General features: G+C 65.2%; 46 protein-coding genes and 1 pseudogene. 22 read left to right on the top strand and 25 right to left on the bottom strand.

Annotation, left to right across the window (positions count from 1 at the left end; genetic code table 11):
• The 4 genes and pseudogenes from FV230_RS03065 to FV230_RS03040 all read left to right on the top strand — a co-directional run.
• Positions 1-643: glycosyltransferase (locus FV230_RS03065; protein ID WP_147841203.1), on the top strand; the 643-nt coding region annotated here is incomplete at its 5' end.
• Positions 644-914: 271 nt separating this feature from the next.
• A pseudogene (locus tag FV230_RS03060) lies at positions 915-1,704 on the top strand (IS5 family transposase).
• 1,123 nt (positions 1,705-2,827) lie between these two features.
• Positions 2,828-3,253, top strand: a complete 426-nt coding sequence (locus FV230_RS03045) for an FkbM family methyltransferase (protein ID WP_187275363.1) — start codon at positions 2,828-2,830, stop codon at positions 3,251-3,253.
• Positions 3,254-3,542: 289 nt separating this feature from the next.
• On the top strand, positions 3,543-4,499 hold the full coding sequence (locus FV230_RS03040; RefSeq protein ID WP_147841199.1) for a ferritin-like domain-containing protein: 957 nt from the start codon (positions 3,543-3,545) through the stop codon (positions 4,497-4,499).
• Between the two features lie 995 nt (positions 4,500-5,494).
• On the opposite strand, the gene FV230_RS03030 is transcribed toward FV230_RS03040, so the two are convergent.
• Genes FV230_RS03030 through FV230_RS03015 form a run of 4 tightly spaced genes read right to left on the bottom strand, consistent with a single transcriptional unit; the run spans position 5,495 to position 11,131 of the window.
• A complete protein-coding gene (locus FV230_RS03030; RefSeq protein ID WP_147841197.1) occupies positions 5,495-6,370 on the bottom strand; it encodes a hypothetical protein in 876 nt (291 codons plus the stop codon).
• On the bottom strand, positions 6,367-8,544 hold the full coding sequence (locus FV230_RS03025; protein ID WP_246694707.1) for a glycosyltransferase: 2,178 nt from the start codon (positions 8,542-8,544) through the stop codon (positions 6,367-6,369). The genes FV230_RS03030 and FV230_RS03025 overlap by 4 nt, the downstream gene beginning before the upstream one ends.
• A gap of 2 nt (positions 8,545-8,546) precedes the next feature.
• Positions 8,547-10,415 carry a glycosyltransferase family 4 protein gene (locus FV230_RS03020; protein WP_147841196.1) on the bottom strand — a complete coding sequence of 623 codons (1,869 nt, stop codon included), beginning with the start codon at positions 10,413-10,415 and terminating at the stop codon, positions 8,547-8,549.
• Complete coding sequence (locus FV230_RS03015) at positions 10,412-11,131, bottom strand: hypothetical protein (RefSeq protein WP_147841195.1); 720 nt, start codon at positions 11,129-11,131, stop codon at positions 10,412-10,414. Before FV230_RS03015 ends, FV230_RS03020 begins: the two co-directional genes overlap by 4 nt.
• Before the next feature lie 326 nt (positions 11,132-11,457).
• Between FV230_RS03015 and FV230_RS03010 the strand changes: the two genes are divergently transcribed.
• From FV230_RS03010 to gspM, 3 genes are read left to right on the top strand one after another with little or no spacing between them, the layout of a single operon-like run.
• A complete protein-coding gene (locus tag FV230_RS03010; protein WP_147841194.1) occupies positions 11,458-13,140 on the top strand; it encodes an ATPase, T2SS/T4P/T4SS family in 1,683 nt (560 codons plus the stop codon).
• The gene (locus tag FV230_RS03005; protein WP_147841193.1) at positions 13,137-14,204 is read left to right on the top strand and encodes a PilN domain-containing protein; all 1,068 of its coding nucleotides are present in this window, start codon (positions 13,137-13,139) and stop codon (positions 14,202-14,204) included. The genes FV230_RS03010 and FV230_RS03005 overlap by 4 nt, the downstream gene beginning before the upstream one ends.
• Positions 14,201-14,767, top strand: a complete 567-nt coding sequence (gspM, locus tag FV230_RS03000; RefSeq protein ID WP_147841192.1) for a type II secretion system protein GspM — start codon at positions 14,201-14,203, stop codon at positions 14,765-14,767. The genes FV230_RS03005 and gspM overlap by 4 nt, the downstream gene beginning before the upstream one ends.
• Positions 14,768-15,477: 710 nt before the next feature.
• Here the strand turns inward: gspM and FV230_RS02995 are convergent.
• Positions 15,478-15,750 (bottom strand): hypothetical protein, encoded by a 273-nt coding sequence (locus FV230_RS02995; RefSeq protein WP_147841191.1) that lies wholly within the window; start codon positions 15,748-15,750, stop codon positions 15,478-15,480.
• A gap of 303 nt (positions 15,751-16,053) precedes the next feature.
• Positions 16,054-17,010 carry a ferritin-like domain-containing protein gene (locus FV230_RS02990; RefSeq protein WP_147841190.1) on the bottom strand — a complete coding sequence of 319 codons (957 nt, stop codon included), beginning with the start codon at positions 17,008-17,010 and terminating at the stop codon, positions 16,054-16,056.
• 359 nt (positions 17,011-17,369) lie between these two features.
• On the opposite strand from FV230_RS02990, the gene gspD reads away from it, so the two are divergent.
• The 6 genes from gspD to FV230_RS02960 all read left to right on the top strand — a co-directional run bounded on the left by gspD (position 17,370) and on the right by FV230_RS02960 (position 23,609).
• Positions 17,370-19,619 carry a type II secretion system secretin GspD gene (gspD, locus tag FV230_RS02985; RefSeq protein WP_246694706.1) on the top strand — a complete coding sequence of 750 codons (2,250 nt, stop codon included), beginning with the start codon at positions 17,370-17,372 and terminating at the stop codon, positions 19,617-19,619.
• On the top strand, positions 19,561-20,238 hold the full coding sequence (locus FV230_RS02980) for an A24 family peptidase (RefSeq protein ID WP_187275362.1): 678 nt from the start codon (positions 19,561-19,563) through the stop codon (positions 20,236-20,238). Before gspD ends, FV230_RS02980 begins: the two co-directional genes overlap by 59 nt.
• 57 nt (positions 20,239-20,295) lie before the next feature.
• A complete protein-coding gene (locus tag FV230_RS02975; RefSeq protein WP_246694705.1) occupies positions 20,296-21,459 on the top strand; it encodes a type II secretion system F family protein in 1,164 nt (387 codons plus the stop codon).
• A gap of 12 nt (positions 21,460-21,471) precedes the next feature.
• Positions 21,472-21,921, top strand: coding sequence for a type II secretion system major pseudopilin GspG (gspG, locus tag FV230_RS02970; RefSeq protein ID WP_147841186.1), 450 nt, complete (start codon positions 21,472-21,474; stop codon positions 21,919-21,921).
• Positions 21,918-22,409: a prepilin-type N-terminal cleavage/methylation domain-containing protein gene (locus tag FV230_RS02965; RefSeq protein WP_147841185.1), complete on the top strand. Its 492-nt coding sequence runs from the start codon at positions 21,918-21,920 to the stop codon at positions 22,407-22,409. The genes gspG and FV230_RS02965 overlap by 4 nt, the downstream gene beginning before the upstream one ends.
• A gap of 216 nt (positions 22,410-22,625) precedes the next feature.
• On the top strand, positions 22,626-23,609 hold the full coding sequence (locus FV230_RS02960; RefSeq protein ID WP_187275361.1) for a class I SAM-dependent methyltransferase: 984 nt from the start codon (positions 22,626-22,628) through the stop codon (positions 23,607-23,609).
• Between the two features lie 21 nt (positions 23,610-23,630).
• Here the strand turns inward: FV230_RS02960 and FV230_RS02955 are convergent, their stop codons facing one another.
• The 8 genes from FV230_RS02955 to FV230_RS02920 form a co-directional block, all read right to left on the bottom strand.
• On the bottom strand, positions 23,631-24,497 hold the full coding sequence (locus FV230_RS02955) for a type II secretion system protein GspK (protein ID WP_147841183.1): 867 nt from the start codon (positions 24,495-24,497) through the stop codon (positions 23,631-23,633).
• A 1-nt stretch (position 24,498) separates the two neighbouring features.
• Positions 24,499-25,182, bottom strand: coding sequence for a prepilin-type cleavage/methylation domain-containing protein (locus tag FV230_RS29350; RefSeq protein WP_187275360.1), 684 nt, complete (start codon positions 25,180-25,182; stop codon positions 24,499-24,501).
• 97 nt (positions 25,183-25,279) lie between these two features.
• Positions 25,280-25,747 carry a GspH/FimT family pseudopilin gene (locus FV230_RS02945; protein WP_187275359.1) on the bottom strand — a complete coding sequence of 156 codons (468 nt, stop codon included), beginning with the start codon at positions 25,745-25,747 and terminating at the stop codon, positions 25,280-25,282.
• Between the two features lie 112 nt (positions 25,748-25,859).
• A complete protein-coding gene (locus tag FV230_RS02940; protein ID WP_147841181.1) occupies positions 25,860-29,354 on the bottom strand; it encodes a glycosyltransferase in 3,495 nt (1,164 codons plus the stop codon).
• Complete coding sequence (locus tag FV230_RS02935) at positions 29,287-30,969, bottom strand: HAD-IIIC family phosphatase (protein ID WP_147841180.1); 1,683 nt, start codon at positions 30,967-30,969, stop codon at positions 29,287-29,289. Before FV230_RS02935 ends, FV230_RS02940 begins: the two co-directional genes overlap by 68 nt.
• Positions 30,970-32,244: 1,275 nt before the next feature.
• On the bottom strand, positions 32,245-34,524 hold the full coding sequence (locus FV230_RS02930) for a hypothetical protein (RefSeq protein ID WP_147841179.1): 2,280 nt from the start codon (positions 34,522-34,524) through the stop codon (positions 32,245-32,247).
• Positions 34,517-34,837: a hypothetical protein gene (locus tag FV230_RS02925; protein WP_147841178.1), complete on the bottom strand. Its 321-nt coding sequence runs from the start codon at positions 34,835-34,837 to the stop codon at positions 34,517-34,519. Before FV230_RS02925 ends, FV230_RS02930 begins: the two co-directional genes overlap by 8 nt.
• 297 nt (positions 34,838-35,134) lie before the next feature.
• Complete coding sequence (locus FV230_RS02920) at positions 35,135-35,500, bottom strand: hypothetical protein (protein ID WP_147841177.1); 366 nt, start codon at positions 35,498-35,500, stop codon at positions 35,135-35,137.
• 345 nt (positions 35,501-35,845) lie between these two features.
• Between FV230_RS02920 and FV230_RS02915 the strand changes: the two genes are divergently transcribed.
• Complete coding sequence (locus FV230_RS02915; RefSeq protein ID WP_147841176.1) at positions 35,846-37,741, top strand: potassium transporter Kup; 1,896 nt, start codon at positions 35,846-35,848, stop codon at positions 37,739-37,741.
• A gap of 68 nt (positions 37,742-37,809) precedes the next feature.
• On the opposite strand, the gene FV230_RS02910 is transcribed toward FV230_RS02915, so the two are convergent.
• From FV230_RS02910 to FV230_RS02875, 8 genes are all read right to left on the bottom strand, one after another.
• Complete coding sequence (locus FV230_RS02910; RefSeq protein WP_147841175.1) at positions 37,810-38,040, bottom strand: hypothetical protein; 231 nt, start codon at positions 38,038-38,040, stop codon at positions 37,810-37,812.
• The gene (locus FV230_RS02905; protein ID WP_147841174.1) at positions 38,033-38,458 is read right to left on the bottom strand and encodes a MerR family transcriptional regulator; all 426 of its coding nucleotides are present in this window, start codon (positions 38,456-38,458) and stop codon (positions 38,033-38,035) included. The genes FV230_RS02910 and FV230_RS02905 overlap by 8 nt, the downstream gene beginning before the upstream one ends.
• Positions 38,459-38,695: 237 nt before the next feature.
• A complete protein-coding gene (locus tag FV230_RS02900) occupies positions 38,696-39,157 on the bottom strand; it encodes a hypothetical protein (protein ID WP_147841173.1) in 462 nt (153 codons plus the stop codon).
• A gap of 232 nt (positions 39,158-39,389) precedes the next feature.
• Positions 39,390-39,701 carry a hypothetical protein gene (locus FV230_RS02895; RefSeq protein WP_147841172.1) on the bottom strand — a complete coding sequence of 104 codons (312 nt, stop codon included), beginning with the start codon at positions 39,699-39,701 and terminating at the stop codon, positions 39,390-39,392.
• A 277-nt stretch (positions 39,702-39,978) separates the two neighbouring features.
• The gene (locus FV230_RS02890) at positions 39,979-40,815 is read right to left on the bottom strand and encodes a hypothetical protein (protein WP_147841171.1); all 837 of its coding nucleotides are present in this window, start codon (positions 40,813-40,815) and stop codon (positions 39,979-39,981) included.
• Entirely contained in the window at positions 40,812-41,057 is a 246-nt protein-coding gene (locus FV230_RS02885) for a hypothetical protein (RefSeq protein ID WP_147841170.1), read from the bottom strand. The genes FV230_RS02890 and FV230_RS02885 overlap by 4 nt, the downstream gene beginning before the upstream one ends.
• A complete protein-coding gene (locus tag FV230_RS02880) occupies positions 41,054-41,254 on the bottom strand; it encodes a DNA-binding protein (RefSeq protein ID WP_246694704.1) in 201 nt (66 codons plus the stop codon). The genes FV230_RS02885 and FV230_RS02880 overlap by 4 nt, the downstream gene beginning before the upstream one ends.
• Before the next feature lie 56 nt (positions 41,255-41,310).
• Positions 41,311-41,919 (bottom strand): hypothetical protein, encoded by a 609-nt coding sequence (locus tag FV230_RS02875; protein WP_147841168.1) that lies wholly within the window; start codon positions 41,917-41,919, stop codon positions 41,311-41,313.
• Positions 41,920-42,057: 138 nt separating this feature from the next.
• On the opposite strand from FV230_RS02875, the gene FV230_RS02870 reads away from it, so the two are divergent.
• Positions 42,058-43,380 (top strand): tyrosine-type recombinase/integrase, encoded by a 1,323-nt coding sequence (locus tag FV230_RS02870; protein ID WP_187275358.1) that lies wholly within the window; start codon positions 42,058-42,060, stop codon positions 43,378-43,380.
• 358 nt (positions 43,381-43,738) lie between these two features.
• A complete protein-coding gene (locus FV230_RS02865) occupies positions 43,739-44,041 on the top strand; it encodes a hypothetical protein (RefSeq protein ID WP_147841166.1) in 303 nt (100 codons plus the stop codon).
• Between the two features lie 25 nt (positions 44,042-44,066).
• Here FV230_RS02865 and FV230_RS02860 read toward each other — a convergent pair whose 3' ends face one another.
• Together FV230_RS02860 and FV230_RS02855 are read right to left on the bottom strand one after the other, a co-directional pair.
• Positions 44,067-44,501 (bottom strand): hypothetical protein, encoded by a 435-nt coding sequence (locus FV230_RS02860; protein ID WP_147841165.1) that lies wholly within the window; start codon positions 44,499-44,501, stop codon positions 44,067-44,069.
• 96 nt (positions 44,502-44,597) lie between these two features.
• Positions 44,598-44,921, bottom strand: coding sequence for a hypothetical protein (locus tag FV230_RS02855; protein WP_147841164.1), 324 nt, complete (start codon positions 44,919-44,921; stop codon positions 44,598-44,600).
• Between the two features lie 188 nt (positions 44,922-45,109).
• On the opposite strand from FV230_RS02855, the gene FV230_RS02850 reads away from it, so the two are divergent.
• Positions 45,110-45,349 carry a hypothetical protein gene (locus FV230_RS02850; protein WP_147724686.1) on the top strand — a complete coding sequence of 80 codons (240 nt, stop codon included), beginning with the start codon at positions 45,110-45,112 and terminating at the stop codon, positions 45,347-45,349.
• Between the two features lie 10 nt (positions 45,350-45,359).
• Here the strand turns inward: FV230_RS02850 and FV230_RS02845 are convergent, their stop codons facing one another.
• Positions 45,360-45,602 carry a hypothetical protein gene (locus FV230_RS02845; protein ID WP_147724688.1) on the bottom strand — a complete coding sequence of 81 codons (243 nt, stop codon included), beginning with the start codon at positions 45,600-45,602 and terminating at the stop codon, positions 45,360-45,362.
• A gap of 173 nt (positions 45,603-45,775) precedes the next feature.
• On the opposite strand from FV230_RS02845, the gene FV230_RS02840 reads away from it, so the two are divergent.
• From FV230_RS02840 to FV230_RS02820, 5 genes are all read left to right on the top strand, one after another.
• Complete coding sequence (locus FV230_RS02840) at positions 45,776-46,282, top strand: GAF domain-containing protein (protein WP_147841163.1); 507 nt, start codon at positions 45,776-45,778, stop codon at positions 46,280-46,282.
• Positions 46,283-46,440: 158 nt separating this feature from the next.
• Positions 46,441-46,716: a hypothetical protein gene (locus FV230_RS02835; protein WP_147841162.1), complete on the top strand. Its 276-nt coding sequence runs from the start codon at positions 46,441-46,443 to the stop codon at positions 46,714-46,716.
• A 343-nt stretch (positions 46,717-47,059) separates the two neighbouring features.
• Positions 47,060-48,178, top strand: coding sequence for a YihY/virulence factor BrkB family protein (locus FV230_RS02830; protein WP_147841204.1), 1,119 nt, complete (start codon positions 47,060-47,062; stop codon positions 48,176-48,178).
• A 61-nt stretch (positions 48,179-48,239) separates the two neighbouring features.
• Positions 48,240-48,671, top strand: a complete 432-nt coding sequence (gene msrB, locus FV230_RS02825) for a peptide-methionine (R)-S-oxide reductase MsrB (RefSeq protein ID WP_147841161.1) — start codon at positions 48,240-48,242, stop codon at positions 48,669-48,671.
• 265 nt (positions 48,672-48,936) lie between these two features.
• On the top strand, positions 48,937-49,588 hold a 652-nt coding region (locus tag FV230_RS02820), incomplete at its 3' end, for a hypothetical protein (RefSeq protein WP_246694703.1).

Here is a 49,588-nt window from a genome sequence, read left to right as displayed (position 1 = left end):
TAAAGACTTATTTTATTTAATATTCTCGTTTGATTATAATTCGTCAATCCATCGGAAAAATCCGCTTGCTGTTATAAAAGCTTTTCAAGCTGCTTTTCCGGACTGCCAGTCCGTCAGACTTATTATAAAATCAAACAATCCGAAAGACGCTGCGGTCGAGTCGGATTTTGTTGAAAACCTAAAACGTTTCGACAATCGAATCATATTCGTTGAGGATTATCTTGATCGAAGCTCAATGTTATCCCTTATAGAATGTTGCGATTGCTATGTTTCTTTGCACAGATCGGAGGGGTACGGCATGGGTATGGCAGAAGCAATTTGCCTTGGTCGGAAAGTAGTGGCGACGGATTATTCTGGAAATACTGACTTCATGAATACAAACAATAGTTATGCGGTTGATTATCGACTGATAAATGTAGAGGATGGAGAATATTATTTGTCTCAAGGACAATATTGGGCGAGTCCAAGCCACGAAAGTGCAGTAAAGCAACTTAGGCTGGCCTTCAATAATAAAATTAGTTTGTTTGATAAATTGATGCAAAGAAGATTCTCATATCGAAGCGGAATACCAACTAAGGCAGCCATTGCGAAGATGATTCATAAACGAATAGTCGAGATAAAGCGTGAAAATGTTTTTGATTGATTGTTGTTTTATAGTAAGATTGTGTAGAAGCGCGCAGCGTTTGCTATTGGAACAATCTTACAATGGGAGATACGGCACTTTTTAAAGACTACAGAATTCACGGCTGTCGCACTAAATTCAGCACGCTCGATACAACATGTATAATTACATCAAATCTCGAAGAACCGAGCGATTGCGAGGGACAGCCGTCACTTCAACGCCACCAAGGTCTGTCGTCACTTGAACGGATTGTGTCGTCTCGGGTTTTCATTTCTCTGATGTGGGAGTGACGATGCTGAGCGATGCGCAATGGTCTGAGCTGGAGCCCCTAGTCGAGGCCTGCCGGCCCAAAGCCAAAACGCCGCCGCAGGACCTGCAACGCACGCTCTCGGCGATCCGCTGGCGACATCAGAACGGCGCCAAATGGCGGGCCATTCATGAGGACTGGGTCCGTGGTGGCAGCGGCGCAGATCTTTATTCGCTGGTCCGGTGCCGGCGTCTGGGAACGCCTGCTCGACCTTGTGCAGGAGCGCGGCGTTTAACTCGGGATGGTGTTTCTCGACGGCACGAACGTGCGGGCACACCAAAATGCGGCAGGCGCTGCCAAAAGGGGGATCTGCGGCCGAGCGAGACACTTGTGAAGCTCTTGGCCGCCTTCATCCTGAGCCTGTCGAAGGACGCGTGGCGGCTATGGGACCAAGGCTTGCGTGATCGCCGACGGGCAGGGCCGCGCCATCGCCTTCCGGCTGGCGCCCGGTCAGGCCCATAAACTGCCCCATGCGGTTCCGCTGCTCGACCAACTTCCTAGCGTGCCCAAGTGGGTCGTCGGGGACCGTGGCTACACCAGCCACGCCTTTCGTAAGCACATCTGGGACATGGGCGCACGGCCTGCGATCCCGCCTCGGCGCCACGAGGCGCCCGTCGCCTGCCCGGGATGGATCTACAACAACCGCAACCAAGTCGAGCGCCTCTGGGCTAGGCTCAAGGAGTGGCGCGCCATCCCCACCCGCTACGAGAAGACCGCCGTCAACTTCATGGGTGCCCTCTGCCTCGCCGCAGCCCTCGATTGGCTCAAGCGATGACACGCCGTAGATCCAAGCCAATAACAAGCGGTGAGGCACACTGGCGCAGAAGGCTTTGGCTCCGATCGTTTAAGGCAACAGGCTCGCATGAAGCTCACGCCTTTCAGCCGGGCCATTTTGTGCTAGCACTAAACTATGATGGTAAAATTTCCACATAAGACAAATAAACAGGGTCGCGTAAAAACGACCGGCAAGGGCATACTTGTTGGAGTACGCTTCCACGATGAGCAGCTAGCTCCGCTTGATGCCTGGATTTCAGAACATCCGGAGCCAAAGCCATCGCGACCTGAGGTAATTCGCGAGGCTGTAGCCGAGCATCTTAAAGCGAAAGGCTACCTGAAATGACCGATGCGCCGGATCCCGACAGCGCTGCCCATGCGATTACCAGAATGTCTACGCAGCGTTTTGTATGCATGCGACGATCCCGGCTCACCCTTTCGAGGAGCAAATGATCGTCACGCGGTTGGTTAGGGTGATGTGCCCACAGATCGGTAGTGGCTTCACGAGTACGATCGTCAAAGCCGCCTACGCTGATTTGACCGCCTGAAAACAGCATGATCTGGATGCCCGTGCTCCTCGCCTGTTAGTGATCAATCAGACTGACGGCTCGATGACGCTAGGATAGCTAGCCGGAACGCTCTCAACGACCGGCTGAACGGCCATAGCTACGCCCACCGTCGCAGGGATTCGCAAGGAATGAACTGGGAGAGAGACAGCTAATAAATGTGGGATCTGTCGGCCCGACCAGCTACGGCGCTGTTGGGCCAATGATCTAAAATAAAGCGACAGAAATAATAATATACATCCGGCCATCACGGCGGCCAACGTCATCAAGCTCATTCAAACAGCCGGCCAAGTGATCAACTTTCAAATGGTCCTGACTAAGGGCTATCGACGGTTTCTTAAACCGGGTTATGTAGCATTCGATCTCGGCGCCCATTCTGGCGAACATTTGGGGCATATTGCCCATTTGGTTGGTAAGAACGGCACGGTCTACGCCTTTGAACCGATCCTCCACCTTGCGACTGTGCTTCGGAAGCGTCTCCGAACAACGCCCCATGTTCACATCCGCGAGGCCGCCGTGTCTTGAGGGAGCGGCGAAACCGACTTCGTCGTCGCGGAGTTGCTCGCCGAGAGCGGTCTACGAGCGCATTCTTTCAGCCGTCTCGATATGCCGACGAAGTCAATCCGAGTCGTAGTCGAGACGCAGGACAACACCCTGGCACACCTCGATCGCCTCTCGTTCATCAAGATGGACATCGAGGGGGCCGAGATCGATGCGCTCTCGGCAGCGACAGCCCTTCTCGTCCGCGATCGCCCCATCCTCAGCGTTGAGTATGGCTGGGCGGGATATCGGATTTACGGCCACGAACGCCGAAGCCTATTCGATTTTGCCGGATCACACGGCTATGTCTGTGCCGACCTATTCGGAAACCTTGTTGAGGAGGAAACGGTCCAGAACGCGGTCGTGGATTTCGCCACATGGTACTTCCTCCTAGTGCCGCGTGAACTCAAAATCGGTCAGACGGCCGCATTTTGCCTTGGATAGAAGTTGCAGTATGTCAATAAGGCAAGGACTGACTGTTTATACTTTGACCATACGAGGCCGATTCATACAGGACACTCGTTTTGCAGAAATTTCATCTTTTTGCTATTGTCGTTTAGATTGAACGCGATTGATCCACTGTTAGGACTGAATTCGATTAATAATGTGTTAATTTAGATACATCGAAGCAGAAGCATCACTTTCTATGAAAAAAGCATCATAGGTTAGAGACGCCTAGCCCGCTCACCGTAGTCTCCAGTTCGGGGAACTGTTAACAGGGTGGAAGCGGACCATGAGCGAGAATGTTCAGCCCGGATCACAGGCGGGAGCCGAAGACGTTGTCCTGAACAAAGCTGATCTGGGGACCTGCCGGAGAGCCTTCATTCAGGCACTCGGACTCGGCACCGTAGGAGCAGCCATACTAGGAGCTGCTGGTCCAGATGCTGCAAAGGCACAAGGTGCGCCCGCAGACATCACCGACATTGACATTGTTCAGTTCGCACTCAACTTCGAGTATCTTGGTGCGGAGTACTACTTGCGCGCAGTCAATGGCGCGGGCCTCAAAGCTGGCGATATCGACGGCGTTGGGGGCGTTGGAACCGTCAACGGCGGTAAGCAGGTACCGTTCGCAGATCCTTTCATCCGCAAATTCGCTTTCGAGCTGGCCGCCGATGAAGAAGCCCATGTTCGGACACTCCGCGCCGCGCTACCGGATGCGAGCCGAATTGGACGGCCGCAGCTCGATCTCGATTTCGCATTCACCTTCGCGGCTCGCTCGGCCGGGCTCGTTGGGCCGAATGACCGTTTTGACGTTTATGCTAGCGACGACACGTTCCTCCTGGGGGCCTTTCTTCTAGAGGACGTCTGCGTCACGGCCCTGATCGGCGGTGCGCCGTTCATTAAGGACAAGAGCGTCCTTATGACGGCTTCCGGCTTCCTGGGCACCGAAGGGTATCAGGCGGGCGCAATCCGCACGCTCCTCTACTCCCGCGGTTTGATCACGCAGGCGAACGCGATCTCGAACGCACGCGATGCCCTCGACGGCAACACTGATCTCGATCAAGGCATCAGTGGAGATCAGTCGGCGACGCCCGGCTTTTCTCAAACCGATGCTAATCTTGTTCCCGCCGATCGCAATAGCCTCGCTTTCGGACGGACGTTCGGTCAGGTCCTTAACATCGCCTATCTGAACACTTCGCAGAGCCCCGGCGGCTTCTTCCCACAGGGCCTACGAGGTCGTCTGCGGTAATCTCAGCCAATTAAAACAATAACAGGCCATAGATCAACACACGGACGAGCTCCGCCACAAAAGGACTAAATCACGACAGCAAAGCCACGCGAGGCGAGCTCGCGTGGCTTTGCTGGGGCTGTACCATACGCCTTAATTTGACGGGGGCGGAAGACCGCTTTGTCCTCCAACAAACACGAGGCGTGATTGCCGACAGCTTTGGGAACGATGTGGTCGGTCGCTAGCTTCGCCATCGTCAGTGCCTGCTACGTTGGACCGCTTCCATGTACATATGGCGACAGTAGCGGTCGCATCCGGGCGAGCGTGGGCGACCTGGTGCAGGATCTTGATCTCGAGATCCGCGTGCCTTTGCGCGCATCGCCGGCGCATCGGCGGAGGGCTCGCGACTCCTGGCCCAGCGGCCAAACTGGACGAACGATCCACATGGACATCCAATCTGACAGGTAGGTTTTATGATGCTGTGGTTTAGTCGTTGAGCATCGGGAACTTGGCGCACCTAGGCGCGCCCCTACCCAGCGCGCCTTTGCCGCTAAGAAGAAACTTGAGCGAAGCTCTCTCCGTAGAGACCGGAAATGGCAGCTGCGGAGAACGGATCTTTGGACAAGCCGCATTACATCGTCCGACGTAGCCGGTCCGGCCGGTTCAATTTCGTTCTGATCACCGAAGCCGGGCGCTTTACGGGGTCCGTCTCTATCCGAAGCGAAGGTCAATCCAGCGCTGAGATCAAACGGCAGGCTAGTGACAAAATTCGTGCCCTCGCCAAGAGTTTCGCTGAGGCTACCAGAGGCACATTGATGACGGAGGATGGGCCGATGAATGAGGCGGAGGCTGACGAGCCGCCGCCCCCCCCCTCGGCGCATTTGCTTCATAAGCCCTACGTAATATCGCGGAATTATGTAGCGTAGGCGAGTTGCCAAAGTTATAGCGCAAGGACTACCCGGACCGCGCTTGCGCACATTGTAAAGCGTTCTCGGGCAGACAAAGTTTTCGCTGACTCAAAACTGGATCGTGCCGTCCGGAAGTGTCACCACGACACGCGACTCAATCGGTCGGATGTCCCAAAGCGTAGCTTCCGCGTAGCGAATCATTCGCGTACCGTCACTTGCAATGGGATGAAGATAGCAATGATCGAGCGCCAAGACTAAGCTCGGCACGCTGGCGCCACGCGAAGGATCAGCATTCAAAGTGAACTGCACGACATCCTGAAAGCCAGTCGGGACCCGTGCCAGCACGGCGATGAATTGATCGACCGCTTCGAAATCCAGGCCGAGGGACAGTCTCAGCCGCTTAATCGGCTCCGCTGCCGCATGGTCGGACGTCGTTCGAAGCAGCGTTAGCTTGAAGTGCGCTTGCCCGCTTTTTGGCATCTCCCAATGATGGGCCGTCGGAATTCCGAACAGCGGAGGGATCGTCCGTGGCAAGCGCTTCGAATGATCGGCAATGCGAAGTTCGAGCCGGCCGTTTTCGCGATAGTGTAGTAGCGGGTTGACCTTGCTGTCCACCACGTCCGGATAGCGTCCAAGATAGCTTAACGTGCTAAAATGCGGATGCGGATCGAGACCTTTCGCAGCACCGACCTTGAGGTAGTGCTGCAAGGGATTTTGCCGGGCCCTCGTCTGAAGCCGATAGAATGCAGTGTCGAAGTCAGCGTTCGGGTCGTAACCCCGGCGCCCACCAATCAGGCTGTAATGTAGGTAGGGATCAAGGGCGGAGGCTGCCGCATCGGGATGGCTTTGCAGGTAATAAGCGCTGTCGAACAACTTCGGCACCCGGCCAAAAACGAAGCGGCGCAAAATGCCGGTGAGCCGTCGGCCGAGGCGCGGTGCGGCAGTGTCGATCATGAGGCCATCGGTTGTGCGCGGCTCGGTCATGCGAAAGTCGAGGCCTCGCAGATCCGGCGCAGATGTTCGCGGTAGGTCTCCGGCGCGCATTCCGAGCGGATGCGTGCTAGTCCCGCGGATTGTACACGTCGCCAGAGGTCGGCGGTCTCGTGGAGGCGCACGAGCCCCTCGGCGAAAGCCTCCGGATCTAGCCAGTCGCAGCTCTCGTAGCCGACGCCTTCTTCCCAGCCGATCTGCGCAGCCAAGATCGGCGTAACGAAGCACGGAAGTCCGTGCCGTACCGCTTCGTGCACCTTGTGCGGGATGCCGGCGGCGAAGCGTGTCGGAGCGAGGCAGACGCGGGCTGCATCGAAGAACGGTCCCGCCTCGGGCACCCGGCCCATCACCATGACGCCGGGCCTCGTGTAGCGGGCGCGGATCGCGGGCGCGATGGTGCCGACGATCCGCAGCGTCGTGTCGGGCATTCGCGCCCGCAGGCGAGGCCAAACCACGTCGAAAAACCAATCTAGCGAATCGACGTTCGGCTGCCCGTCCTGCCCCAACGCGCCGATGAACAGGAAACCAGCCCGATCGGCGAATCGTGGGCCCGAGGCCTCTGGCAGCGCCATGGCATGACCGAGGACCGTCGCGTTGACGCGGGCATAGTTCGCGAGCAGCCGCACCTCGGCCTCCGAGACGCAGACTACCTGATCGGCAATCGCGTAATATCGCGTCTCGGAAATTGCATCCCTCGCAAGATCGGCCGCGATGCCGGAGCCCCGCTCCATCACGGCGCCGACGAAGGCGCGGGAAGCGAAAAGGGCTTCGGAATCGAACACGACGCGGGATTTGACGAAGGCGCGCGGGCTCGATCCGACATCGAGAAGAAGCTGCATCACGAGCGCGATGTTGTGCGGTCGGCTGACCCAAAGAACATCGAAATAGCCCGGGCGCTCGCCGATTAGCCGGGCGAGGCCGTCGCGTCCCTCGGAGGCGAGGATTTCGACCCGCTGGTCGATGTCACGGCAGCGCTGAGCCTGCTCCGCATCTGCCCGGTAGATCGGATAGAGCGTCACGCCGTAGCCAAGTTCGGCCATCGTGTTCACGATGTGGTTGGCGCGTGGATAGCCGGCGCCCATGTCGAGATGCGGAACGGTGTCGTCGATGAACAAAACGCGCAATGCCCATGGGTCGTGGTCGCGGGCGGCAAGCCCTGTTTGCGACGGGCCCTGGTGGAAGAGCCAGTTGCGGTGCCGCTCCAGAAACAGCGCACGGTTGCGATCGAGGAGCATTTCCACATCGGCGCGCTTGGCGCTGGTGGCGTTCTCGAAATGGACCGCGGTGGCACGGGCTTGGTAGATCACGCGCCGCCCGGCCTGATGGCATCGCACGCAGAGGTCAGTATCCTCGAAATAGGCCGGCGCGTAAGCGTCGTCGAAGCCACCGAGCGTCTGGAACAGCGCCCGCTCGATCATCAGCACGGCGCCGGAGACGTAGCCGACCTCGCGGGTAAAACTGGCCTCCGACACAAACGGGTCGGGCACGCCCCTTAGATAGGGGTGGGTGATCTGCGCGTCCGCCTGAAAGTTAGCACCCGCCTCTTGCAGGATGCCGCCGGGGAACACGAGGCGCGCCCCGACAATCCCAACATGGTCGAGATCGGTGAAAGTCCGCGCCATAGCCCGAATTGCGCCAGGCATTAGGTCGACGTCGGGGTTGAGAAACAGGATGAGACGGCCGCGTGCGCGTGCCGCGCCGTCGTTGCATGCCGGCCCGAACCCGGCATTCGCCGCGTTGCGGATGAGCGTCGCTCCGTCGATTCGGTCTAACAGGGCACCGGTCTCCGGCATCGATGCGTTGTCGACGACGATGACCTCGAACGGCACGCCCGCAAGACCTTGCTGCGCCGCGAGGCGCCACAGGGTGAGCGCGAGGATATGGCGGGCGTTCAATGAAACAATGACAATCGAAACGAGCGGTGCCTCCTCCGCCCGAAAAGCGATCCGCACGTCGTTGAGAAAAAGGGTGTCGCAGATCAGACGTGCTTCGGCGATCACCACCCGGCGTCCGATGTCGGCATCGACGGCGTCGAAGGGCTCGGTCACGGTGGTTTCGCTCTTGGCTGCGTCACCCTTGGACACGTCGCTTCCGGTGCCAGCTTCCTCGATGCCGCCACCCTTGCCGGCGGTGCTATCGAGCAGATCTGTCTTGGGCATGTCGCTCATGGCTAGATTGTTCTGCCGGCATGCGCGGGTGCGATTGCGATCCGGCCGATCAGATCGTTGGTGAGGAACAGCACCGTCCCGTTCGCGACGATCGGAGCCAGTCCAATGGCCGACATGCTGACAACTGCAGGAACCGGCGTCAGGTCCGAACGCAGCGACTCGAAGGCGAACCCAGGCGATAGGCCGAGCGGTGCGATCCCGTCGAGCGTGAGTTCGTGGGCGCGTCCGCCATCGGGCTCGATGAGGAAAGCAGCGACCGCACGGACACCGGTGAGCAGGTGGCTCGGCAGGACGAGCACGAGGGCGACCCCGTTCGCGCTTGCGCCGACGCACCGCGCCGCGGTCGCCCAATCGGGCCGGACGTCGCGGAACGCACGGGCGGCAGCCTCACGGATCTCCCGAGGCAAGCGTTTCTCGCGGACCCATTCCGGCGACATCGCCACGGCGACGGGACCAAGCGATGCCGTCGTCTCCCCTGGCGGCGTGGAGCCGGCAAACCAGCGGCGCCGCTCCGGCGCGTACCTGATCGCTTGTGCCGCCGTCTCGCCCAGGCGCTCGGTCGCCAATAGCCGTCCGAAAGCCGGATGGTCCTGAAGCGCGGAAATCGCCGAGCGGACACCGATCGGCCAGGACTGCTCCATCGATTCGACGATTGCGGCGGGCGGTGCGACGGCAACGGGTCGCCTGTGACTTGCGGCGTAGATCACGTCAGCGAGTTCGGCTTCGGCCTGCTGCGAGATCGCGTTGAAGCGCGCAAACAGTGTAGCGCAAGCCTGCGTCAACGCTGAGAGACCGGCGGGATCCGAACGCAGCGCCAGGATCGCCGCTTTAACCTCGGCGACGTCCGCGCAACGATGCGCCGACTCCTCGGCGCCGAACCCCTCGAAGCCTATCGCGGTGCCGACCACCGGCACGCCGTAGGACAGGGCCTCGGCGACTTTCATCTTCAGGCCGCTGCCCATCAGCATCGGCGCCACAATCACGTCGGTCTCGGCGTAGAACGCCACGAGATCTTCAACGTAGCCGAGCAGCGTCACTCCCGGCAGGTCGAGGCCGCCCAGCGCGTGGCAGATCTCGCCGGCGATCCGCAATTCCGGCTTGTCCGGTGTCCAGCCCGCGGCCCATGCGTGGGCGAACTTGCTGATTGAGAACAGGTTGGGATCGTTGCCGTGCCCGACGAAGCCGATCCGTGCGATCACGCGCGGCGCTGAGAACGGTGCGCGGACCGGAAATACCGGCGGCAGCAGCAGCACCCGCCGGTCGGTCAACCCAGCGAAGTAAGCCGCCTCCTCCGATTGGATCGCCAGCACCACATCGGCGCGGTCGAGCGCAGCCGCCTCGCTCTTGCGGTCGGTGTAGTAGAAGTTTGGTTCAGCCCGAAACGGACGGTACTGCAGCTGCCGATCGGAGAAGCGGTCATGCGTGTCGATGAGCTTGAGCATGTCCTGCGCGTAATCGAGGCAGCGCGACAGGAACACGTAGTTGACGAGGATCGCCACGGTGCCGGGGTGTTCCGCCGCATACCACGCCACGAACCGGTCGAGCGCTGCCGAGCCCCATTCGTCGATCCCGAAAGTTGGGGAGCGCGTTTTCAGCGGGATCGTCTCGTTCGCTTCGATCAGGAACGTACGCTGGAAGCTCGCCTGCATCGCCGCGAGATCGGTTGGCGGGTGCTGACCGAAGCGCCGGTAGACCTGATCCTCGTGGGCGAAGTAGGCGAAGTCGACGGCGAAGCCCGCGCGTTGAAGCGCCGAGCAGGTGAGCGCCAGCCGTTTGCGGTTGCCGGCGCTGGCTGGCGCGGCCGGCATCGGCGCGACTACGAGGACCGTGGCGATCGGCGCCAGAGTAGACGACGGGGTCTCGGCGCTCATCTGGCAGCTGCGCTCAGTCGCGCCGCGGCGAAGCCGCCATTCGCGATCAAGAAGACACGCTGGGGTCGCCCAACCTCTGGTCCCCAAAGCGGATCAAGGCCGAGATTCATCCGCGACGCCGGCGAGAACGTCATGCGCGCCGTCGCGACGCGGGCGCAGCGGAGTCCGGGCCCGGAATCGAACAAGACGTAGTTCGGCACCTCCGTGCCCGAGATGCTGCAGGCCCGCGGATCGTCGGCGAGCGTGACCTCCGGCCCGTCCTTGGGCACCGGAACGTCGCGAATAGCCGGCGTCAGCAGGGTAATCGGGTCGGCCAGGGCCGTGGCGTTCCGAGGCGTCATCGACGAGAGCACGGCTCGGGCCATCACGGCGGCGTCGCCGGGTGACAGCGTCCCCGCCGGTTCGGCCGGGCCGGTCGCAAGGGTGATGGGATGGAAATGCGTGGCGACGACGAGCCGTGTCCCGCGTGCAAGCGCCGTTCCCGCAGCGTCGCCTCGCGTGCGCAGCAGCAGCAAGCCAGTCGGCCGCTTCTCCCGCGCCGTCATGCCGGCGAACGCCCAGGTCTCGAGCGTGACGTCGCCGGGCGCGACCACCGCGAGGGGAATCGGCATTGAGGTCGGCAAGCGAAAGCTGCAGAGTACCCAATCGGATCCGAAGCGGAAGATGCGGGCGTTGCACCGGGTGGACGCGCCTTCACGGTCGAACGACGCGGTCATCCGTTGCCTTCATCAAACGATCGCATCGCTACAATTCACGGTTCGAACGCATGACGCCCGCGGCGGTGTATCCGCCCCCGAGGGTGAGCTTGGTACGGGAGCGCCGGTGCATGCGCAACCCGGATGAAGCCACGGCCTACAGTGAAGATGTCGCTTTCCGAAGAGCTTGGTCGCGACATTGTATCCTTGATGTCGCTAACCTGACACAGCCAATGGTTTTAGCGCGATTTCTGACCTTGATCTGGTCGTGGGCCGGACAATCCGTGTAGGCTCCGGCCAATTGAGGCGCCCGGCGCACGGGCGACCGGCTGGATCGGAGAGGACGTATGCAGATCGACGCCCCCGCCGCCGCCATCCAGGGCGAGACCCTGGCGGAGTTCCTTCGCCGTCGGCGCGGGATCGCGACAGTACCGGCACCGCCGCGCGCCAGCGGCGGCGCGGCGGAAGCGATCTGGCGGGGCGGGACGGTCTCGGCGATCGACCTCGCGGATGCGGTCGCGGCCTTTCACGGGGTCCCGCGGGCCGACCGCCACGCGATCGCCGAACTTCCCCATGCCCTCGACGCCCTGTCCCGCGACTTCTTGCGCGAGGCCTACCTGTATCCGGTCATGCGCGACGGGCACCCGCTGCTGGTGACCGCGGACCCCGGCCATCTCGAACCGATCCGCGCGGTCGCTCTCGCGCTTGGCCGGGCGGTGCCGCTGGCGGTGCTCTCGTTCGAAGAAATCGAGGAGCTGTTCGAGCGCAGTCGCCCCGCCGACGTGCCACGCGACGAGGTCGAGAGCGAGACTGGGGCGGACTACGCCCTCTCCGACGACATCGAGACCCTGCAGGATCTCGCCCGCGGTGCCCCGATCGTGCGCGTCATCGACGGGCTGCTGGAGCGTGCGATCCAGGCGGGCGCCACCGACATTCACATCGAGACCGGGCGCGAGGAACTGAAGGTCCGATTTCGCGTAGACGGTCATTTGCGGGCGCAGCAGACGCTCCCGCGTCACATGGCAGCCGCGGTGATCTCGCGGGTGAAAATTCTAGCCGGCCTCGACATCGCCGAACGCCGCCTGCCGCAGGACGGGCGCACCAACGTCAAGATCGGCAACACCGAGGCGGATCTGCGGGTCGCGATCATGCCGACGCTCTACGGCGAGACAGCAGTGCTCCGCATTCTGCTGAAGGACACGCGGCTACTCGACTTCAAGCGCGTTGGCCTGTCCGACCGCGACCGCGACGCGGTGGTCAGGCTGCTCGCCGAGCCACACGGCATCATCATTGTCACCGGCCCCACCGGCAGCGGCAAGACTACGACGCTCGCCACCGCGATCTCTCTGCTGAACGATCCCGCGCGCAAGATCGTCACCGTCGAGGACCCGGTGGAGTACCAACTCCCCGGAATTCACCAAACCCAGATCAAGCCGGCAATCGGCCTGACCTTCGCCACCGCTCTGCGATCGTTCCTTCGCCACGACCCAGATGTGATCATGGTCGGCGAGATGCGGGACCGCGAAACCGCGGCGATCGGCATCCAGGCCGCTCTCACCGGGCACCTCGTGTTGACAACACTGCACACCAACAGCGCGGTCGACGCGGTGGTGCGCCTCGTTGATATGGGCGTCGAGCCGTACCTCATCGCGTCGAGCCTGCGCGGGGTGATAGGCCAGCGGCTGGTTCGTCGCTTGTGCGAGCGCTGCCGGGTTCCAGATCCAAAGGGCCTCGCGGTCGCTCGCGACCTCCGCGCCCGCCGTGGCGGCCCCGAGGCGACGGGCCACAACTTTCACGTAGCGACCGGCTGTGCCCATTGCAACGAGAGCGGCTTCCGCGGACGCATCGGCGTGTTCGAGGCACTCGCTGTCAGTGACGACTTGCGTGACCTCATCCGCGGCCAGCCAGATCCCCGCATCTTGCTCCAGGCGGCGCGTGCGGTCGGCATGACTACGATGCTTGACGATGGGATCGAGAAGGCGAGCCTCGGGCTCACCTCCCTCGACGAGGTTATGCGGATTTCGGGATGATGCTCTCTACCGGGATGATGCCGGCCACGATCCGGCCCGCAGCGACCGCGATGCAGACGATCGGCGCAGCGCTGCTCGACTCCTTTGTTGCGACCCTCCGGCCACTCGTTGCCCGCTTCTCGACGGGCGTGAGCCACGTCGTCTTGATCGCGCCGGATGGACTCTTGCTCCACAACCTGCGGAAAGATTGTCTCGGCCCGCCGCTGCATCTGGCCGACGACGTGCGCGCACCGGAGGCGTTCCACGCGGGCGCGGTGCAGTTGAGACTGCCGCCGGAGGTGTTCCTGACGCGCTCGCTGCGCCTTCCCGATGCCGGGCGAAGTTATCTCCAGCCGATCATCGCACACCGCTTGGAGCGCCTGACGCCATGGCGAGCGGACCTCGTTCTCTATGCCTACAGCGTCGTCGACGGCGTCTCCGAGGATGGCACGATCGGTGTCGATCTGCTCGCGACTTCCGTCGATCTCGTGGCGCCGTTCCTGGCGCGCCTCGCAGGTGCGGGGCTCACGGCGACGGCGCTGGGCAGTGCCGCGGAACCGCTCGACGCGCCGCTACGCTTCGACCTTTATAAGGGGCGTACGCAGGCTTCCGACGGCCGCCTTCGGGCGCGTATCGGCCGCGGCTTCGCAATCCTGCTCGGCGGGCTCGCGACTGCCTGCCTGTTCTCGGCGATCGTGGCGGCTTCGGCCACATCGGACGCAGAGGATGTCCAGCAGCGGCTGACGGCGCTACGCACGAAGCTCGCGCTGCGCGGCGTGCCTGGTACATCACGCGAACGTATCCTGATAGAGGGCAAGCGCGCCGATACTGCGACGATCGTGCTCATCGACAAGCTGAGCCGCGCCTTGCCCGACGACACAGTACTGCGCGAACTCGACATCGATCCGATCCGGATTCGCCTCGTGGGCCGCTCTGTTGATGCACCGGCGCTGATCGCACGCCTCGAAGTGGATGCCGGATTGAAAAACCCGCGTTTCGCCGCGCCGGTGATCCGCGATGCCGACAGGCGGGACGCCTTCGATCTGGTAGCGACCCGCAGCGATGCGCCGGGCGCGGCGCGATGACGCTCGCGGAAGCCCGTGACGCCCGCTGGTTCGGGCCGCTTGCCGTCGCGCTGTGCGTTGGCATACCGCTACTGTTGCTCGCAATCACGATCAACAACCTCGCGCGCTGGTTGGAGGCCGGTGCCGAGGTGAATATCGCAGTCAGCCATCTCGCTCAGGTCGAGTCGAGGATCCGGGCAGAAGCCGGTCGTCCGGTGCCGACGCGCAGCGACCTCTCGGCCCTTTATCTGACGGCGGAAACGGGGAGTCTCGCGCGCGCGGAACTACAGCAGCGTCTCGCCGGCCTCGTCGAACGCGCTGGTGGCCGGCTGATCGAGGTTCGCGGCGACGAAGCACCCGACGCGGCGGCTCAGCGCAGCATTCAGCTTCGCCTCAGCCTCGACATCGGCAACGAAGGGCTGTTCGATCTGCTCAAGGAGGTCGAGACCGGCCTGCCGCTGCTGACGGTCGAGGCCGTGAACATCCGCCCGGTGTCGGGGCGTAGCGCGGGGGGCGAGGAAGCCAATCCGACCCTGCGCGTCGCACTCGCGATCCGCGGCTACCGCCGCGAGAGCACGAAATGATCTGCCCGTATCGTCATGCCCGACGCCGTGCCTGCGCCACAGGCGCCGTTCTGGTTCTCGTCCTTCTCGAATCGGCGATCGTGCCGACGTCGGCTCAAGTCGCGGACGACCGCCCGCCACCAGGCCCAGCGCAGAACCTGAACCCGCTAAGCACGCTCGATCCCGCGACGCTTGATGCCTTTAGGGGACGGCCGCTCTTCGCACCATCGCGCCGACCGCCACCACCGCGACAAGTTTTTACGGCTCCACCGGCGCCCGTGGCGATCGAAGCTCCGCCGCCGGATCTGCGCCTCGTCGGCGTCGTCGCCGGTGTGGACAAAGCTGTCGCGATCCTGCGCCGTCCTACAGGCGGTTCTTCGCTCAGCCTCAAACTCGGCGACTCGATTGAAACATGGCGTGTCCAGGCCATCGGCCCCGACCGCGTCACGCTTCGCGACGGGACGCGCGAGACCACCTACCGGCTCTTTAGCGTAGGTGCATCGAGCCCTCCGGGTGCACGTCCCGGCGGTCCTCCGCCGATCGGCATTCCGCTAGGGCGATGAGCCATCTTGGTGCTCGGCGGGCTCCAATGGGGTACCGCCGGCCACTATCGGCGAAGGATTGCCCCGCGATATTCACAGACAGCGGGCATGATTCCCGTCCGACTACCTAGAGCTCAACCGTGATTGGCGTTTTAGAGCATCGCCAAACCTTCATGCCACGCGGCAATCTCACGATGTGATCCCGCTGATGGGATGGCTGATGGCCTGCCCGCACTTCCTCGACGTCGTGTCGTCCACGCCGGGCATGGTCGGGCCTGCGATCTCCGCGAACGTTTCGGCGAGCTGGCGTATTTGATCGCGCGCGTCGCTCTCAATGTCGGCGCCGGTTCTACCTTCGGTCGATACGACGACCGAACCCGTGATCCGGCCCGCCTCGCTGATGAGGGTAAAGTTGAACCTGCCCATGCGGCTGCGCCGCACGACGTAGTGGACCTTCGACATCGCCCGCCTCCGGCAAAATGTTTCTGAAGGTGCCTACGGTGCGAGATGTGCTCAAGTTTCGAGAAAGTGTCTCGATTCGGGCCGGCGATCCGAGTGGCCGTTGCGTATGCCGAAGATCGAGATCGGCGCTCGTCCACACACGCCCTCGGCAGAAGCCGCGCCGAACCGACCGCGAGAGCGATGAAGATAGGCCCGCGCCGATCGCCGAATGGTCAGCCTTTTTCAGGACCGCATTCGGCGACCCACGTTTCGCGCCGTCGGAGAGCGATGCCCTGCCCTCCGACGACGATACCTGTGCGTCGATTAGCGCAGGGTTCCGTTGAGGCCGCCGGGGAAAAAGCCGCCCGGGCTCTGGGTGGTGTTGAGGTAGACGATGTTCAGAACTTGGCCGGGGGTGCGGGCGAACACAAGGCCCTGGGCGTTGGTCGGAACGAGGTTCGCGTCCGAGAACTGGAAGCCCGGGGTCGCAGACTGAGTTCCGCTAATGCCCTGGTCGAGGTCGGTATTGCCGTCGAGCGAGTCGCGAGCGTTTGAGATCGCGTCCGCCTGATTAATCAGGCCCTTAGCGTACAGCGTAGTGCGGATAATGCCAGCGTGATAGGCCTCGACCGCGAGGATGCTGGCAGCAGCGCTTAGATAGGTCTTGTTCTGGATCGCGCCGGCAGCGCCGTTATAAGCGGTGACTCCAACATCCTCGAAGATGAAGGAGGCGAGAAGGAAGTTCGTGTCATTGGCGTAGGCGTCGAACCGGTCGTTCGCGCCGATCAGGCCGGCCGCGCGGGCGGCGGCGGTGAAGGCGAAGTCGATGTCGAGGCGAGGACGGCTGACGGCGGCGCTGCCCAGTGCAGCACGCAGGAAGCGGACGTGGGCCTCCTCGTCGGCGGCGATCTCGAAGGCGTACTTGCGGACGTTCGGATCGGTGAACGGCACGGCCCGGCCACCGCCGTTGACAGCGCCGATGGCACCGACGCCCTGCAGGTCGGCAGCCTTCAGGCCGGCCCCGTTGACGGCGTTGAGGTAGAATTCGGCCTCGAGATACTCGAGGTTGAGTGCGAAGTTCAGGATGTCCGCGTCAGTGACGTTCGGCGGCAGACTTTGGGCCTGGGACCCGGTCGTCGTGTTACCGAGGATGGCGGCGCCGGCGATACCAAGGCCGAGCGTCTGGAGGAAGGCGCGACGGCCCTTTTCAAGGTTGACGACGCGAGTGCCGGGCTCGAGGCCCGCAAGCTCGCTCTCTGCAGTGTTCTGCTTGTCGATCATGGTCCGTTTTCTCCCAATGTGTCGCACGCCTAAAAACTGCGGCGTCGACGGCGAAGTTAGCGGTAACGCGATTCGCCACAATGACCGGTTTACTAAAAGTGGCTTAACTGTGTAGCATTTTCTTTGACTGTGTCTAATCAGGCACGCGATAGTAAGAAAGCTGTTGTAGGGCGCTCGTCCCGGTGGGCACGGACAGAAATGAAGGGTACGTTAACGAAAGGCCGAGATCGGAAAAATTTCCCATGTCTTTGACGCGGCTATCCTTTGCTCTGGTTTGTTTCGCGGGACTCCTCGGCTCCGTCGCCCTCGCCCGTGATATCGCCCCCCCGCGTGCCAGCCTTACAGGCCCGGAAACGGAGGTGGATCTGTCGGCGCGTCCGCTGCGCCGGACCGTCGCAGGCAAGCCGTCGCGGGATGCGGTCGTTGCGCCTGATCGTGGCGAGGGGCGGACCTACAATTTTAGCCCTGAGGACGTCGAGGCGACGGCGGGGCTTGGCTCCGACGCGGTGGAGATCGGGGCCCAGCCCAGCGAGGCCGGCAGCTACCGTCTCAACTTCGAGCGGGCTGAAGTGAAGGATGTGGTCCACGCCATTCTGAACGATACGCTCGGCCTCAACTACACGATGGCTTCCGACGTCGCCGGCCAGATCACGATCTCCTCGCCCCGGCCGATGACGCGCGTAGAGCTGCTCTCCGCGCTGGAGACGGTGCTGTCAGGCCAGGGCTACACCATGACCCGCAACGCGGCCGGCTACCGCATCACCTCGGCCGCCACCAGCATCGGAAACGTCAGCTTCGGCAACGCGCAGGTGCCGGGCTACGGCGTCTCGGTTGTTCCGCTGCGCTATGTCTCGGCCGCGGTAATGTCGAAGCTCGTCTCGGGTTTCGTCACCGAGGCAGACGGCCTGCGCTTCGATACCGGGCGCAACACCATCATCGTGAAGGGACCCGGCCCGCGTCGCCAAGAAGCGGTGAGCGCGATCCTGGCCTTTGACGCGGACTGGATGCGCGGCCAGTCGGTGAGCCTGTTCGAGCTGCGTCGTGCCCGGCCGGAGGCAGTAGTCGCCGACCTGACGCAGCTGTTCGACACTGGCGAGAACGGGGCGAGTTCGGGCCTGATCCAGTTCAAGCCGATCACGCGCCTGCGCGCCGTGATGGCGATGTCGAAGAACCCGTCCCTGATCCGCCGGGCCGAAACCTTCGTGCGCAAGCTCGACGGCACGGTCGAGGCCGCCGAGGAGACGGTGTTCATCTACAAGGCGCGTTACCGCGACGCGAAGGAACTGGCGCGCGTCATCAACGGCCTCTTCGGGACCGGAAACTCCAACATGAACACCAACACCCCGACTCAGGGCGCCGGGCTCGGGGGCCTCAACGGGGGCGGACAGGGGCAGGGCCGGAATTTTGCCGGTGGCAATCAGGGCGGTGGCCTGAACGGCGGAAATTCCGGCTCTGGTTATGGCAGCCTCGGCCAGGGCAATTCCGGCAACCAGGGCGGCAGCCAGCAGAACACCGGCGCCGACCTCCTCCGGGCGCGGTTCGCCTCAGCCTACGGCGACTCGGTGCAAAGCAACGGCATGGCCGATGGCGGCCCAACGGCGCTCGGCGGCGGCAGCGACAGCCTCGACCTGACCCGGCGCGGCAACGGAGCGCGGCGCGTCTCGATCAGCGCGGACCCGTCGAACAATTCGGTCATCACCTATGCCGACGGCGAGACCTACCGAAAGATCAACGCAGCGCTCCGTCAGCTCGACGCGACCCCGGCGCAGGTGGCTGTAAACGTAACCATCGCCGAGGTGACGCTCACCGACCAGCTCAAGTACGGCGTGCAGTACTTTCTCGACTCTAAGAACATCGGGCTAGGCAAGGGCAAGGGATCGATTGGCCTGCTGAGCGCGGCCGCGGCGACGGCCGGCGGCGCCACCAACGCGCTGACGGCAGGGGCCGGCGGCGGCTTCAATTTCCTTGTCGGCGGTTATTCCGGCCCGGACGTGGTGCTCTCGGCGCTCGACGGCTTCACCGACGTCAAGATCCTGTCTTCGCCCTCCCTCGTGGTCATTGAGAACCAGCCTGCCTCGCTCCAGGTTGGCGATTCCGTGCCGATCACCACTACGCAGGCACAGGGGATCACCGTGCCCGGCGCTCCGCTCGTCAGCCAGGTCGAGTTCCGCGACACCGGCATCATCCTCAACGTAGTCCCCCGCATCGGCCAGAACGATGCCGTGACCATGCAGATCGAGCAGGAGATCTCGGCGGTGGTCGGCGCTTCGAACACCCTGACGCCGACGATCTCGAAACGCCGCGTCGCGAGCACGATCTCGGTGGCTAACGGACAGACCGTGCTGCTCGCCGGCCTGATCAGCGAAAAGCGGCAGACCTCCCGCGACGGTATCCCGTTCATCGATCGTATTCCGAACGTCGGTGACTTGTTTAGCTCCGTCGACAACGGTGCCCAGCGCACCGAACTCGTGGTATTCATCCGACCCGTGGTGGTGCGATCGGGTCGCGATGCACAGCGGGTCGCGGAGGATTACCGCGGCAAGCTGCTCGATGCAGGCGCTCGACGCGGTGCTGCGCTGCCCGCCCGCCGCCCGGTCTACAAGCCCTGACCGACCGCGCATGTTCGTCAGACGCGTCGAAACGACCGATTTCGCAGGGCTCGTGATCGCTGTTGCCGTCGCTGGCGCGGCGTTCGCGACTTGGGTCGGTCCGGGGCCCATCGCGACGGGAGTCGTCGCGCTCGCTCTGGCCATAACCGGCCTGCGGATCGTCTGGCAGGATCTAGCGGATTTCACGATTCCCGACGCCGCGACTCTGGCTATCGGACTGATAGGCCTCACGGCACGGATCGGCGACGGCGCCTATCTGGGCGAGACTCCAGTTGTGAGTATCGGCTTGGCGGCTCTCGACGCCGCGATCTGCGGCGGCGTCCTGCTCGGGTTGCGCGAGGGCTATTACCGTCTCCGCGGCCATGACGGCATCGGTCTTGGCGACGTGAAGCTCGCGGCTGCCGGCGGCGTCCTGCTCGGCACCGTTGGGCTCTCCTGGGCGGTCCTCGGCGCGAGCCTGACCAGCCTCGCCGTGGTCGGCGCAGGCCGCATGCTACCCGCTCTGGCGCGCGCGGTTCCGGTGACCGACCGGATCGCCTTCGGCGCCGTCCTCGCCCCCGCGCTTTGGGCGACGTGGCTCGTCGGACAGATCCTACCCGGCGTGCTGGGGCACCCGTAGATGTCGACCTTCGCCTACATGGCCCTCGATTCGGCGGGCAAAATCCTGAAGGGGACGATGGAGGCCGAGGCGAGCGGCGAGGTCTTCGCCCATCTCGACCGGATCGGCTGCACCCCGATCTCGGTCAAGACGGAAGCCCGCGGGACGCGGCCGGCCGGGCGCTCGCTGCGGGACTGGTTGACGCCTGACCCGCGCCCCGAGGACATCACCGGCCTGACGCTGGATCTAGCGATGCTGCTCAAGGGTGGCGTTGCGCTCACCGAGGCGCTTCAGATCCTCTCCCAGATGGAGAGCCGGAGCTGGCTTGTGCGGGTGCTGCGCGACCTTCATGCCGCGCTTAGCCACGGCAAAAGCCTGTCGGAGGCGATCTCCGCTCACCCGAAGCTATTCCCTCCGATCTACGTGAAGATGGTTGAGGTCGCCGAGACCTCCGGGCGACTGGAGGAGGCATTGAGCGGGCTCGCCGTCGAGCGCCAACGGGGCGAGCGCCTCCGAAAGCGCTTCATCTCGGCGATCTCCTACCCCTGCTTTCTGGTGGTCGCAGCGGTGGGCGTGCTGTTCTTCATCCTGATCTACCTGATCCCGAAGTTCGAAGTCGCGCTGCAGGGCTTCCGCGACAAGATCGATCCATCGGCGCTGGTGGTGTTCGAGATGTCGGGCTTTCTCAACCGCAACCTCGACGTCGTGGTGCTGTCGATGGCTGGTCTCCTAGGGGGCACCGTCTTACTTAACCGGATCGGCAGCGAGCGCGGGCTGTGGCTCGCCCTGCTCGCGCGCCTGCCGTTCAGCCGGGCGGTACTTGCCAACGAACTCACCGTCACCTTCTGCCGGACGCTGGCGATCTTAGTGCGCAACCGCGTCGATATCTCCACCGCGCTCCGCCTGATCCGTGGCGTCGTGCGCTTGCCCGGTGCTGGCTCCGAGATCGACCGGGTCGTCGCAGACGTGCGCCAGGGCCAGCGCCTCTCCGAAACCTTGTCGCGCGGAAAACTTTTCCCCCGGCACGTGGTGCAGATGCTGCGTGTCGGTGAGGAATCCGGCGATCTCGCCGACAGTGCCAGCCGCGTCGCGGTGTTCTACGAGGCCAAGCTCGACGCGGCTCTGGGTCGTGTCATAGCGGTGGTGGGGCCGGCGGTGATGGTTCTGGTAAGTCTTCTGATCGCGTGGCTCATCATCTCGGTTATGACCGCGCTCATGAGCATCAACGACCTGCTGGTCTGAGGTTTCGTCCCGATGATGGCTTCCGTGCGTTTCCGCTTCGATCAATCCGTGCGTCCCCGGCGCGATGCGCAGGGCGGCTTCACCCTCGTCGAGCTGCTCGTCGTGCTGGTGATCCTCGGCCTCGTCATGGGCCTCGCGGGTCCGCGAGTGCTCGGCTACCTGTCGAGCTCGCGCGAAAAGGCGGCCAAGCTCCAGATTGAGTCCTTCGCCTCGGCGCTCGACCTGTTCTACCTCGACAACGGCCGTTACCCGTCGACGAGCGAGGGCCTGCAATCATTAGTGCAGCGCCCGTCCGCCGCGGAGAACTGGAGCGGTCCCTACCTCAAGCAGGGCAGCGTTCCCGCCGACCCCTGGGGACATCCCTACGAGTACCGGACCCCAGGCAAGACCGCCCCCTACGCCATCCTCTCGCTCGGCGCCGACGGCGTGAAGGGCGGCAACGGCGTGATCGGCAAGGAATGACGGCCGGGGTTCGAAGCGACTCGCGCAAGCGCGGGGCGTCGGCGGGCTTCACGCTAATCGAGGCGCTCGCGGCCTTTGCGATCGTAGCTGTCCTGAGCCTCGTGGTGCAGCGGGGCGTGGTGCAGTCGCGCGCCGGGCTCGTGGCGGTGGAGGATAGGCTCGCCGCCGAGCGCGTCGCCCGCTCGCTCCTGGCCGAACCTTTGCGCGTATCGGACATCGGCAGGGGCGGACGCACTGGAACCCTGGACGGCTACCGCTACACCATCTTCCTCGCGGCCCTGGAGCTTCCTCTACCCGAGGCCGAGCGGGACGCGGAAGGCGGCTGCCAGCAATCGGCCGGCTCCTGCGATCCGGCAAGCCCCGCCGCGCGCATCCGCTGGACGCCCATGCGCCAGGATATCGAGGTTTTGACCCGCCGCGGAACGGCCGTAACGGTCGAGACGATCCGCCTTGGGCAGACGGCATCGGCCGATGGCGGGGGGCGGTAGCATGATCGCTGCCGAGACAGGCCCGTGGCTGTCGCGATCCGGCCGGAACCGGCGCGTTTCCGAACCTCCGGACTCGCGACGCGAGGCAGACTGAAAGTGATCCGTATGATGGGCCTCGAGATCTTCCTGAAGCGCTTCTCGAAAGCCGCGCGACCGATCCCGAATCCGATCCCTCCTGAGCCGGAGGCTGCCTCTATCGCGTCTGCACCGGCCCCGATGGAACCGGCGCCCGCCGCAGACCGCGCGGTCTCGGGCGAGCCGGTCGCACCAGGCGAGACCACCTGGCGGCAAGTGCTCGACCCCGACTGGGAGGCACGGCGCCAAGTGCTCGACTGGAAGGGCCTACCGCCGGTTCACGACTATGTAGCCCGCCTGATGACCGGCCGCTCCACCGCCGAGCGCGGTCTATGGCTGGACTGGACCCTCGACCGCCACCTCGCCCCGCTGCGCGAGCGGCTCGGCCGCAACCTCAGCCTCGCCTCGTTCGGCTGCGGTCCGGGCGGGATCGAGGAGGCAATCCTGCGCCAGGGACACTGGCCTCTATCGAAGATCACGCTCTACGAATATGACGCGGCCCTGCTCGCGGACGCCCGGCGCAAGATCGAGCCGTTTCCGCTCGAATCCGAGTTTCTAGCCTTCGATTTCAACCATCCGCCTCCGATCGACCGCAGCTTCGACGTGGTGTTTTTCTGCCACTCCCTGCACCATTGCGCCGACCTCGAACGGTTCCTGCCCTTCCTCAACCGGATCGTCTCGCCGGACGGGCTGATCCTCGGTCTCGATTACTTCGGGCCGCCGCGCCTTCAGATGGATCGGGATGCCCGCCGGCTCGCCGACGAGATCTTCGGCTACCTGCCCGCGCACCTGCGGCGGAACCTAAAAGCGGAGCAGGAGGACCGGATCGATGCCCGCTTGACGCTGCCGACCATCCCGGCGGTAGCCAGTTACGATCCAAGCGAGGCGCCCCGCAGCGCCGACCTGCGCTCGATGCTGTTTGCCGCCTTCGACGTGGTCGAGGTGCTGCCGATGGGGGGCACGCTGCTGCGCAACCTGCTCGCCGACCGCGCCGGAAATTTCCGCAGCGAGAGTGACATGGCGATCCTCGACCTGACGATGATGATCGAGCGGATGGCGATCGAGACCCGGCTCGTGGCGTCTGACGACCTCTACTTCGTGGTCAAGCCGACCAACCGGATCTGACCCTTGCCGCTTCGGAGCCGGTCAGCGCTCCCAAGCGGTGACGTAGTACGGTGCCTCGCGGACCGGAGCACGGGCCAGGGTAACGGCGACGCTGCGGTTGGCGGCCGCCACGGTGGTGACCATGACGCGGACGCGGAAGGCCGTGCCGCGTGTCGTGGTGATCAACGGCTGCTGCTTCGGCAGCAAAAGCTTGAGCCGATCGTCGATCGTCGCACGCGGCGCAGCACGCAAAGCCACCACCTGCGCGACGAGGCTCGGACTCATCTCGGGCAGCGCCATCAGAACCGTCGCGGAGGCTTCCAGCACGTTCACGCGGCCCTGGACGTTGTCGACGGTGAGCAGGGGCGCGAGGGCGGCTACATCGTCGTCCGTGACGTCGGCCAACCAGCGGAGTTCCGCCACGGTACGGAAGCCGTCTTTGCCCCGGCCGACGGGCTTGGCCGCGAGGTTGATCTTGGCCGGATCGGCGTTCGCCGGCGGTTTGTCCTCGTAGCGGTCGCGCCATTGCACGACGCGGGCGGCGAATACCTCAGGCTTTAAGCCGGTCAGCCCAACGGCGCGATACGCGCCTGCCAGCAGCATGGGATCAGACCAGTTCAGGTCGATCCGGCCAGATTCGTCGACTGCGGACAGGGTGATGGTGCCGCCGTCGACGGCGATCCGCTGGTCGCGGATTCGCGCCGTCGGGAGTTTCAGTGCGAACAGTTCGTGGGCCGCGAGGTCGATGCCGGAGCGGACCATCGCGTCGAGTCTGAGGTCGTCGGCGGTACCGCGCACGCCATTGATCGCTGAGCGCACCATCAGCGCCGTCCCGCCAGCAAGGCTCAGGAGCAGGGCCATGATGCCGAGCACCGCCACGAGGATGAAGCCGTCCTGCCGGCTGCGCATCTCAGCGCCCACCCGCAGCGGCCATGCCGGCCGTCGGCACGCCGGGCTCGCCCTGGTCCTCAAGCGAGCGAGGATCGATGCGGCTGCAGAACGCCTTTCGCGGTGCGGCGCAGCCCGGCTCTGCCTCGATCCGTAGCGGGACGCGAAGGCTCGACAGGATCTCCCCGCTTGCGGGATCGGTGAAGGCGACGCGCACGGCGATCGGCAACGTTTCGGCCGCGGGCCAGACGTCGACCAACAGTTCGGGAGCGCCTTCGCCGGGCGCCACCACATAGGCGAAGCGGACCAAGGCCGTGCCAGCGTAGACTGTGTGCGCGGGCGCGAAATCGAGTGCGGCCTCCTCGCGATCGAGGGGCGAGAGCGGCGCCTCGGCGCGAAGCACGGTGCTGCCGTCCTTCGTCTCGGTCCCCTGCAGCAGGATCGCGAGGCTCCGGGGCGTGCGGTCCGCATCAGTTCGGTCGAGGGAGAACAGCATCCGGTCGGGCAGGCCCGCGAACACGAAGTTCCGTTGGCCCGGCCCGGCCCAACGCGCGCGCGCGATCGACCCGATGTCGCGGGCGAGCGCGGCCAGAGCGTGGCCGGCGACGTCTAAGCGTTCGGTGCGCTCCGCCGTCCGGTCGGCCTGCCGCGACATTAGCCCGAGCAGTGACCCGATCGCGACGAGGATGATCGCACCGATCGCCATCGTCGCCAGCGCCTCCAGAAGGAGGAAGCCAGCCGAACGCAACCGCGCGGGCGGGACGCGGCGACGTCGCGCGGTGTGTGTTGCGCGGGCGTCCACCTCACTCGTCAAGACGTGTGCCCCGGTCAATCACGATCGCTGCGGTCTGCGGATCGACCCGGACCGACAGGATGCCGGACCGGTCGGCCCGCATCAGAAAAATCTCTCCGCCCGACGCCCGCCCGTCCGGCAGGAAGCGGATGCCGTCGAGCCCCGCGCCGGAGATGCGCAGAAACAGGTTGGTTGGGATGGCGACTACCCCATTCTCGGCGCTGGACAGCACGCGGCCGCCCGCGAGATCGACGACGCTTGTCACCGGGCGCCCGCTGCGGACGGCTTCATCGCGGTCGGCCCTAAGAATCGCCGCGATCTCGAACCCCTTAACACGCAAGCTCGTCGCGCTCCCCGAGAACGACACACGCGGCAAGGCAAGTGCAGCGATCAGGCTGATGATCGCCAGGACCAGCGTCATCTCGATCAGGGTGAAACCCGCATGGTTCGCGCGGTGGGAGGCGTCGGCCGGTTTCATGCGGTGTTTTGAGAATCCTGGCCCTGCGGCGGAACTCCAGCCGCAGGAAGTCTGCCCCATGGGGAAGCACTTGCATCCGAGCGCGTCGAATTCGAGGCGTCGCGTGAGGTGCTCAGATCCAGTGTTCGGCAAAATCGCGGTCCAAGTCGAGGGCGATCGTGTCCGCCAGCACGGCCAGAGGATCCGCGCCGGGCATGAGTACCGCCGTCCGGTGCACAGTGCCTGCGCACCAGCTTTCTGCATGGGGCATGATCAGCCGATACAACCCTGGCAGGTCCGCGGCGATCTCGAGGGGATAGGCACGATGAGCCGCGATCTCTGATGCGACCACCGGCAGCCCCATGGCGAGCGCGAGCGCAATGCCGCACGCGACGCCCTGCCGGCGTTGCGGGGTCAGATAGAGGTCGCTGGCCGCCAACAGGTCGAAGAGGTCGGCACCGCCAAGGGACGCGAACGTCACGAGGTCGGTAGGCTCGTCGGGACAGGAGACGGGACCACGGCTGGCCGCGACGAAAAGAGGTCGGACTTTAAGTGCGGGATCGGTGAACGGATATTCGGTGGCAAGTGCGACGAAGTCCTCAATGCCATCGTCCCGCGCGTCTCCTGCGTCCATGCCGAAGAGATTGATCACGACGAAGCGCCCGGTGAAACCGAATTTTTCGCGGAGCGCCGGGCGTCGCACAGCCCAGGCCTCGGACCATGCCGCACCCGCCGGGCGGTCGTGGGCAAGCAGCACCGTCTCCTGCCCGAACAGGGCGTCCCGTGCGGACGGCGACGTCGAGAAGACGCGGCGCGCCAGCGCGGCGTGGTAGCGCTTGTCGAGGATCGCGTCCGCCCGCGCGTCGCGACAGGGCCCCGATCCCGGCGGCGCGTCGCCGTGATCGACGCAGTAGACGAGCGGCCGCCGCCCGAGATGCTGCGTCACCGCAAAGAACGGCGCGGTGTGGGCGACGACCGCATCGACGCCTTCGCGCGTCGCGAAGACCGCCGCCTCCGCGGGATTCGCAAGCCGGACCCGACGGCGATCTGGGTCGGTGGTCACGTCCTCCCAGTCGGGGCCACCGAGGATGACCTCAAAGCCCCGCGCGGTGAGAAACGCCGCCTGATCCGCCACCCACCGGCCGATGCCGTCTCCGGCGCTCAGCAGCAGAACCCTGCGAACGCCGGAGGGCGGACGCCGCCATGGGGGAACCACCCGCGGCGGAACGGCGAGGCCCCCGATCCTCTCCCGCGACAGGTTCGGATTGTAGAACGGATCGTCTCGGATCACCGCCGCGTGTCGCCGCCGCACGCGGATCGCCTCGCGGACGTTGCGGCCCTGGTCCGCCCGGGTCGTGGAGGCGCCGCGCGAGAGCGATTCGTGATGCAGTAGCAGCGGCTCGGCGACGTAGAGGTTGCGGTATCCCGCAGCCTGCGCGGCGCAGCAGAGGTCCACGTCGTTGTAATCGATCCGCAGCAGCGGGTCGAAGCCGCCGATCTCCACGAAGACCGAACGCCGGATCGCGAGGCAGGCCCCGGTAACGGCGCTCATCTCACGGGTCGCATCGAGGGCGCGCGCAGTCGCCTCCGGCAGATCGACGAGGGCATGCGCGCCGACGCCGGCGATGCCGAGGACGACGCCGCCATGCTGCACCGTCTCGCTCGGATAGAGCAACCGCGCGCCGACGGCGCCCGCCTCCGGCCGGGCGGCGTGGACGGCGAGCCGGCGCAGCCAATCCGGCTGCCGGACGGTGGTGTCGTTGTTGAGGAAGACGAGGATGTCTTCGTCCGCGCCCGCGGCGCCGGCGTTGCAGATCTCGGAGAAGTTGAACGGGCCGGGCGAGGCGACGACGCGCAGCCGCGAATCCGACGCGACCTCCGCGAAGTATCGCGCCGTCTCATCCTCCGACGAACCGTTGTCCACGATAACGATGCGATAACGCTCGGACGGGTAGTCGGTGCGTGTTAGAACGCTGTCGATGCAGGCCCGCAGCAGGGCACTTCGGTCCCGCGTCGGGATGACGATCCGGACGGTGGGCAGCGGCTCCAACAGGCCGTCGGGTGCCTCGGTCGCGTTCTGCGACGGATCGGGAACGGGCTGGTTCGTGCGCGATGGCGGCACCGCCTCGTCCACGGCGCGGTGGTGGAGGATTAACGGGATGCGGATCACCCGCGCGGGGTCGAGCCCGAGCAGCAGGTCCGCCCAGGCCCGGTCGGAATCCCCGAGGCGGCCCGATGCACCCGCCAGCATCCTACGGGTCGGCGGGGCGATGCGCAGGGCGATCACCGAGCCGGCATAGGGCACCTGCCGCATGAGCACGGGCGACATGGCGGGCGCGAACACCGGCGCATGCCGCGCCCCGATCCCATCGATCCGGTCGTGATCGCTGTAGGCGCCGAGCGCCGCTCCATGGCCGAGCGCGGCCGCGAACGCGTGACAAGCGTGCGGCCGCAGCCGGCTCCCCCCGCTGGCAAGCAGCACGATGTCCCCGTCCGCCAGCCCTGTCAGCGCCTCGGCGATCGTATCGACGCAGGCGATTCGCGGCTCGGCGGCGACCTGGGCAACGATCGTCCTCCATGTGGCGCCGTCCATGTCCGAGCCGCGCAGCAGCATGGCGCGCCAGGAGGCACCGGCCTGACCTGCGAGGGCGCTCACGAACGCGCCGGCGCCGTCCCCCTCGACGACGACGATGCAATGCACGGTCGCCGGCACCGGTTCGGCGGCGATCCGCTCCAGATCCGCCGCTTCGAGATCGTCGTGGACGGCGAGCCAGCGCTCGTAGCGCGAGACGCCCGTCGGCCGATGGCCGCGGCGGAGACCCAGCCGAAGGTAATGGACGAGCGGGATCGGGAAGGTTTCGCGGTCGCGCGGATACGTGAGCGCGTAATGCTCGGCATCGAAGGCCGGGCCGGGGTCCCGCAGTTCGGCCGCGCCGTATTCGAGGTAGTGGGCCAGCGCATCCCATCCGCCCCTGGCGACGTCCGGGTAGGTGTCGCGGTACCACGCTTCGTCGAACAGCCCGCTGGTGCGGATCAGGTAGATCAGCGACGCGTCGTCGTCCCGCAGCCAGACCGGGCATCCGGTCCCGGCCTCGCCTGCCTCGATCGCGTGCAGGAAAGGTGGCAGCGGACTCGTACCGGCCGCGGGGACGGCGTCGAGGTAGCGGCGCGTGTCGAAGTTTGGCCCGGGATCGCGATGCTCGTTCAGGCCGTATTCGCAGAAATGCGCCAGTGGGCCCGGCCCGAAGCCCGCGAGTTCGGGATAGGTCGCAAGATACCATTCGGCGTCGAACAGGCCGGAATCCTGAACGCGTCGGGTATGATCCGCGATGACCGGATCGACGCGCGGACGACGTTTGCTGCGAAAGAACTTCATCGCGTCCTGTTCCGCCCACCCTGTGTCGCCGACCCGGAAGCGCCCTCGACGCGGCAAAGACAACGTGCCGAAGCATCGCGCACCGGGATCGGACCCGCCTCCCGCTGTCCACGCGCCGACAGCGTTGTGGCCAGTTCGGTGAACGAGGATGCGCCCGAACGAAGGTTTGCCGCCGCGCGCGCGGTCAGTCGAGATCGAACACCCACCCCTCACCCTCGGCGCGAAACCCGGAATCAGCGAAGACGTCGGCACAGGGTGCGTTCCTGTCCGTCGTGAGAAAGCACGCCGAGACCCGGGTCGAACCGTCCCGCTTCAGCCCGTCGATGATGCTCGCCAGCATCCGCTGCTCGATGTCGAGCCCGACGACGCGGCAACTCATGACGAGTTGTTCGATCGCGGCGCCGCGCAGGAGGACGGCGCCGACGAGGCCGTAATCGGTGAAGCGGTCGGCGACCGAGAAGGCATGGATCACCACGCCCTCCTGAAGGGCCGCCTGCATCGCCTCCGAAGTCCACCGGTGGCCGGTGGTGTTGAACTGATTGGTCTTGTTGATCAGTTCGAGCGTGCGGGGAAAGCGGCCATGCCCGATCGTCGTGATGACGTCCGACGCGACCCGGATGTCGAGATTGTCCAGAAACTCGGTGCGCGAGACCGTCTTGCGGGTCTCCTCGCGCACCACCTGCGCCTGGATCATCTCGGTCCGCCTTCCGGATTCGTCCGAGATGAACGGCACCTGCGTCTCGGCAGACCACAGAAGCGTCCGGCGGATGCCGTAGAGGTCGGCCCCGAGCGTCCGGATACCCGGAAACGCCGCCTCGATGGCGGCCCGCTCGACCGGGTTGTCGTCGATGAACACGGTGCTCGACGGCAGGACGTTGACCTGTTGTAGGATCGCGGCGACGCTCTCGACCTTCGGATTCCAGCCGATCATCACGACCGCGAAGTCGGCGAGTTCCAGCCGGTCGCCGAGTTGAGAATCCCAGACGGCGCGGATCGTCGCGTCGTCATTCTTGCTCGCGATGGCGAGCACGATCCCCCTTGCCTTAAGGACGTCCAGCGCCTCGGCGAGGCCGAACGGCCAACCCTCGTTAGTCTTCGCCTCGCCCGCCTCCTCGGCGGGCACGCCGCGCCAGAGCGTGTCGTCGAGGTCGACGATCACCAGCTTGACGGGATCGATCTGCCGCAGCGTCCGGACCATAGCCTCGATCTCGGCGTGGACCGCATCGAAGAACGCGTCGATCCGCATATCGCTCTGCTGGCTGACCGGCGGCGGCGGGTGGAGGCGGGCGCGATCGTGGACGGCATCGAAATCGCTCAACGTCGAATTGTGGTTCAGCATCCAGAGATGCTCGTCCTGAACGTGGATGCGTCCGATCGTAGCCGAGATAGCGTCGAAGTCGAGGATGTAGCCGTTCGCATAGCCAGCGACGAGATCGGCGAGACTCTCGTTAAGGCGATCTATGAAATAGCTGAAGTTCCTCAAGTCGTTGCGCGGCAACAGGCGCCCGAGTACGTCCTGTTGCGGGCGAAAGTAGTTGACGACGAGGCTCGCGAGTCCGGTCTCGCGGTTCCAGCGCATCGCCGCGTCGAGGGCGAGGCTCAGGCGCTGCACGGCCTGATCGAAGACGATCCGGTAATCCTCGGTGCGATGATACTTGAGCTTGGCAAAATGCGCGTCGGCCAGCAGGGTGCGCAGCGGGATCTGGACGATCTGCACGTCGTAGGCGGCGATCGGCTGCGGCGGGGTGTCGGGCAGTCGTCCGATGTTGTTGAACAGGACGAAGTCGCCGGGCGTCGCCCCGCTGTCGTTCGAATGGGAGACCAGATCTTCGACGAGGCAGGAGCCGATCACCAGGATCCGCCTCAAGCCGGTTGGGGTCGCCCGCAGGCCGGTTGGGATCCGAAACTCCTTCGGGTCTCGGGAGCTCCGTGAACCTGCAACGGGATCGGCCAATACGTCCCCATCGCGCGACGGGGCGCTGAAAATCCGCCCCAAATCCGATCTCCGCGGCGACAAGAACCTCCAGAGCGACGTCATACGGTTTCCTGCTGGGCCGACGTAAATTTCGCCCGTGCCGTCTCCTTAATCGTGTCGATCGCGCAGTGGTATCCCGGTATCTAGAGGGCAACATGCGCGTCGCCTTCATCGTGCGCGCTGGTGCGTCGATGCCACCTTCTTATCCTGAAAGGCGTCCATCGCGTCGCAACCTGCTACCACGAGCTCACTCGAAAGAACGTCTTGGTTGTCGTCGTCGCCTTCTGGTGCTGATCAAGCCATGCCTCGAGTATGTTTTCGGGCTGCGCCGAATCGGACGGGTAGGGTTCTAGAGGCAGGCCACGTCGCCTACGCCGCGTTTTTTTTATTTTCTGTTGGCGAGAATCGGTTTCCCATCCGGTCCTGAAGCCGTGATGCATTTCGATTAATCGACACCCCCTACCCCTTATTGACCGACGCCGATTGAAGCGAACGGCCAATGGGATGCGATGAATGGGCTGGGGGTATGGGCCCCCTTGGTCTGGTGGAGCAGAGGCAGTGTGGCTGTGTCCCCGGGTGGGGGTCGGGACCGAGCGGTGCTGGTATCTGCCGGAAGGCCCGAGACAGGAGGTTGATGGCGATCGGTTCAAGGTCGGCAGTACCGGCCTAGACATACGTCGGCTTGATGCTGCCGGGCTGGCTCGTCCACGGACGGCCACCGTCTGGAACTCCACCTCGAACCTGAGCGGATTCGTTGGAGGGGTGCATCTATTCGTTGCCGCAGGGAGCGAGAGTGGTGCGGTCGACAGCCGGTTCGCTGAATGGCGGGGGGCGATGTTCCCGCCCTACTGGGTGGGGGCTGAAGCCAATGGGCCGGTAAGGAGGGTCACCCTCCTTTGGGCAGGCTTTTTGAAGAGCCATCAAAGGCTCGGTCTTTCCGCTGATGCGCTCCGCCTCGTCACGAGATCTGGACCTCGCACTGCGCCGCCACGGTCATCACCTTCCGAAGGCTGTTCCGGTGGCGCGTGACGCCCTTCGATGATCCTGCTGCCTGATGAGCTGCAGCCTGATCGCGGTGCCAGCGGACAAGCCACCGGAGCCAAAGGGCACGGTCGCCGGCGGGGAAGCGCATCAGCTCGACTGCGCTAGGGATTCGGGCGGCTCCCATCAATCGAACATCGCCTTCGCCAAGCGGAGCCGAGCGGGCAGCGCCTCGAAGCTTTTCTGATCGTAGTGCTCGAGCGTCGCCCGCAACTGCTCTGGCGTGACGCCCTGCGCCGGGGTGATGTTGTAGGTGTTCCCGCCCGTGCTCACGCTCATCGGCCGGCTGCCGGCTTCCCCCTTCGCGATGGGAACGACCTGGCCGTTCTGGTTCGGCACGAACAGCTCGCGGCCTTTCTCGCCGATCGTATACGGCATGCCCGCGGAGACAGGGCCGCCGCTGGCCCGGAAGAAGCTGCCGATGGTGTCGAAGATCGAGGTGCCCGGGAGAGACGGACCCTGGACCGGCAGGCCGCCGATTGAGCCAAGGCCTCCTGCGTTGCCACCTTTTCCGAAGGCGCCGATCGTCGAGCCGAGCAGGCCACCGAGCGCGTTGTTGCCTGCGCTCGCCGGGGCCGCCGTCTGGAGCAAGCCGGCGAGCGGCCCTTGCCCGGTAAACACCGCCTGGAAGGTCGAACGCTCGACCTGCTTCAGGATGTCCGAGAGGACGTTGCCGAAGCTCTTCCCCTCGATGATCGCGTCGGAAAAGCCATCCGAAAGCGCGTTGCCGAAAAACTTTGCGGCGTCGGCGGCCTGGCGCTGCTGCTGCTCCAGATCGGCGAGCTTGTCCTTGTAGTTCGAGGTCTCGGTCGCGGCTTTCACAATGGCCGCCGTCTGCGCGTCGGTAAGCGTCTTGCCGTTCTGGGTCGCGACCTCGTTGGCCTTGGCGATCTGGATCGCGACAGCTTTCTCGACGTTCGATTTGTTGAACGCCTCGGTCTCGGCCTTCAGTGCTGCCGCCTGCTTCTCCAGGGCGTTCGTGAAAGTCTCGATCGGGTCCGTCTCGGATGCGCCGCCGCCCCGGCCTTTCGGTTCATGGGGCGTGCGCTGGGCATCCTCGATGATGCTGAGCGGTCGACGAGGTGGGCCGCCAGGCGGGGGCGTCACGGTCGGGATCAGCGGCTCCGGGCCAATCGGCTTGTCGTACAGCGTGCGGCCGCGAGCTCCAGTGCCGGCGACGGCTCCGAGGTCTGCCCCAAGGCTGCCCTGTCCCTCGGTGCGCGTGCGGGGCGCCAAGGGTGATTGCAGGTCGGCGCCCTGTGGCACGTTCAGCGGCACCCTTGCCGCGGCGAGCACCTTATCGAGGAAGGTGCCAGCCGATGTTGCGGCCCTGGCCGTTGTCTCGGCGATCTTGAGGAACACGTCCAGCACCGTCTGGCCGGCGCCGGCGAGCGCCACCGAGACGTGCAGGGCCTTGTCGATCTCGTCCGCCGCGTCGGCGAGGCGGTCGCGGAACTCCTCCGCCGTCGAGACCTGCTCGCGCGAGACGAGGTCTTCGCGCTTCCGGTCCAACGCCTCGGCGATCGCCTCGATCTCAAGCCGGCCGGAGCGGATGCGGTCGGCCACGTCGCGCCCAAACACCTTGTCGGCGAGATCGATCGCGCCAACCTGCAGCCCGAGGTCGCGAAGCTCCTGCATGGCTGTGACTACGGCGCGAATACGTGCGTCGTTGTCTTTCGATCCGAGGTACTGCGAGAGACCTTTGGACTGGAAGTCGCCGGTGTAGCCACTTTCGAACACGTCGAAGAGCTGCTTCTTGGTCGGATCGGTCTGCTCGAACTTCGGAGTGAGCGTCTGCCCGGCCTTCTGAAGCGCCGCCTCGATCTGCTCGCCGCTGAGCTTCGCCTCCTTGCCGATGTCCTGGAAGCGCTGAACGAGCTCAACGCCAATGCCGGTTTTCTCAGCCGTGGCGCCGAGGGCTACGAACTTGTCGAGCTGCGCGTTGGCCTGACCCACGGCAGCCGAGACGACGGCATAGGAGAGGCCGACGGTGCCGAGCGCGACCGCGACGCCGCCGAGCGCCGGGACCTGCGCTAGGATCGTCGTCAGGGCCGTGCTGGTGCCGGCGACGCCAGCCTGCACACCGGCCGCCGCGGTCTTCGATCCGAGGGCGGCGGCGGTGAACGCCGTGGTGACGCTCTGAAGGGTGGCGGAGTCTTTCGTAGCCGCCCCCACAGTGGCGCTGCTGATCTTGCCGATGTCACCAGCGACCGACGCGGCGGCCTTGGCCGCGTTATTGGCGAGCGTGCCGATCGCGCCGCCGAAGCCGTTCGCGTTCGCTGCGCCCCCGCTCATGGCAACGCCGACCTGTGTCATGTTGCCGATGAGTTGCGACGTGAGCGTTGCCATCGCGGATTGCGCGCGGCTGGTGTCAGCTGCGAAGGAAATGACAAGCGGTTCAGCCATTGAGCGCGGGCCTCGTGCTGGCGTGTGTGATGGCCTTGGCCGCGGCCTCGTACATGGCAATCTGGTCGTCCCGACCATCGATGATGAGCAGGAGCGCGCTGCCCATCGTGCTCAGGGCAAGAGCCAGATCGCGAGCATCACCTGGCCACGCTGCTACCATCTCGCGAACGTGGTCCACGGCCTCGTCGCTGATGCGTAGATCGGGGGCGTTCATGCGGATCTCATGTCGTTGATATTGCAAACCGGGCTGGGCGCGCCGAAGGTTCGTCGCACCAGATGACCAGACGATCGATTTGGTCGTGGAGGCGCGCATATCTCTCCATCTCGGTTTTGAGCCCGTGATGCGGGAGGCATAGGCCCCACCAGTTCTGCGGCTCGAACACCGCTCCGCCATCCACGACTGGGATCTTGTGGTCGACGACCTCGACAGGCCTCAGCCGACCGATCTGCTCGCACCACTGACAGAATGGGTGCTCCCGCCGATACGCTTTGGAGAGGCGGTCCCATCGCGAACTGTACCCCCGCTCTCGCGGGGAGGTCCTCTTGGGTCGGATCATCCTTGCTGTGTGTGCAGGTGACCGCTTGCGGAAGATCTCTGGCATGGGCTGTCTCAGGCGGCATGAGTTCGCTCCCCGACGGAGCGGTGGGCCCGTGGTTGGCAAATGCGATGTGTCAGGTCGGCGATGTCCGCGCGCGTATCCGGATAACGCCGGGCGATGGCGGCCAGACCTGCACTGACCTCACGCCACCGAGCATCATCTTGATCAGCGACGGCGGCGCCGAGTGCGGTGCGGTACTCGGTTGGCAGACCTCGCCACCACCGCCACAACGACATGCGGGGAACCTCGAACCGCTCGGCTACACGGCGAAGGCTGATGCCGGCAGCGCAGGCCGCTTCGATCGCATCACGCTGCGGATGCGCGCCGACAATCGAACGGCGACCTGGCTTTCTGTGGGCAGAGATGTCGAACGACACGCGGGTGGGCTCCTCCGGCTGTCCGGATCGAAGGCCCGCGGCTGACCCTCTCTCGGGCCTGCCCTATGGCATGTCGATCACTGGCTCAGGCCAGCATCGACACGAGAACATAACGTGAAACTGCGTCTCGGATCAAGTGCCTGGCTCGATCGCAGGCGGCATCTGCCGAGGGCCTACCCATCGACGTTTGGTTCGGCCCGGTGAGCCTCGCGTGCGCCGCTGTCGATCAGTCTTTTGTATTCGCTCGTTCCTGGTCGCGTATCCAGCCGCCACATTGCATAGTGCCCTCGCTGGCGATTGAGACCGGGACGGTATCAAGCCCGCTGGCGCTCGCCAGGAAGCACGATGACCTCATCCGCCGATGCCGTGTCGACCCCAGCGGCCGCGGAGCATCCGGTCCGACCAGCCTTGCTCCTGGGGGCGCTCGGCGTGGTGTTCGGCGACATCGGTACGAGCCCGATTTATGCTTTTCGTGAGTCGCTAAAGGCAGCCGGCGAGACCGCGAGCGAGACGACCGTCTTCGGCGTTCTATCGATGGTGTTTTGGGCTGTCATTCTGATCGTCGCGCTCAAGTACGTCGTGTTCGTCATGCGGGCGGATAATCAGGGCGAGGGCGGCACCATGGCGCTCCTGTCTCTGGCGCTGCCGGTCGCTGGAAAGCTGCGGCCAGCCTTGACCATCATTGGGTTAGCCGGCGCGTCCCTGTTCTTCGGGGACGCGATGATCACGCCAGCCATCTCCGTCCTCAGCGCAATCGAGGGTCTTCAGCTCGTGACCCCGGTCGTCACGCCCTGCGTCGTGCCGATCGCGGCGGTCGTCCTAATTGGGCTGTTCGCGATTCAGAGCCGTGGGAGCGGCAGCGTCGGCTTCCTGTTCGGCCCGGTGATGGCCGCTTGGTTTCTCACCCTGGCCCTGTTCGGGCTGTACCACCTACTTCAGCAGCCGCGTGTCCTACTCGCCTTCGATCCGCGATACGCGCTGGCTTATGTCGGTCATGCGGGTGCGGGAGTCACGTTCGCGGTTCTTGGATCGGTCTTCCTGGCGCTCACCGGCGGTGAGGCGCTGTATGCCGACATGGGCCATTTCGGCCGTGGCGCCATCCGGATCAACTGGTTCGCTTTCGTCTTACCGGCACTCTTGCTCAACTACCTCGGGCAGGGCGCCCTCGTGCTGACCGATCCTGCGGCAGCAGCCAATCCATTCTTCCTGCTCTTTCCGAGCTGGTCGCTCGCTCCGTTCGTTGGGCTTACGACGCTGGCCACGGTGATCGCGAGTCAAGCGGTGCTCTCCGGGGCATTCGCCCTCGTGCAACAGGCAATCCAACTCGGAGCCATCCCTCGACTCGAGATCCGACAGACCTCTGAGGAATCAATCGGACAGGTATACGTGCCGCAGCTCAACTGGCTGTTGGCCGCCGTGGTACTCGGTCTGGTCTTCGGCTTTCGCTCCTCGGATGCCCTTGCCAATGCCTATGGCATCGCGGTCGCGGGCGACATGATGGTCACCACGCTCCTCGTCGCCACCGTCGCCTACGGCCTATGGCGCTGGCCACCCTATCTGATCTTCCCGGTTGCAGGTCTGTTCCTCCTGCTCGATCTGACCTTCGTCGGCGCCAACATCCATAAAATTCCGGCAGGAGGCTGGTTTCCGCTCCTAGTCGGAAGTGCGGCGCTCACGCTGATGCTCACGTGGCGCAAGGGTCGGGCTGTTGCTTTCGACCGACGCGACAAGGACGCCGCCACGATGACGGACTTCATTGCGGGCCTTGGTCGGGCGGACGCTCCGATCCGAATGCGTGGCACCGCCATCTATCTCACCAAGCAGACGGAGATCGTCCCAGCAGCGCTCGCGCTGAACGTCCGCCACAATGGGGTGGTGCATGAGCGGGTGGTGATGCTGAAGGTGACGACGGAGCGGGCACCACGGGTGTCCGAGTCGGAGCGCATCAAGATTGAGCCGCTGCCAGCTGGCTTCAGCTTGGTCTGGCTCACGTTCGGGTTCGCCGAGAAACCTGATGTGATGGCGGCGCTGAGGCTGCATCGTGATGAAGTAGGCGTCGATCCGGATACAGCCTCGTTCTTCATTGGACGCGAGAAGCCGGTTCCGTCGCTGCGCCCCGAGCTGTCCTCATGGCAGGAGCCGCTCTACGCGTTCATGGCGCGCAACGCTGTGCGGTCGCCCGACTACTACCGGATCCCACCACCCCGCGTCGTCGAGCTCGGGACGCAGGTGGAGATGTAGGCGCCGAGGTTATCACGCGTTCCTTTACCCTGCAGCGACTTCGCCCGAGGCTGCTGGCCACATCGGGGTTACGGATCGGGCGGCCCAGCTAATCGCTGAGCCTCCTGCAGCGCGCTGATGACGTCGCCGACTTGTGCCAGCGGGATCCGGATGCCCTTCGCGGTCTCGGTAAGACCGCCCCGGCCGTTCGTGACGGCGATACGGAGATCCAGGCCGACGTCGCCGCGCTTCTCGCGCAGGATGACCCGGATGCTCTCCCGCGCCGACTTCCGCACCTCACCGATGAGCCGGTCATGCATGACGGCCTCCAGCGTCTCGAGCCTGTTTGAGGCACTGATCGGCGAGCTCACGGCAGGCCATCGGATCGGCCAGCGCCGACCTCAGAGCGTCTCGCTGCTCCGGCGATAGATCGGCCAAAGCGATCAAATCGATTGCCGTATCAAGATGATCGACCGCGGTTGCCTCGCCCCGTCCGACGGCGCGGACGAAGGTGATGCCCTTGCTGCGGAGAACCCCCTGGGCACCCGCGATGGTGAAGCCCTGCACGTGTAGCAATTCGCGCACGCCCCGCAGCAGCTCCACGTCCTCGGGTCGATAGTAGCGCCGACCGTTCCTGCGGATGGGACTGATCTGGGGGAACTGAACTCCCCAGAACCGGATCACGTGCTGCTGAACGTCCAACTCCTCGGCGACGACAGCAATCCCCCTGATGGTCATGCGGCCTCCTGTTGCCGGCGGGCGAGCGCCGCGGCGGCGGCATCGCTGTCGGCTAACTGGCCTACTGCCACGCCGGTTAGAGCGTAGGCGAAAGCGTTGCCCACGGACCGGACAACGCTGCCGATGCATTCACCGGCGTGAAATAGGTCGAGGATCACTGCGCCCTCCTGTGGTATCGAGATACCTATGGATGAAACGCCGCACGATTGAAATTTTCTATCGTGCGGCGGGGTTCTTTCAGGGTGACCGCGTGGGCTCGGCCGGTCGTTGAGCGCGGACCTGAGTCCATTCTTGATCACGGACCGCCTGAGCCGCTATGTCGGCGGCCTGCTGCTCCTCCTGCTCGGCGTAGAGTTTCTGCAGGCGCTTCTCGTGCCGCGCGGCATAGGCCCGGCGAGCCGCGTCTACCCGTTCTCGCTCAGCCATGACCTCCGCGAGCGTCGGTGGCTTCGGCTTCGGCGGCTTCGTCCGCATAGGCGTGCGGCACGGCGCCGATGGCTCGACGTCATGCAGCATGATCACCGGACGCGCGCCGCCGCGGTCGAGCTGCAGGACCGCCTCCTCAAGCGAAAGGCCGGCCGAAGCCGTCACACGGCCAGCCGCTGCCATCGCGGCGGACCGTTCGCCCGGGGTTGCACCGCGCCGCATCAGCCCGATGCACTTCCGGAAGCGGTCGAGATCGAGACCGGGGATGCTCATGTGGGGCCTCCGGTTCGATCCGACGTAGGCCCCGCATGCGCTGCCGCGGCGCGCGTGAGGCGACGGCGGGCCCGATCGAAGTGATAGGCAGCAGCAGCAGAATCACCACGCGCAACGGCATGGCCGGCGGCTCTCTGATCCCACGATGCCAAGACTTCCAAGCACCAGGGGACTAAGCGGATTCGCCACCACATCACCGGCAGCATCACCGCAACGGTGAGACGCCAGCCCATCAAGCGCCCGCCTTGATTGGCATTTCGGCCGACATGCGCTCATCAATCTTGCGCAGACGGTCCCAGATCTCGCCGAAGGCAAAGGCTGCGATCCGCCGTTCGCGTTCGGACATTGCCAGACCGGTCCCCGTCTGGGCGCGGACGTCCGCGTTCTGCTCCGAGAGGTGATCCCACCACTGCATGGCGAGGTCGGCCATGAGGCATGCTTCATCGACCTGTCCTTCGATGTCGGAATGGATCTGGTAGAACTCTTCGAGCCGTTCCGCCCTTTCGCGCAGGCGATCCATCTCAATGCGGCCGGGCGAGGTCATGCGCGGCCTCCGACGGTGCGCTGAGCCAGCCGATCCAGCCGAGTGACGTCCGAGGCGATCTGGGCCAGCATCGCCGCCCTGAGCGCCCTCAGCGCCTCGCGATCGGAATTCACCGATCCTTCATTCGATGTGGTAGATGGTTGAACAGTCATCTTGATCCTCAGCGGGTTCGTGATGATCAGGCTGAGGGACCCTGGCAGGGGTCGCCTCGGCCGTTTCGTTTCCGGGATGCGCCCGGCACGCTTCACTCTTCCCCCGTGGAGGGGAGGGTGATCTCTCAAATTGATGATCGCAGGCCGCTTACTTCCTCGGCCGCCATTTGCTCGGCATCCGCCCGGCTGTGACCGCCGTCGAACTCCAAGACGCCAGCGCGCTCGTCGAACAGCGCCTGCCAGTCGTCGGCATCCCAAACCGCGTAGTCCGATGCCTCTGGTGCTACATCCTGCGACCGGAGAGCCGTGCTGATAGGTGTATAAGGTAGGTGTATAAGCGGGGATTTTCCGGCACAGCTATGCGGTGTTTTCACCGCACAAGGCTCATTGTTGTGCGGGGTTTTTCCCGCATTAGATTGATCGAGCGATCCCTCTCCAGTATTAGCGTTGTGCGGGGATTTTCCGGCACAGCGCAGTGACCGTTGAGTTGCCTTGCTTTCAGCGCTGTGCCGGCTTTTTCCCGCACAGAGCCTCGCCTGTTCGGCCTTGCTCAATCGGCGTTTTACGCGGGCTTCTTTGCGAACGGCTCGCCGATCGTCTCTCTCTTGAAGCTGGTGATCCACCTTCGATTCATCGAAGCGATACCAGCTGCCGTCTCCGAAACCCCGGCCTCTCTGAACCCTCAGCCAACCGGTCGCTTCAAGCCGCTTCCTTGAGTCCCCTAATTTGTCTCTCTTGCAGTTCAGCTCCTCCGTCGCGGTCTCGTCGGAAACGTTGAACGATCGTGTCTTCTGATTGAGACCCTGAACGATGTAGACGACGAAGCGCATGTCGGCTCCGCTGACCGCAGGATCCAGATTGATCGCTGTTAGGAGGTCGAGCTTCCACGATGTGAAGCTCTGCCTATCGTCCGGCGAGGAAGCCGACGACTCGATTGTCGCGCCCTCCACGCCGCTGCTCATGGCGCGCCTGCCCGGCCAACGGCTTCCCGGATGACCTCGCCATCAATGGTCCGCTCGATCGTCCGCCACCAGGCTTCCTCCTGGGCATCACACGCCACAGCATACGCCTCTCCGAGCACGCCGCCGGGCGTGCCAGGAAACTCCGCTGCGGCAGCCGCGAACCCGTCGCGGCCCTGAGCCATCGCGTCGGCCATGCAGGTGACGATGGCCGCCAACACCTGCGTCCGCGTGTCGGCGCTCACGCCGCGTTCTCCTGGCGCTCGATCCACGCCATGATGGTGGAGCGACGAGCGCAGAGGGTGCCACCCAGCTTGAAGGTCGGCAGGCCCAGCTTGTCGGCCGCATGGTAGACGCGGCGACGGTTGGCTTCCGTCGACGAGCCGAACATGAATGCCGCGATGGCATCCGCACCGGTCATCAGATCCTCGGCAAGCGGCAAGCCGCTCCCGTTCGCCCCGAGGTGGGGCGTTGCACTATTCGTCATTTTGCAAGTTCCTATGCTGCGAGAATTCGACCGACTGCGGCCAAGGTAACTTCACTAATTGTTGTTGTGTCGCGCTTATCTCCAGCCGACAAAGATTTCGCGCCGGCGTCGTAGAAATTTAGGATGCACAGCGGCTCGTCTAATTGATCCGGGTCATCACTTCGCCAGCCGATCCAAAGTTCCAACCTTGGAACTGGCCTCCTAAAGGTAATGCTTACGGCATAAGAGCGTTCGCTTAAAACCGGATCAGCACTTCCCTGTTTTGTGTAACAACCGATCAGCCTAGATAAGCACTGAACGGGATCCTCCGGCCGAAACAATGCGCGGCTTACATAATCCTCCTCAGCGCTTTCCAGCTCTATAGGATAGACATCTTCACGGCCTTTGATTGCTTTGTACGCAGACACTACATTTGGAGCGTCTTTCGCTAGCGCAGTGGCGTTGACCCCTATAAGTAAATGAGCCGCATCTTCCGACGTCATCTTAGCTGCAGCCCTACCGCGACCAAGCTTCGATATCAGTCCGGCATCGCGAAGATACTGGCCAATACCTGTCACAGCCATTTCACTTAGGCCCTCCGCTTCGGAGACCGTGCGGATTAGGTCTCTGAAGAGCGCCATCGCAGTTCCTAGCTATATGGATAATCCTGATAGAGGGTCAAGCGCTATCTGGAAAATCCTGAAAGAATCGTGTTAGCTTGCCTCCGGCCGGTATGACATCGGCCTTGGAGTCATGGAATGGCGACCATCAGGAAGAGGATGCTACCGAGCGGAAAGACTGCTTGGCTGGCGAGCTACAACGACAGCGGCGGCGAACGGCGGTTCAAGCAATTTCCAACGCGGAAGGAAGCCGACGCCTTCATGGTGCGCGTGCGCGGCGAGGTAGCCGCTGGGAGCCACGTTCCGGACCGCGCGGCGAGCACGGTCGACCAGGCCTACGCGTTGCTCATCACGGCCCTCGAAAGCGACCAGGCGGCCAGAGCGACGCTCCACAACTACCGGGTCTACTATCGCAACCACGTCGCCCCGTTCCTCGGCGCACGGTTGCTGCCGAAGCTGCACCCGGCCGACGTCGGCGATTGGCTCGAGAAGCTGAAGGCCGAGGGCCGGACGGACGATACCTGCCGGCGGGCGCGGATCGTCCTCGGCGCCATCTACGATGAGGCCATCCGGCGCCGGCTCGCCTATGTGAACCCGGTCCGGTCGCTGCGCAGCCGCCGGAAGACGCGGCGGGCGGAGATCCGCCGAGCCGAGGACACCGTGCGCATCCCCGAGCGCGAGGTCGTGCGGGCCCTGCTAGCGACCGCGGCCGACGTCGATGCGCTGTTCCTCATCGCGCGGGAGCGCACCGCTTCCGGCCTGCGCACGATCCAGGTTCGGCGCACCGACGCAGCTCATCCGATCCAGGCTCTGCGCGCCTTCCGTGCCGAGCATCCCGAGGCCCTAATCGACAGCTTCCACGCAACGACATGGCTCCGACCGTTCCTCGCGACGATGGCGCTGGCAGGTCTGCGGATCGGAGAGGCGAGGGGGCTCGACTGGCGCCGCGTCCGGCCAGAGGATCTTCAGGTGCGCGAGGCCGTCGACCGCTACAACGCCCTCGATGCGGTGAAGACGGTGGCGGCCCTGCGCAGCGTCCCGGTTGGCCCGCAGTTGGCCGCGATCCTCGCCAACTGGAAGGCCAAGAGTGGCCGCGCCGGCGGACTGGTCTACCCGTCGGAGAAGGGCACGCCGATCGGCTATCCGAACATCGTCAATCGCCAGCTCGCGCCGCTTCAGATCGCCCTCGGCATCGTCTCCGCCGATGGTTCGCCGCGGTGGACAGCCCACAGCTTCCGGCACTTCGCCATCAGCCTTTGGATCGATGAGGGAGCCGCAATCAAGCAGGTATCCGAATGGGCCGGGCACGAGTCGCCCGAGTTCACGCAGCGGGTTTACGGCCACCTGTTCGATGCTGGTCGGACGGACCGCAGGGCGATCACTGCCGGCGAGCTATCAGTGCTCGGTGCGGCCGAGCCCGCAACACGAGTACAACACGGCAACGACAACGCCTCCGAAACCCAAGCATCTGCAATAGCTTGATCCCACGCTTAGGCCGCCTTCTAAGCGGCAGGTCGTTGGTTCGAGCCCAACCGGGGTCGCCACCGCTCCGTGCGGCCGCAGATGGCGCGAGACGCTGTCGGCATCGGCACCCAATCATCGTCCGGTTCTTCGATTCGGCATCGCGTCTGCTGCCGCCTCTGCCCCGCACCGCATCGTCGACCAGGGCATCTCCGATACCCCCTTCGGACGATCGGGACCGTTGCAAGGGTTCCGCGTGAGGAAGCCCCGCGGGACTTCGCGCCCAATCGCAGAATCGACAATCATCAAAAATTAAGACAAGTCCGCCGCGATTGCGTTACTTGGGTCTCGTCAACTCAGTTCCGACTTGGAGGCACCAATGATCCCTTATCGCGTGAGCGTGCTGGCACCCAACGCCGACGACGACCGGAGCCATAAGGTGATGGTGTTCGGCACCTATGCCGACACCGATGGCGAGGCCTTGCGGACCGTGTCGGGCGCGATGCCGGACGGGTGGCGGGTGGATCGCATTGCTGGTCTTCTGTCTCGGGCCGAGGTCGAACAGCTGCGCCTCGCTCACGGCGAGGTCCGCGAAGTCTCGTCCTTCACCATCGATGGCTTGCTGACGCCCGAGGATGCGCTCTATGCCAGCCAAGAGCGTTCGCGGCCCGAAGCGCTGTGAGTGCCCGGTGAGCCGGATGGCGGGCTCATCGCGGGGCGAACACGGTGATGTTGCTGTTGAGCTGATACGTTCCGGTCGGCGGCGTGTTCACGAAGCGCAGGTAGATCGGGCTCTCGCCGAGGATCGCGCCGAAGGACGGCGTGACCGGCATGGGAAAGCACTTGGCGAGGGCCGCGTCGGCCGCCTCCTGATAGTGCCGCTGCGCCTCGGCACCGCCCTTGAGCTGGCGCGCGATGATGCGCGGCGTGCCGCGGATCGCCCCCGTCTTGTCGAGGCCGAAGCGGTAGGCGAGGAGCGAGCCGTCCGTGCCCGCCGGCACCGTCCAGCACGTCGCGAGGGCGGACCGCATGTCCGCCCAGTTGTTGGCTCGCGCTCGCGCTTCGGGTTCCGCCCCGGCCGGCCCGGCGATGCCGCAGAGCACCGCCGCGGCGGCGGCGAGACGGGCGGGGACCTTTCGCATCGGCGAGCGCTCCTAAGGGAAAGGCGCCCCTTCGCGCCATCCGCGTCAACGTGCCGAAGGCCGCTCGGGCTTCACGTCCGTCGCGTTCCGCGCGCCTCACCGCTTTCCCCCTCGGATCAGCCGGAGACCGCCCATGCCCGGCGGCAGGTCGGGCGGACCCGCCCGGTCGAGGTCCGGAAAGTGGGCCTGGCACCTTGGCACGTACTGGTTGCCCCTTCGCGCGCCCGGTCGTTCCCGCCAGGGGCAATCGAGGGCGATGCGCTCCAGCACGTCCGCCAGCGGGGTCTCCGGGCCGAACTTCGCCGCAAGGCGCGCGAGGCGGTAGCTCCCGCTCCGGTGCGGGCAAAGGGTGCAGGCCAACCGGACGACGATGAAGGGGTAGGCCGCGAGGCATGGGACCTCTGGCCGTCTCGGTGGCACCGCATCGACTCCCTCCCTCAACCCACGGTGAGAACGAACAAGGAACGAGGCATGCCACCATTGGTTCGGTCAAGCTCGCTCCCGACATGCCTCCGGGATCTGTCCCGGGCTTGGCCGCAGGGCGGGGACCGGGTGGCGAACTGGTCCGGCGGATGCTTAGAGACCCGCCCGCCACCGCAGGGATGCCGATGCACTGGCCCGCCGCCTACGCCGACTTCAACGTCTTCCGTCGCCGCCGGAGGCCCGAGCTGCGCTGCGCCGTCCGGCAGGATCGTCCGGTCCCGCGCTTCATCGACGGCGCGATCTGGGAGTTCAGCGGCACCGTGGTGGGCGAGCGGCCGCCGGCCGGCTTCCAGTCGCTGGAGGCCCATGAGGCGATGCTTTCGGCCGGCTACTACCTGTTCCGGTCGCCCGGCGCGCGGAACTGATGGCGGCCCATCACACCGCGTCCACCTCCTCGAGATCGAGCGTGAGGGTGGCCCGCATGACGACCTTGCCGTTCTGATCCCGGACGATGGCGAGGTAGTCCTGTCGGTCCGAGACGGCGTCGAGCAGCTGGGCCACCCGCCGCATCACCTGAACCAGCCGCGCCTGCGCGGCCGCGATGTCGGGGAGGTCGAAGCCCTGGGTGTCGCGGACGAAGTTCGTTCCGTCGTGAAGGTCGATGTAGAACAGCGGCATCGCGCGCACCTGCCGTCGGCAAGCCCGCTCCGTACTACGCAGGGGGCGGCGTCCGGTACGGATACGTGGTCGCAGGTCGCACCCGGACCATGGCGTCGTCGGCCGCGGTGAAACCTCCGCAGGATGCTTCGCATCGCGTGCACGGGAGCCGCTTGGCTGATAGGGTGCGCGCCATGGATGATGCACGCCTCGAAGAGGCTCGCGCCCGGCTCCTCAGGGTCTCGTCGCTGCCCGACCTGGTGGCCGCCCTGCGGGACACCGCCCGTACGATCGCCGGCGCCGACGGCATCTCGGTGGTGCTGCGGGACGGCGAGTTCTGCCACTACGTCGCCGAGGACGCGATCCGGCCGCTGTGGAAGGGGCGCCGCTTCCGGCTGCAGGACTGCATCTCCGGCTGGGTCATGCTGAACAAGCGCCCGGCCGTCGTTCCCTACATCGAAGGCGATCGTCGCCTGCCCGTCGAAGCGTATCTGGCGACGGCGATGTGCAGCCTGGTGATGATCCCGATCGGCGTGCCGGAGCCCGTGGCGGCGCTCGGCGCCTACTGGAGCGCCTGGGTCGAGCCCGACGACGCCACGGTCTCGCGCCTGCAATCGCTCGCCGACATGGCGACGGCAGCCCTCGCGCGCATGCAGCCGGTGGCATGCGGCGCCCTCCTGGAGCCAGCACTCAGCGCCTGAGCAGGCCCACCCGCATCGGCGTTCCGACGCGTCGCGCAGGATCGAAGCCATGGGCTGCCGGGGCGATCCCCGAAGAACGCCCGCGCTGTGCCGGAACGTCGCACCCCGACCCTGGGTTAGCAAACGCGTGGTTCACGCCGAACCCAGGGAGAAACGCCATGAAGATCCTCACGCTGGCTCTCGCCGGCATGCTGATGCTCGGGTCCGCCGCCATCGCGGCGGAGGGCGGCTCGGGCACCACCAAGTCCGGGACCATGAACAGCACCGGCCCGAACGACGCCGGTGCCGGGTCGTCCCCGGGGGCGGCCGGAAGCGGCCCGACAACGGGCGACAAGAGCCGCTCCGGAACGTCCAACAGCACCGGCGCCAACGATGCCGGGGCCGGCTCGACGCCCGGCGCATCCGGGAAGGGCACCGCCGCACCGACCCGCTGAGCCGCGGCCGACCTGAATCGGGTGCCGGGCTCAAGCCCCGGCATCCGCCTGCGATGAGACGCGCCGCCGGTGCGGACTCGACGAACGGTCGGACCGGGGATCGGCCGGCGAAGGCATCCATCCGAGCCGGTCGAACCTTCGTCACCCCCGCGCGCGATCGCGAAAGCCCGATCCGCCGCGCGGAAGACCGGCCGGCGCGGTGGGCGCCGGGGAACGCACCGCAGCAGCCGACGTTCTAGCCGGGAAGCGCGGCTGTTCGCGCCCGGGTTCTCTCAGAATGTCTACGCCCAACCCCGGTCCGAGGAGTCCGTCGTCGGAGGACGGCTCGGTCGTCTGGATCCTGATGCTGGGATCGGCGCTGATCGCCCTCGTGGCGGCGCAGACCCGGAAAGGCACGCCGGCGGTCCAGCCCGCGGCCGAGCGGGCGGTCGAGCGGCGACCGGCGCAGCGGGTGGCGCCGAGCGGGCAGGCGGGAGCGCGCTCGCATTCCGGCCGGGCGGCCCAGCGCATCGCCGAGACCCAGCCCGAGCGCGGCCGCGCCGCGACCAACCCGACCGAGATCACCGCCGCCGGCTGGAAGGACGTCGCGGTGCGCACCTTCCTCGAGTTCAACAAGGACCGGGTCCTGTCGGTGGCGGCGGGCGTCACCTTCTACACCCTGCTCTCGCTGTTTCCGGCGGTCGCGGCGCTCGTCTCCTGCTACGGCCTGTTCGCCGACGTGAACGTGATCAACGATCACCTCGCCAGCCTCCAGGGCGTGCTGCCGTCCGGGGCGATCGAGATCATCGGCGATCAGGTCAAGCGCATCGCCGCCAAGGGCGGCGGCACCCTCGGGCTGACGTTCTTCACCAGCCTGGTGCTGTCGCTGTGGAGCGCCAACGCCGCGATGAAGGCGATGTTCGACGCGCTCAACGTCGTCTACGAGGAGGAGGAGAAGCGCAGCTTCGTCATGCTGAACCTGCGCTCGCTCACCTTCACCGTCGGCGCGCTGGTGTTCACGATCTTCGCACTCGCCTCGATCGTGGTGCTGCCGGTGGTGTTCAACTTCATCGGCATCAGCGCCGGCGCCTGGTACGTCGCGGCCCTGCGCTGGCCGGCCCTGGTCCTCGTGCTGCTCGGCGGCCTGTCGCTGCTCTACCGCTACGGCCCGAGCCGCGAGCGGGCGCGCTGGCGCTGGGTCGGCGTCGGCAGCGTGGTCGCCGGCCTGCTCTGGCTCGTCGCCTCGCTGCTGTTCTCCTGGTACGTGGCGAGCTTCGGCAACTACAACGAGACCTACGGGTCGCTCGGCGCGGTGATCGGCTTCATGACCTGGATCTGGATCTCCTCGACGATCGTGCTTCTCGGCGGCGAGATCAACGCAGAGATCGAGCATCAGACCGGGCAGGACACCACGACGGGCGCGGCGCTCCCGCTCGGCGAGCGCGAGGCGCGCATGGCGGACACCGTCGGCGCGGCGGCGTGACGGGCTCGCAGCGTCAGCCCTCCGGCCCCATATCGGGCGGATCATGCATGCGGAGGACGCGATGAGCGGATCGGATACGATATCGGCGCCGGAGACCCGGACCGAGGCCGAGTGGCGGGCGGTGCTCTCGCCCGAGCAGTATCGGGTGCTGCGCGAGCACGGCACCGAGCGCGCCGGAACGAGCTGCCTGCTAGCCGAGAAGCGTCCCGGCACCTTCACCTGCGCCGGCTGCGGCACGCCGCTCTTCGTCAACGAGACCAAGTTCGAGTCCGGCACCGGCTGGCCGAGCTTCTTCGAGCCGCTGCCCGGCGCGGTGGAGACCCAGGTCGACCGCAGCCACTGGATGGTACGCACCGAGGCGCATTGCGCGCGCTGCAAGGGGCATCTCGGCCACGTCTTCGACGACGGCCCGGCACCGACCGGCCTTCGATACTGCATGAACGGAGCATCCCTGGCGTTCACGCCGAAGGAGCCCGGGCCGGACTCGGTTTGAGGCAGGATAGTAAACGCTATCCAAGATCCTGCGCCGCCGCGGTCTTGATTTCGGCGGCTTTTTGCTTAGTCCCTGAGTGATCGATGGGCAGCGAAGGCCCTGTCCGAAGCGGACGTGACGCGTGCGCCGCCAGGATCGACCCGCGGGACGGCCTCGCGCTCTGCGTGTGGCGCGGCCTTTCCAGCGGTCTTCGTCGCACGGAGCAGAACGGGTCGAACGGCCGGCGGTCACCGACCGCCGGATCGTCCTTGAGCGGAGGTTGAGTATGAGCGTCGTCCGGCGGTTTCTCGTGGCACCGGCCCTGGTGCGTCTGATCCGCAAGGAGCGCGGCGGCGCCCGTATCACCGAAGGCTACTTCGCGCCGCAGGGCGGGCGGACCTCGTTCGTCCGGGTCGACGGGCAGCAATGCCATCTCGTCCTGATCACCAAGGATGCGCAGGGCGCCTCTGCCGAGGAGCGCACGGACGTGCCCCGCGCGCACGGCGACGCGCTGCTCGACGTCTGCTCCGGCAAGGCCGCCTACGACCGTACGGCGGTGTCGCTCGGGACGAAGGAGGCGGTGATCGACCGCTACGTCAGCCCGGGCAGCCTGGATCTCGTCAGCGTCACCTTCGACGAGGCCGGCGAGGCGTCGGCCTTCACCGCGCCGACCTGGTTCGGTCGCGACGTGACCGAGGATGCCGCCTATGACCGCCAGGCGCTGGCGCTCCAGGGCATTCCCTCCACCGGCGAGATCGGCCTGAGCAACGCCGCCCTCGATGCCGTCCTCGACCTGATCGAGCCGCGCTTCGGCTTCGGCCGCTACGGTGCCAACACGCGCTCGGGCGAGAAGCCCGCCGAGAAGGACGGCGTCGTCGACGCGCTGCGCCGGATCGCGGGCACCGGTGCGCCGGCCGCCGCTCCGGTGGCCGCGATCC

The sequence above is a fragment of the Methylobacterium sp. WL6 genome (assembly GCF_008040095.1).
Taxonomy (GTDB): Bacteria; Pseudomonadota; Alphaproteobacteria; order Rhizobiales; family Beijerinckiaceae; genus Methylobacterium.
The sequence above is the reverse complement of the archived record's forward strand: the minus strand, read 5'-3'. Positions and strand labels throughout refer to the sequence as shown.

Bases quoted from the DNA above. Each gene is read 5' to 3' on its own strand.
- FV230_RS03040 (WP_147841199.1), top strand. From the start codon at position 3,543: ATGAGCGAGAATGTTCAGCCCGGATCACAGGCGGGAGCCGAAGACGTT.
- FV230_RS03030 (WP_147841197.1), bottom strand. From the start codon at position 6,370: ATGACCGAGCCGCGCACAACCGATGGCCTCATGATCGACACTGCCGCA.
- FV230_RS03025 (WP_246694707.1), bottom strand. From the start codon at position 8,544: ATGAGCGACATGCCCAAGACAGATCTGCTCGATAGCACCGCCGGCAAG.
- FV230_RS03020 (WP_147841196.1), bottom strand. From the start codon at position 10,415: ATGAGCGCCGAGACCCCGTCGTCTACTCTGGCGCCGATCGCCACGGTC.
- FV230_RS03015 (WP_147841195.1), bottom strand. From the start codon at position 11,131: ATGACCGCGTCGTTCGACCGTGAAGGCGCGTCCACCCGGTGCAACGCC.
- FV230_RS03010 (WP_147841194.1), top strand. From the start codon at position 11,458: ATGCAGATCGACGCCCCCGCCGCCGCCATCCAGGGCGAGACCCTGGCG.
- FV230_RS03005 (WP_147841193.1), top strand. From the start codon at position 13,137: ATGATGCTCTCTACCGGGATGATGCCGGCCACGATCCGGCCCGCAGCG.
- gspM (WP_147841192.1), top strand. From the start codon at position 14,201: ATGACGCTCGCGGAAGCCCGTGACGCCCGCTGGTTCGGGCCGCTTGCC.
- FV230_RS02995 (WP_147841191.1), bottom strand. From the start codon at position 15,750: ATGTCGAAGGTCCACTACGTCGTGCGGCGCAGCCGCATGGGCAGGTTC.
- FV230_RS02990 (WP_147841190.1), bottom strand. From the start codon at position 17,010: ATGATCGACAAGCAGAACACTGCAGAGAGCGAGCTTGCGGGCCTCGAG.
- FV230_RS02980 (WP_187275362.1), top strand. From the start codon at position 19,561: ATGCAGGCGCTCGACGCGGTGCTGCGCTGCCCGCCCGCCGCCCGGTCT.
- FV230_RS02975 (WP_246694705.1), top strand. From the start codon at position 20,296: ATGGAGGCCGAGGCGAGCGGCGAGGTCTTCGCCCATCTCGACCGGATC.
- gspG (WP_147841186.1), top strand. From the start codon at position 21,472: ATGATGGCTTCCGTGCGTTTCCGCTTCGATCAATCCGTGCGTCCCCGG.
- FV230_RS02965 (WP_147841185.1), top strand. From the start codon at position 21,918: ATGACGGCCGGGGTTCGAAGCGACTCGCGCAAGCGCGGGGCGTCGGCG.
- FV230_RS02960 (WP_187275361.1), top strand. From the start codon at position 22,626: ATGGAACCGGCGCCCGCCGCAGACCGCGCGGTCTCGGGCGAGCCGGTC.
- FV230_RS02955 (WP_147841183.1), bottom strand. From the start codon at position 24,497: ATGCGCAGCCGGCAGGACGGCTTCATCCTCGTGGCGGTGCTCGGCATC.
- FV230_RS29350 (WP_187275360.1), bottom strand. From the start codon at position 25,182: ATGGCGATCGGTGCGATCATCCTCGTCGCGATCGGGTCACTGCTCGGG.
- FV230_RS02945 (WP_187275359.1), bottom strand. From the start codon at position 25,747: ATGAAACCGGCCGACGCCTCCCACCGCGCGAACCATGCGGGTTTCACC.
- FV230_RS02930 (WP_147841179.1), bottom strand. From the start codon at position 34,524: ATGGCTGAACCGCTTGTCATTTCCTTCGCAGCTGACACCAGCCGCGCG.
- FV230_RS02925 (WP_147841178.1), bottom strand. From the start codon at position 34,837: ATGCGCGCCTCCACGACCAAATCGATCGTCTGGTCATCTGGTGCGACG.
- FV230_RS02915 (WP_147841176.1), top strand. From the start codon at position 35,846: ATGACCTCATCCGCCGATGCCGTGTCGACCCCAGCGGCCGCGGAGCAT.
- FV230_RS02910 (WP_147841175.1), bottom strand. From the start codon at position 38,040: ATGCATGACCGGCTCATCGGTGAGGTGCGGAAGTCGGCGCGGGAGAGC.
- FV230_RS02905 (WP_147841174.1), bottom strand. From the start codon at position 38,458: ATGACCATCAGGGGGATTGCTGTCGTCGCCGAGGAGTTGGACGTTCAG.
- FV230_RS02900 (WP_147841173.1), bottom strand. From the start codon at position 39,157: ATGAGCATCCCCGGTCTCGATCTCGACCGCTTCCGGAAGTGCATCGGG.
- FV230_RS02895 (WP_147841172.1), bottom strand. From the start codon at position 39,701: ATGACCTCGCCCGGCCGCATTGAGATGGATCGCCTGCGCGAAAGGGCG.
- FV230_RS02890 (WP_147841171.1), bottom strand. From the start codon at position 40,815: ATGAGCAGCGGCGTGGAGGGCGCGACAATCGAGTCGTCGGCTTCCTCG.
- FV230_RS02875 (WP_147841168.1), bottom strand. From the start codon at position 41,919: ATGGCGCTCTTCAGAGACCTAATCCGCACGGTCTCCGAAGCGGAGGGC.
- FV230_RS02870 (WP_187275358.1), top strand. From the start codon at position 42,058: ATGCTACCGAGCGGAAAGACTGCTTGGCTGGCGAGCTACAACGACAGC.
- FV230_RS02865 (WP_147841166.1), top strand. From the start codon at position 43,739: ATGATCCCTTATCGCGTGAGCGTGCTGGCACCCAACGCCGACGACGAC.
- FV230_RS02860 (WP_147841165.1), bottom strand. From the start codon at position 44,501: ATGCGAAAGGTCCCCGCCCGTCTCGCCGCCGCCGCGGCGGTGCTCTGC.
- FV230_RS02850 (WP_147724686.1), top strand. From the start codon at position 45,110: ATGCACTGGCCCGCCGCCTACGCCGACTTCAACGTCTTCCGTCGCCGC.
- FV230_RS02845 (WP_147724688.1), bottom strand. From the start codon at position 45,602: ATGCCGCTGTTCTACATCGACCTTCACGACGGAACGAACTTCGTCCGC.
- FV230_RS02840 (WP_147841163.1), top strand. From the start codon at position 45,776: ATGGATGATGCACGCCTCGAAGAGGCTCGCGCCCGGCTCCTCAGGGTC.
- FV230_RS02835 (WP_147841162.1), top strand. From the start codon at position 46,441: ATGAAGATCCTCACGCTGGCTCTCGCCGGCATGCTGATGCTCGGGTCC.
- FV230_RS02830 (WP_147841204.1), top strand. From the start codon at position 47,060: ATGCTGGGATCGGCGCTGATCGCCCTCGTGGCGGCGCAGACCCGGAAA.
- msrB (WP_147841161.1), top strand. From the start codon at position 48,240: ATGAGCGGATCGGATACGATATCGGCGCCGGAGACCCGGACCGAGGCC.